Below are 57,671 nucleotides of genomic sequence, written 5' to 3' on the forward strand. Positions count from 1 at the left end.
TATTGATGATTTAACCAAGGCGATGCAGCACAAAGGGTTAACCATTATTTTAGGTGGCCCCATTGGCGTTTATGAAACTGCTGACTATCCTTTCTTACAACAAGAAATAGACTTACTAAAAGTACGCTTAAAAGAAAACTTGCCAACCTTGGGCATCTGTTTGGGTGCTCAGCTGATCGCGCATGCTTTGGGTGCCAAAGTTTATGCAGGACATCAAAAAGAAATTGGCTGGAGTCAACTCAGCATTTCAGATACCACAAATAATCTGCTTGCGCCATTAGCTGAAACTCCAGTCTTACACTGGCATGGTGATACTTTCGATTTGCCTGAACAGGCTACATTATTGGCAAGTTCTGAGGTTTATCCAAATCAGGCTTTTTCAGTGGGAAAAAACATTCTGGCCTTGCAGTTCCATATTGAAGTTGCAGCAGAAAGCCTGGAAAAATGGCTCATTGGCCATACCTGTGAATTGCGTAAAGCCAATATCAACATCCCCGCTTTGCGGTCAGACAATCAACGCTATGCCCATGCATTAGAAGTGCAGGCATATGCTGTATTGCAAGTTTATCTTAAACAAATTTCAGCAATTTAAATTAACTTCTTAAATTAACTTCCAATAAAAAAGCACCATCTAAATGGTGCTTTTTTATGAGCCGATTCGTACTTATTTTTTCGCAGGAACCGATGCTTCAGTGGTAATGTTTACCGTGATTTTATCGCCTACATTCGGAACATAACCGCCTACGCCAAATGCTGAACGATTAAAAGAAGTCGTCGCATTGAAACCAACCGTTTGTAGTTTGGTCATTGGATGTACGGCCTGTTTATTTAATACCGCATCCAGTACCACAGGTTTAGTGACATCTTTCACCGTTAAGTTACCTGTGATTTTGTATTTGTTTTTGCCTAAAGCCTGAACTTTAGTACTTTTAAAGGTAATGTTTGGATACTTAGCCGCATCAAAGAATTCTGCAGTCTGTATATGCTCATCCAATGCTTTTACATTGGTATTGATGCTTGATACAGGAATGGTGACATTCACCGAAGAGTTTGCAGGTTTAGCATTATCGACATTAATTGTGCCTTGGATGTTGCTAAAGTTTGCAGAAGGTGTCGAGAAACCGAAGTGACTCCAAGAAAAAACAGTGGCACTATGATGAGGATCAATTTGATAGGCAACCGGTTGTGCTAGAGACAAAGTCGCTACTGATGCAACCGCTAGACCTAAAGTTATTGCTTTGAAATTCATGTGTTGTTATCTCGCTTTGGAATGATTGTTAGTTTATACCTTTCTTATCTTAATTCACCGGTACAGATAAAACGATATGTTGCAAGAATAGAACAATAACCAGCTTACCTAGGGCAATAAATGAAACGATATAATTTTATTAGTTTAATTTATTGATAATTCTATTAAATTATTTAAAATCATGATCTTCAATTTTATCCCCTTGCAGCTTTCTTACCTTTTTATTAATGATTTAATACAAAAATCTACAGTTGATTAAAACCATGATGAAAGTGATGCAAATTAGGCTATACACAACAGATGAATTCTAAATTTCCAACATAATTAAAGCCCCATTTGGGGCTTTTTACAAAGGTTTCATCGCTATAACTTTTCAACCAGAATGCGATCCACCTGTTTCATACCGGTATGCTTCTCATGGTTCTTACGGCGGATTTTAATCACTTTATCTTCTTGCAAATCTTGCAGCATCAGTTCAACAGCCATCATGCTTGCAAGCGGCAAATCTTGACCGATCCACTTTTGCTCACCCGCATCCATCAGGACAATTTCATCATTAATCTGCTCATAAAGGCTCATATTTTCCTCGCTTTGGCAGCACGCTGCCATTTATGCTGAATACTCCAATGAATGGTTAAATTTTAAACCTTCATTTTTAATCATTCGTTGAAATATCGTTATTTTGAAAAGTAAAAAGACGCCCCTTTTACTGGGGCGTCTTTTTAACAGTGAATTCGTGATGAATTAAGCTGTAATTTCTTTAACCGCTGCGACAACCGCTTCAGTGGTAATACCGAAGTGCTGATACAAGTCTTTCGCTGGAGCAGACTCACCATAAGTGGTCATACCGATCACACGACCATCTAGACCAACAAATTTCCACCAGTAATCGACATGAGCTGCTTCAACTGCTACACGCGCACGAATATGAGATGGAAGAACCGCTTCACGGTAAGCTGCATCCTGTTTCACAAATTCTTCAGCACATGGCATAGATACCACACGTACACCTTCAAGCTGTGCATGTGCTTCCATTGCCAATGAAACTTCTGAACCAGTCGCAATGATGATGGCTTTCAATTCGCCTTTTTCTTCAGCCAGTACATAACCCCCTTTAGCCACGTTCTCAATTTGTGCTTGAGTACGCGCTTGGAATGGCAAGTTTTGACGAGAGAAAATTAACGCTGTAGGGCCTTCGCTACGTAACAATGCAGATTTCCAAGAAATAGAAGCTTCTACAGTGTCACATGGACGCCATGTATTTAAGTTAGGCGTACCACGCAAAGATGCGATTTGTTCTACCGGTTGGTGTGTAGGACCATCTTCACCCAGACCAATTGAGTCATGGGTATACACATGAATCACACGCTGTTTCATCAGTGCAGACATACGCACTGCATTGCGTGCATATTCCATAAACATCAAGAATGTTGCAACGTAAGGGATGAAACCACCATGTAGCGCTACACCATTGGCGATTGCAGTCATACCGAATTCACGTACGCCATAGTGTACGTAGTTACCCGCTGGATTGTCTTGTACACCTTGTGCACCTTTCCACAAAGTCAGGTTAGAACCTGCAAGGTCAGCAGAACCGCCCAGTACTTCTGGCAGTGAAGGTACAAGTGCTTGTAAAGCATTTTGGCTTGCTTTACGCGTCGCAATAGTTTCAGCTTTGGCATTCACTTCAGCGATATAAGCATCTGCTTTAGCAACGAAATCAGCCGGTAATTCACCGCTTAAACGACGTTTAAGTTCAACCGCTTCAGTTGGATATTTTGCAGCATACGCAGCGAAAGTTTCGTTCCACGCAGATTCAGATTGAGCACCTTTATCTTTTGCATCCCAAGCTGCATAAACGTCAGCAGGAATTACAAATGCTTCTTCTTTCCAGCCCAGCGCTTCACGCGTTAATGCAATCTCGTCATTACCGAGTGGTGCACCATGGCAATCTTCTTTACCTTGTTTGTTTGGTGAACCCAAACCAATCACTGTTTTACAGATGATTAAAGTTGGTTTAGCAGTTTCAGCTTGTGCTGCAACAGTTGCTTCACGAATTGCGTCTGCATCATGACCGTCAACTTTAATTACTTGCCAGCCGTAAGCTAAGAAACGTTGCTCTGTATCGTCAGAGAACCAGCCTTCTACTTCACCGTCAATTGAAATGCCGTTGTCATCGTAGTAAGCAACAAGTTTACCCAGACCCAAAGTACCTGCCAAAGAACATGCTTCGTGCGAAACACCTTCCATTAAACAGCCATCACCGAGGAAACAGTAAGTGAAATGGTCAACAACTTTAATGTCGTCTTTGTTGAATTGCGCAGCTAAAGTTTTTTCAGCAAGTGCAAAACCAACAGCATTGGCAATACCTTGACCCAATGGACCAGTGGTTGTTTCAATACCAGGTGCATAACCCAATTCCGGGTGACCAGGCGTTTTAGAATGTAACTGGCGGAAAGATTTTAAATCTTCAATAGAAAGATCATAACCAGTCAAATGCAATAACGCATATTGCAACATAGAGCCATGGCCATTCGACAATACGAAACGGTCACGGTTGGCCCATTGTGGATTTGTTGGGTTATGATTTAAAAATTCACGCCATACTACATCAGCGATATCTGCCATCCCCATTGGAGCACCTGGATGTCCTGAATTTGCTTTTTGCACAGCATCCATTGCCAATACACGAATTGCGTTTGCAATACGACGTTCGTTAAGCGGGGTTGTCATAGGTCAGAGTCCAACTAAATCGTTTAAAGAAGATGATGAATAGGAAAATTCAAAGCTGGCTATATTGTCTTAAAAAAACAGCAAGGGGTAAAGCCTAATACTCAACATTTCACTATTTATTCGTGACTGTATATATTTTAATGGGTAATAAAGCTCAATTTGACACCGCTTTTAAGGATTGGCGAGTGAGGAAATTGCTACAGTTATTTAATTTAAATCTGATATACCACATATTAACGATAACTCGCTTTATATGTATTGAATTGAAATATTATTCAAACATTCCTCTTCTCAAGGAATCATGTTTATTATTTACTCCCCATCGATGAATTATCAGCACATGATGTCTCAACCAAACCGCTATTAAACGAAAATTGATAAATGAGCACCGATAGACACAAAAGCTGAATCAAATTCATCTTTGTAAATACTTGATGAAAAATTTAATGATTTAAAATCTATGTTTTGAGACTGTTCTTATTATTGATATAAGGTGAACAGCGCCATTTCAAAACAATCATGCACTACAAGTAATTTGAAATAAAATATTGATCATTAAAATTATTTTTACATACAACTTTGAATAAACAATCTTGGCAATAATATTTAAACACCCCACAGATATGCTTTGACTGGCTGATTAAATAGGTCAGCTCTAAAAATTTTCATAGCCGAAATCCCAACTTTAAAGCCTAATTTTTTCTGCTTATCAGTTTTTTAGATGCATATATCAATTAAAAAGTCGTGAAATTGAAATAAATTCATCCATTTTTATCGTCTAGAACTAGTCCAAAAGTCTAACTCGATGTAACATATCGGGTCTTTTGAATTAACTGTGATAGGACTTATGCGCGAGTACGCTGTATTTACCTCGGAATCTGTAAGCGAAGGCCATCCGGATAAAATGGCTGACCAAATCAGTGATGCTATTTTGGATGCAATCTTAACAGAAGACCCATATGCACGGGTTGCTTGTGAAACGCTTGTAAAAACGGGTGCGGTAGTACTTGCCGGTGAAATCACAACAACTGCAAATGTTGACTTCGAAGCAATTGTACGTCAAACCGTAAATGGTATTGGTTATCACCATTCTGACCTTGGTTTTGATGGTTCAACCTGTGCTGTTATTAACATGATTGGTAAACAGTCTCCTGAAATTGCTCAAGGTGTAGACCGTCAAAAACCTGAAGATCAAGGTGCTGGCGACCAAGGTTTAATGTTTGGTTATGCAAGCCGTGAAACTGATGTTTTAATGCCTGCTCCTATTTCTTATGCACATCGCTTAATGGAAAAACAAGCTGAACTACGTCGTAATGGCCGTTTACCTTGGTTACGTCCAGATGCGAAAAGTCAGGTGACTTTTGCTTATGAAAATGGCATGCCTGTTCGTTTGGATGCAGTGGTATTGTCAACCCAGCACGATCCTGAAATTTCACAAGCAAATCTTAAAGAAGCTGTGATTGAAGAAATCGTGAAGAAAATCATTCCTGCAGAAATGTTCCATGCAGACACCAAATTCCACATCAACCCGACCGGGATGTTTGTGATTGGCGGTCCTGTAGGTGACTGTGGTCTAACCGGTCGTAAAATTATTGTCGATACTTACGGCGGTATGGCTCGTCACGGCGGTGGTGCTTTCTCTGGTAAAGACCCATCTAAAGTTGACCGTTCAGCAGCTTATGCTGGCCGTTATGTTGCTAAAAATATTGTGGCAGCCGGTTTGGCAGATAAATGTGAAATTCAGGTGTCTTATGCAATTGGTGTTGCAGAGCCAACCTCTATTTCAATCAATACATTTAATACTGCAAAAGTACCTGAAGAATTCATCATTCAATTGGTTCGTGAACACTTTGACTTGCGTCCATACGGTATTACCCGCATGTTAGACCTGATTCAACCGATGTATAAGCAAACTGCTGCTTATGGTCACTTTGGCCGTCAAGGTTCAGACACTGCATTTACATGGGAAAAAACAGATAAAGTTGAAGCACTTAAAGCCTCTGCTGGACTGTAATTTTTTTCATCAAAAAGCCCACATCTGTGGGCTTTTTTGTGGCTAAAATTATACATTATTTGCTTTTCCCTCCTCCGTTTAAAACATCTAATAAAGAAATTTGCACCGGTGTTTCCTGATGGTCCTGCAAATAAACATGTACGACTTTAAAGATAATGACCGCAGCCAGGCATGTTAAAACACAAAAAATCCAGAAACCATAAGGGCTTTTAATATTGTGTGAACCGCAATTTGTACATTCTTTTTCGGTTGATTCAACAACCTTGTTACAACAGGCACAATGATATTGATATAACATAAGTACACTCCTGCCAATTTTGTTTTTATTTTCCATCTGCTTATAGCTGATGGACTGGAGCCTCACTAAATCTTATGCCAGTCTTTTTTGAGATACAAGTTTATTGATCAATAATTAAAATTAACTCCAATATAAATATTTTAAATACTCACCCCAAATACTCATTTTTAATAAAATATATTCATTAACCATCAAAACCAAGAGACATTATTTGTAACACAATGGAATACCTCACAATTTAACTTGCACGTTTTAATCCTCTCCCATGTGCTCATGTTTTTAGTTAAAATAGCTGTGAATAACTGGGAGTATTGAATGGTTCAACTGATTAAAAAAGGCGGCTTACGCGAACGTGCCAACCGTAGTCGGAGCTATCAGGGTTCGGAAAATACCGAAACCACATTAAGACCCAATCGTTATGCACAGCCACAAAAAAATGAGGAAGTCATATCCACTACTCCCCCATATACACCTGCAACTGATGATAGCAGTAAAGAAAGTTAAAGCATGGCCAATGCGTCATACCATAACCAGATGGCAAAAATCAGGAATAATCCCCCCGAAATCACATCAATATAACTGCCAGAACGCTGATATGCCGTTTTAATTTTTGGCATGGATAGAATCAGCATCAATAACGTAAAAACCAAAAAGGTTTGTATGGGAATAATGATGGCAAGCTGGGTTTTTAAATGCGTTGAAGCGGAAGAACTTAAGGCTAAAGAAAAAACACTACTAAAATAAATCAGCGTTTTGGGATTGGAGAGATTGGTGAAAAGTCCCTGCAATAAATAGTTTTTAGCATCAGCTGTACCAGGGGGAACATTGTCATCTAAACGGGTGGCTTGCTGCAGGTTTTTGAGTCCTCCATTTAACATGGCCCAACCCATACGTGCCAAAAATAAGCCCCCAACGAGCATTAAAATCTGTTGAATCCATGGGAACTGTTGAATCAGCACGCTAAAACCCAGCAAGGTCAGCACCACCCAAACTACGATCCCTAAAGAAATTCCCAAAATAATTTTTAAGGTATTGGCTCTTGAAGTCGATGCTGAACTTTTGGCAATCAGTAAAACATCCGGCCCGGGGCTAAGCTGTGCAACAAAATGCAGTGCACAAATGGTCAAAAGCAATGACATAACAATAAGGAAGAATTTTTAAAATCAGTATTATATCGTTTGTTCAATTTTTTGCATGGTTCCAGCTTTAAATACTTTAGTTAAAAATGAAGCACATAAAAAAGCCGAATCATCATTCGGCTTCAACTTTAAAAAAAGATGAATTTATTTATTCACATCTTTCATTTCAATTTTTTTCGCTTCCGGTGTTACTTCACGTGCTTCACCATCAATAATGCTGGAATCGTGACGCTGTGAACCGCCTTGTTGCATGTCTTGCATTTGACGCATTAAATCGGCAAATGGATTCTGACCCTGAGCATCACCGCCCATGCCATTCATGTTGCCCATCATGCCACCCATCATTTTATCCATCATGGCTTGCTGACGCTTTGCCATGGTTTTCATCATGACATTTTTAAAGGCATTCTGAACGCCTGGAATCAAAATCAACAATGCCAAAACATCGGTAATTAAACCTGGAATCAGCAGGAAAAAACCGGCCAAAATTTTAGGTAAATTATTGGTCAAGGCAGGATCACCTGTCATTTGCCCCATTTGCATTTGCTGCATCTGTGGCATGACCCCTGCCGAATATTTACGAATCAGGTTCATACCGATAAAAAAGGCTGCAACAAACCAGAAAAATACGTACCACATGCTGCCGACGAGGTCACCCACGCCAATCCAGACAAAAACTTCCAGGATTAAGCCAACCAGTACAATAAGAAATAATTTCATGAAAATTAATCTAATCTCAACAAAATGAATAAGGGGTAGTCATTAACTGCTTAATCACCATCAAGCTTTTTTGCTACGCTTATGTAACAATATGGGCATTATTTTATTTTTAAAGGCCTTGCATGTCATTAATTATCGGTATTGACCCCGGTTCACGCTTAACAGGTTACGGCATCATCGAAAGAGATGGGCAGAAACTGACTTTTGTAGATGCGGGAACCATTCGTACCGAAACTCCGGAAATGCCTGAACGCTTAAAACGGATTTTTGCTGGTGTGGAACGGATTGTTAAATTTCATGGCCCTACCGAAGCCGCGGTTGAACAAGTGTTTATGGCACAAAACCCTGATTCTGCCTTAAAACTCGGTCAAGCCCGTGGCGCTGCCATTGCCGCTTTGGTGAATCTGGATTTGCAGGTGGCTGAATATACTGCCCGTCAAATCAAGCAATCTGTCGTGGGTTATGGTGCGGCAGATAAAGAACAGGTTCAAATGATGGTGATGCGGATTTTAAATTTAAGCATCAAACCGCAACAGGATGCTGCCGATGCCTTGGCCGCAGCCATTTGTCATGCGCATGCCTCTGGCAGCATGAGTAAAATGGCAGTACTGAATGCCTTAGGTGGCATGGCACGTGGCCGTAGCCGATCTAGTGTTCGCAGACGCTAAATCAATTCATGAAAGATATTGCGCAAAATCTTGACGCATTTCCCGGACTGAGGGTTGCTTGCTATAGGTGAAAGTCACTCTCCGGCCAAAACTTCTCATGTTCTTTTTCTGGTTCGGATCAATCCGGATAAAAACCAGTTCATCCAGTTCGTTACGATGGTTGATTTCACAAATCATAATGGTCTGATTTTTTTCAATGACTTTATATTTGCCAAATTCTTTCTGCACAATGTCTTTAAATGATCTACTGGTTGAACCAGCATCAGCGCGCTGCGTATAGATGACGATGCCTATACAAACGATCACCACTATAGCCACCACCAGATATTTATCCATCTTTCCCTCTTAGTTCATTATTCTTATCAAGTTTTCATTTAACACAGTATTTTAAAATCATTCAGATTCGGATCTGGCTGAACTTGGGTTTGAATAATCCGGGAGACTTCTGCCCGGCTCGGCCCTACCAGACTTCGTTTTAAAAGCTCTTGAATGACCTGTTCATCTCCTACAACCATGGCTTCAACTTCACCCGTTTGCAGATTCTGGACATAACCTTTCAATGCTAATTCCAAGGCCTGCTTTGCAAACCAGCGCCGATAACCCACTCCCTGGACCTTGCCCTGAATGAGCAACTTCATCGCCTTATTCATCACAACTTCCTGTATTTACTACACGATATACTGCATCATGCATATGATGGGCCTGCAAACCACGCATGCCTTGCTGAGCCAGTAAGTCACCCGCCAAAGCATGCAAAGTCACAATTTCATGCAGATGAATTTTCCCGGCAAATTGCGCTTTTAAACTTGCAGTCATACCGGCCAAGACATCGCCCATGCCTCCCGTGCCCATTCCGGCATTTCCAGCGGTACAAATCCACAATTGATCTTCCAGAATCAGACTGCCCGAACCTTTCAGTACCCACTGGCCAGCATATTTTTCCTGAAGTCGATGAATGGCTGCAATCCGGTCGCTTTCCACCTCTTTTACCGAACAATGTAACAGTTTTGCTGCCTCCCCCGGATGCGGTGTCGCGTAAGAATCTGCTTTTAATAATTCAGGATATTCAGCTAAATACCACAGTGCATCTGCATCTAGTACCACATGTAAATGTGCAGAAGCATTCATTTTAGGGAACCATTTAAAATACTGCTGTTCTGACCAGCTGTCACGGCCGAGTCCCATCCCGAAACTCACCGCATCAACATGATCCAATAATTGCTGAATCTCGGCTTTAGTCAAGGCGTTGATATCACGTAGCATAATATTCGGCGCACGGGCCAAAATTGCGGTGTGATGTTTTTCATGACAGACGACAGTGACTTTTCCCGCCCCGGCACTAAAGGCCGATTCGGCAGCCATCATCACCGCACCACCCATATCTGCATGCCCGCCGACAATGAGTACATGACCATAACTGCCTTTATGACCAAAAGCCTCACGTTGGGGTAAATGGATGCTATGCGATGAAAGCTGAGCAAGCGGTTTTAATTCCGTGTCTGTAGGAATCAGGGAAATGACCTCAACCTGTCCGGCAAACTCCTTACCTTGACCGGTAAACAGTCCTGCCTTTAAGCCCAGAGCCGTATAGGTATAATCTGCCTTGATAGCACTTGGTAAAGGCTGACCACTATTGGCCTGTATCCCGCTGGGAATATCAATGGCAATTTTCAAACCGGTTTGGGCATTAATCGTTTGAATAATCTGCTGCCAGTCATCACTCAGTTCACGGTTTAAACCAATTCCGAACAAGGCATCGATAAAGCAGTCATAGGGTTTCTGAAAGGCAAAATCTGGATAAATTTTTATCCCTGCATCTACCGCTTCTTGATAGGCGCTGTGTAAATCTTTTGATGCACCCAATTCAGCGGCATAAATATCAACATTAAAACCATACTGATTTAAATATTTAGCCGTCAGATAACCATCGCCTGCATTATTGCCCTGCCCACAACAAACTGCGATATTTTGTATATTTTGTTGCTGGAAAAGATGAACTAAGCGCTGCGTAATCTTCCAGGCTACTTGCTGCATTAAGCCATAAGAACTGTTTTGCTTGGCAAACCAGCGTTGTTCCCATGCTTGAATACTTTGGCTATGATAAACAGGGCTATGGTAAACTTGCTGAGGCATTGTTCTTCCTTTTTTATATCATTATGACTTCTTCCACACCTTCACAAAAAATTCCTGTAGATCAACATGATCCTGAAGCGCTGAAAGTGTGGATCAAAGCGCAGGCATTGCAATTAGGCTTTAGTGATTGTGTCATTGCCAAACCGGATGCTCAAGAAGAATTACCGCGTTTTCAGGAATATTTAAAACGTGGCTATCATGGCGAGATGAAATTTCTAGAAGAAAATCTGGAAAAACGCGCCAATCCTACTTTGCTGGTTCCCGGAACAAAAAGTATCATTTGTGTACGGATGAACTATCTGGTGGAAACACCCAAGCCGCGTTATGTGCCGGATGAACCGAATGCTGCCATTATTGCACGCTATGCCCGTGGCCGTGATTATCATAAAACCATGCGCGGTCGCTTAAAAACCCTCGCAACAAAAATTCGTGAAAAAGTCGGCGAGTTTGAGTCGCGTCCATTTGCTGACTCGGCGCCTGTGTTTGAAAAATCTCTGGCAGAAAATGCCGGCATGGGCTGGACAGGCAAGCACACCCTGCTCATTCATAAAAAATCAGGTTCATTTTTTGTTCTGGGTGAACTGTTTACTTCTCTTGATCTGCCTTTTGACAAGCCAGCCACCCCACACTGCGGTTCGTGTACGGCTTGTATTGATATTTGTCCCACTCAGGCGATTGTTGAACCGTATATGCTGGATGCACGTAAATGTATTGCTTACCTGACCATTGAATATAAAGGCATCATTCCCGAAGAATTGCGCCGCGGTATTGGTAACCGGGTGTTTGGCTGTGATGATTGCCAGCTGATTTGTCCCTGGAACAGCTTTGCCAAGAAAGCCAGCATAGAAGATTTTAACCCGCGACATGGTCTGGATCAGATCAGTTTACTGGATTTATGGCACTGGGATGAACCGACATTTTTAGCCAGTACTGAAGGCAGTCCCATACGACGTACCGGTTATCAAAGTTTTATGCGAAATATTGCGATTGGTTTGGGTAACGCTCCCTTTTCTCAAGAAATTATTGAAACTTTAAAGCAATCTTACGAACAGCATGATGAGATTGTGCAAGTCCATATTGATTGGGCGATTCAAGAACAGCTGTTAAAATCCAATTAAATTTTTACGCTCAATTTAAAATTTAATTCCCTTTTTTAAGATTCAAGATAGTGACAAAGTTTTGCGCTAAGAAAAAACATAAGCTCCAGATCAGAACAAACTTATAAAAATAGTAAAAAAACTTTGCAGCGATATTTACAATAAAAAGCTTTAGTTTGTAACTAAATATACAATTTTAGCATAACGAAAAATGATTAAATTTAATCGACAGATACCATGAGATTTGGTCAATTATGCCTTTGGTTTTAGCATAAATTATGTATGATAAAAGCAATGAATAATGATGATTATGGATTTTCATTCATGAATGTACGCAATGACTGGACACGAGATGAAATTCAGGCCTTATATAACCAGCCTTTTCTGGATTTAGTTTTTGAGGCACAACGGGTTCATCGAGAACATTTTGATGCCAACACGATTCAAGTCAGCACATTGCTTTCAATCAAAACCGGCAAATGCCCTGAAGATTGCAAATACTGCTCACAATCGGCACATTACGACTCGAAACTGGAAGCGGAAAAACGTATTGCAGTAGATAAAGTAATACAGGAAGCCAAAGAAGCGCTTGCTTCCGGTTCATCGCGTTTCTGCATGGGTGCAGCCTGGCGTAATCCGCATGAACGCGATATGCCCTATGTACTGGAAATGGTGCGTGAAGTGAAGTCACTGGGTCTGGAAACCTGCATGACTTTAGGCATGCTCAATCAATCGCAGGCAGAACGTTTAAAAGATGCAGGCCTAGACTACTATAATCACAATCTGGATACCTCACGCGAATACTATTCCAATGTCATCAGCACTCGTACCTTTGATGACCGTTTAAATACTTTGGATCATGTCCGTCAAGCAGGTATGAAAGTCTGTAGTGGCGGAATTGTCGGCTTAGGTGAAAACAGTAAAGATCGGATTGGTCTTTTGTACGAACTCGCAACGTTACCAATTCACCCTGAATCGGTGCCCATCAATATGTTGGTGCCTATTGAAGGCACACCACTGGCCGATGTGGAAAAACTGGATATTACCGAGTGGATTCGTACCATTGCTGTAGCCCGTATTATTATGCCAAAAAGCTATATCCGCCTGTCAGCAGGGCGAGAATCTTTGTCTGATGCCGATCAGGCTCTGGCTTTTATGGCAGGTGCCAATTCGCTCTTTTCCGGAGAGAAACTCTTAACCACCCCGAATGCTGGCGAAGGCAAGGACAAACAATTATTTGATAAATTGGGTTTGATTGCAGAAAAAGCCAAACCGACGGTTAAAGAACTTTCTGTAGATGCAATGGCAAGTTAAACCGCCCATCTTGTACAAAAAAGCCCATATGGGCTTTTTTTTATTTGAGCATTTAGATAGAACTAATCAAAATACCATAACGTGCATTGAGGTAATTCCCCTCACGAATAATATCCGCCCCATTGGCATGGTAAACTACTAACTCTTGAGTAAAAGTGTCATAATTGAACGAATCAAAACAATCCTGATGATGGCTTAACCAGACCAAAGTGTCTGCCAATCGATCAGTTACAATATAAGTATCCGCCGTAAAATCAATGCTCATAAGTACAGTTTCAAACAGTTTTTAGAGGTGTATTGTAACATTCTTATCCTTTTTTGATTTTTGCTGCTTTCTCAATCATTTTGCTTTTTTTATTTAGTTGCGGTGAGTCATGCTGAAAACATTGTTAGCATGGCAGTATTGTAGAATTGAGCTCTATAAAGAATATCCAAAATACTGACTGTAGTAGCATTTATGCTTTAGCATCCCAGATTCAAGATATTTCAAACCTAAATAATCAAAATAATTTTTCTAAAAATACAAAGAATGATAGAGCTCAACTTGCTCAAGTTCGCATTGAAAACCTAGATGACCAATTACATAAAATTTTAATTATTAATTACTATTAATTTTTATTTTTTCAAAATTAAAAAGTGAGCATTATGCTCACTTTTTAATGTTCAATATAACTCAATTAAAGTGGCTTATTCACTCCACATTTCCTACATTCCTTATGTTCCCCAATTTCTTCCATGTGTTCATATTCATACACATGTAAGCAAAATAATTTCATAAGTAATTGAAGCATCGTCCCAACTCCCTTCTGATTGTTTTTAAAATTTAACTTTTTTAAAAATACATTTCATCCCGAAATATCAATGTGATTAAAAAAACATCACCCCCTATTTATTACCATATTTTTATGATAATTCAAATAACTTAACCATAATTTATGACAAAAATTACAAAATAAAAATTCCCATTCATACCTTAAAGGGCTTTGTTGCATATACCTGTGATGAAGGCTGATTAGGCAATACAATTTTCACATAAATAAGCCTGCCCCCAAAAACTTATCGCACAAGCAATTGCTCTTCTTACAATTTACAAGCGAGCTCTAATCAATCGTGGAAATATCACGATTTGCTTTGATGCTAAAACTCAGAGTAGGCAAAGTCGAATGCCTAAACAAGGACGACATCAAACCTATTTTGATACCGCCATTCAATGTTGCTTAATGCTTAAATCCCTCTTTCGTTTATCTTTAGCTATGGTCACTGGCTTTGTGCAAAGCTTGATTAAGCTTTGTGGTTTGGATTGAACACCCCCTGATTATTCCATCATCTATAGAAGGCAAAAGCATATTGATATTGCGATATTAGGAGATAAACTCAGCGCAAGGAATTTTCAGAGTCAGGTTAACGAGATTCATGCACGCATAGCAGTGCTGAATAAATTCACCGAATTAGGCAGGCCTCCCCCAAGTAGTTGCTTGAATTTTGCTGGTTTGAGGAATGTTTTAACTTTTAAATATTTATGCAACAAAGCCCTTTAAAACCATAAACCCACTCCTCCAAATTTGTGCCTTTGATGATTATAGTAGAAAGAGATTTATAACGTTGGGCTCTATGGTTTTTACATAAAGACAAGGTTGCGAAATTGATCCACAATAGAATAGAAATTGATAGCCTCGCATTATCTACAATCTAAAGAATGCAAGGTTAGTTGATGAATATTAATGAGATAAATCACCTTTTAATAGCAATACACATATATTTCAAATAAATCACCTTTATTTTGTTTCAATACGAAAAATACATCTTTAAGTTACTGAAATAATGGTATTTATGCCAAATTTTTATAAATATAATTTCTGAAATACATATCCTGGAACCACGCTTTCTTGGACAGGCATTAGTCTATTTAAAAAACTTCTAATCGATAATTTCAAGTTTAAAAAAAATATCAGTCATTCTAAATAATTGAATATGTTATGCATGATGGATGGCTAGAGTTGTTCGATTGGCAGGGTAACTTAACTCATGGCCCTAGTTATATTTTTTTAAGTTTAATTTTTTATTTTTGATTCAGATTACGGTATAAATAAATTGCATTCTACAAAAAAAATGATTAATATTCCGCCGCTTTATAAAAACAAACACAAGTAAAAAAATTTTAAGAAATCGATGGAAATTATAAAATGCAAGAGAATAGCAGGAATATTCTAGAACTGCCTACTGTAAGAGAGATAAGAACACAACTTAAACCGTTGATGCCTGAAAAGGCTTTTGAATCAAATCCTTCTCAGCTTTTACCACTTACATTACATTTATTAGTAGTGATCATAAGTATTAGTGCACTACGCTTTAATGATTCGATGATTATATTGCTCATCATTGCAGTTTTAGCAGGTAACAGCATCTTTTGTATTGGAAATCTTTGCCATTATCTTGGTCATGGTTTGATTGTGCGAAATAAAAATTGGCGATATTTTACTGAGTATGTATTTTTTGCAACATCACTCACACCTGCTACCGTTTTTAAAGTTGTACATAATAAATATCATCATGCATATACAAATGGTGACCAAGATACTTTTCGGTGCTTTGCTGAAAAAGAGCGGACAACTATACGAACAATATTAAGGTTAATTTTCTTTCCTAATAAAAATATTCCTTGGAATCCATTGGTTCTTATCTCTTATAACCTGGTACTCATGAACCAGATTATGGGTGCCATGTTTGGTATTGGAAGAAATGGTAATGTTGTAATGCCAGTTATCCCTACGTACACACCACGCCAGCGTGCCATGGTATGGGCTGAGATGTTGGGGGTATGCGCATTTTTATTTATTTTGTATTGGCTTGGTGGTGCAGATACATCAGCTGTGATTGGAATTACCTTGAGCTATTTAGTAGCTGCCTCTATTTCCTGTTTTTATATATACACTCAACATGATACTGAAGAGTTAAGTAACGACAATCATCCCTTAATCAATAGTGTTAGCCTTAATCCCAATCGCTTTTTTGACTGGTTGCATCACAATGTAGGCTATCATGTTGAACATCATTTGTTTCCTAATATGAACTATCGTTATGCAAAAGCTCTCTCAGCATTATTGCATCAGCATTACCCTCATTACTATAAAGTCCGTCTACGTTTAGAAATCTGGCAACAACTGTTTTGTAATGATATCTACAAGCCTAACCCTGAACAGTCAGCAGCTCCGCTATACCCCGATCTAGACGAGAAGAGTTCATGAAAATGAACTATGAAAACAATTTCCAGACTAATGAATCAATCAATGATGAATATCAGGATATCATTATCGTTGGTGCTGGATTGTCTGGTATTGCAGCTGCATATTATTTAAAACGACAATGTCCACATAAATCAATACGATTGCTAGAATCTCGTGATCGAGTCGGTGGTACATGGGATTTATTTAGCTATCCAGGTGTACGTTCTGATTCAGACATGTATACATTTGGTTTTAGCTTTCAGCCGTGGTCTGCTCAGCAGTCAATTGCAGATGGTAATGATATCCGTGACTACATTGAAAAAACTGCCGCTGAACAGGATGTTCTTAAATCAATTGATTTTGGCTGCCAATTAATAACAGCAAGCTGGTGCAGCAAGTCAGCACACTGGACATTGACTGTCCAGCGCAGTGGACGTGAAAAAACCGATACGATCCGTTGTTGTTTTCTGATTTTTTGTACTGGTTGTTATGATCATAAATTAGGCTATAAACCGCAGTTTACTGGTGAATCTTTATTTAAAGGTGAAATTATTCATCCACAGCAATGGCCGAATCATCTCGACTATACTGGTAAACACATCGTAGTTATTGGGTCAGGAGCGACAGCAATTACCCTAGTACCTACTATGGCAAAGACAGCAGCTCATGTCACCATGTTGCAACGCTCCCCCTCATATATCATGAGTATGCCACGCAAAGACCCATTTGCATATTTGTTACGCTGGGTATTACCGGCATTCATGGTACATCACATTTTGCGCTGGAAAAATGCACTTTTTTATACGATATCTTTTGGAATTGCACGTAAATTTCCGCGCCTAGCCCGTATTTTCCTAAAGAGTCATATGTCTCGTGCAGCAGGCCCTGATATTGATGCCAAACATCTTTCACCATCCTATATGCCTTGGGATCAGCGAGTATTGGTAACAACGGATGGTGAATTATTCAAGGCGCTACGTGAAGGCCAAGTCTCAATCTGTACTGCTGACGTGCAAGAATTTACCCCTCAAGGTGTATTGACCAATACAGGTGAACTGCTTAAGGCCGATATTATTGTTACCGCTACAGGCTTCAACATGCAGTATCTTGGAGGCGTGTTTGTAAGTATTGATGGTGATGAATTTAATATTGGTAATTCCGTGCTTTATCGTGGTTGTATGCTGTCTGGTTTACCAAATACAGCCATGTTATTTGGTTATACCAACTCCTCTTGGACACTAAAAGCAGAAGCATCTATGCGCTTTTTTTGTCGCATGATTAATTATATGGATCAACAGGGGCTGAATACCGGAACCCCAACCATTGATCAGTCTCATATAGAAACAGAGCCATTTTTAGAAATGACCTCAGGATATATCGGACGCGCTGCTGGATACATCCCTCTTCAAGGCCGGTCTTATCCATGGCGATTAAAACAAAATTACCTCTACGATCTGGCGGTACTACAATTTGGCCGGATCAACGATGGCGTATTGAAATTTACTAAAGCTGAAAAGTGACCTACCACTACAAAGTCATCCCTAAATTAATAACAAATGGACTTAGCCATGGACAATATTTATAAAAGATTCCACCAAACAGCCATACGACTACCGAATAAGTGTGCAATTCGCTATGAACAACGTAGCATTGACTATCAAAATTTACTTCAAGCAGTAGAACGGGTTGGTAAACAGTTTGAACAGGCTAACCTTATACCAGGAACGGTAATAGCCCTATATTGTGATAATACTATTGAATATATTGTTGCTTATCTAGCAGCGGCTCGCAATCAGTTGGTGCTAGCTACACTTGATGTCCGTTATACCGATGCTGAATTAGCTGCTATTGTTGCAGAGTCTAGACCTGAATACATACTTGTTGAGAAAGACCGTCCTTTTGTTCACTCAGTATCAGCCGGACTTGAGTCTGGTCACATTATTGAAGTTCAAGATGATTTATCCCTATTCCTCATTCCCCTTAATCATCAGCTCCCACGTCATCCAGAGTTGACACCGACAGATTTTATCATTCAATACTCATCTGGCTCCACGGGAACTCCCAAGGGAATCAGATTAAGCCAATATGGCTTAATCAATAAACTGGAAAACTGGATTGCAACACTTTCTATCCTTGAGGATGATGTATTACTCAACACCCTCACCTTGAGTCACTGTTATGGCATGTATGTGCATACTTTGACTGCACTATTTAGTGGTGCGACAGTCGTTATGCTCAATTTGGCCATGCTAACGCCACGTCGTATCGCCACAACTATTGAGGAACAAGGAGTAACAGTATTTGGTTCACTACCTTATATGTATCAATTACTGGCAGATCTCCCACAAAACTACCAACCCGATTTCACACAAGTACGCTATTTCATTTCGGGCAGCGCACCGCTAAACGAGAAAACAGCGAAAGATTTTATGCTGCGCTTTAATCGTCCGATTAATCAGGTATTTGGCCTGACGGAAATTGGGTTAATAACCTTCAACCGCAATGTGAACGATGTAATGTCTACGGGTTGCCTGACAGCAAATATGGAAGCTCGTATTATTAATGCACAAGGCGAAGATGTTGCAGAGGGTGAAGTTGGAGAATTACTCGTGCGCTGTGCCTCCATGGCAAATGGCTATTTAGGTCATAGTGAGGAAGAGAAAAATAATTTTGTTGATGGCTGGCTACATACTCAAGATTTTGTATACCGTAGCAACGATTATTTCTATGTTGCTGGGCGAAAATCACATTTTATTAATGTCGGTGGCAACAAAGTCAGTCCTGTGGAAATTGAAGCTTGCTTAACTACTCATCCTGCAGTGAAAGAAGCTGCCGTTGCAGGTATAAATGATGATTATACCGGAGAACAGATTATTGCCTTTGTAGTCATGGCTCACCCAGCCACTTCCTCAGAGCTATTAGTCCATTGTCGAGCATATCTTGCAGCATATAAGGTTCCTACACGCATCATACAAGTTAGTAGCATCCCCAAATCACCGCTTGGAAAAATACTTAAAAAAAATCTCCTGGAAGACTGGCTTCGAGAAAGCAATCAATCGGTGCAAAAGGTATAAATGATGACCTCATATACAATAAGCGGCTATCGATCTGACTTTGTTGCCCCAGAATCCAGTGTAGCAATTCATCAAACACTCTCTGTGGTTGATCAAGCTATTTCACACATGCCTGTACACAACCTGTTGTTATATCCAGGTTTACCCAATTTTTCACAAATGCGGGCTGCACTCGTAGAGACACTATCTATACAACCCGATTTTTCCGGACGTTTACGTCGAAACTGGCGTGATCTCGGACGTGTGCGAATATGTAATTCAGAAGCAGGTATATTGCTTGAAGAGCAGCAGGTAAATGCTCCTGCAAGCGCTATTAATCTGCGATGTCCTGATCAAGCATTAATTTTTTCAGCACCTGAACCAGCGGCAAGCGTTGTTAATCAAGATGAGCCTCTGATACGGTTAAGAATCAGCCGCCTTTCCGATGGATCAGCTGTGCTTGGAATTTGCACGATACATAGCCTCACCGATGGCGGTGGACTGAGTCTTTTTTTACACAATCTTGCCCGAATACTTCGTGGTCAACCTGCTCAGCCCGTAGAGTTGGGACGCTATGATATTGAACACGACTTCAATGACTGGCGACATGGTTTGAAGATGCAGCAAGCAACTATTCAGCGCACTCTCTTCTGTCCAAGTCGAGACATCCAGCAAGTATACAATGGCTTGAATAGCATAAAACGCAAATTTTCACCCCATCAAAAGCCACATGCAAATATCAAACCTGCTTTGTATGTTTGTATTGACCAAAGTGGTGTAGAGCAGCTGTATAAACAACATGGTGTAGTTGTGGGTCATGTATTAAATGCCATGGTGTTGCAAGCATTGTCGAAGACCCGTTTTGCTCAAGGCAAGCACTGTATTATGTATGTTCCTGTACTGGATGTCCGAGGACGTATTTATCCAGATAACTACACAGGCAATGCTGTACTCATGGGCGTTTCAGAAGTAGCTATGTCATTGGTTCAAGAAGATAACCTGAAGTCTTTAGGACTAAAACTATTTGCTGACAACATGAAAGCCCTAAAAAAAGATTCTTTGCGTGCTTTTATTTCATTGATGCGTTTTTTTCGAGCTGAGATTTTTTTTCATCTGCTTAAAAATGAAGTATCGATCATGATTGATAATATCAGCGAACTATCTTTTGCCTCTGTTGACTTAGGTTACGGCGTACCAAACCACATACAAATGCCGCCTCCATCCGGTATCCGGATGCCGTTCGTTTATATTTACCGCACCCAAGATGGCGGACTAATGTTTCAACTGTCTAACCCATTTGGTGACTGCAGCGAGTTTTGTGAACAGTTAGCAATAACAGTAAACAAAAATTTGCCAGGTCACGGCAGTATCATAAAGACTGAAGGATAAAAATAATGCCAATACTTCATGATATGGATGCAATCCTACGAGAAGAACTAGGACGTCGTAACTGCTTTCCAGAGCATATTCAGCCTGAAGACCAGCTGACCTCTTTGGGATTTGATTCATCCAGCGTGCTAAGAGTGATTTCTGTAATGGAAGAGCACTACGAGCTTGACTACGAGAAAATGACAGATGGTCTTTGGACTGTTGCTGATCTGCTTCGACTCATTTCATCAAAGTAGAGCGCTACCGTATGAATTACAAAATTTTTAAAGTGCCTTATGAAGAAGGGGCTTATTGGCGCAAGGGTGCAGGGCGTGGTCCAGATGCTATTTATGAGCATCTGCAACGAGCACATCCACAGTCAGTTTCAGGTGACGCTAATCTAGGAATCCGGTTTTCATCTTTTCCAGTACAATTAGTCAGTCATTCCCCTTATTCCAAAAGTGGCTATTTGGCAACAATTGAACAGGCTATTACCGATAGTTTGGACAAGCAGTTTTTCCCTGTAATTTTGGGGGGCGACCACGCTATTACTTTACCTATTATCCGTGCTTTTTCAGCGAAATATGGAGTTAAACAGTTTGGCATCATCCATATTGATGCACACTCCGATACTTTTCCTCCTGTAGATGGCTACAAATATCATCATGGGGCCGTATTTAGAAATATCGTTGAAGAAGGTCTCGTTGCACCAAAAAATATTCATCAAATTGGTGTTCGCGGTTTATGTGGCGATGGCTGGATGTCCTTTGTGGAAGAACAAGGAATTAACTTAGTGCATATGGACAAGTTTCGTGCTCTCGGTTGCAGTCTTCATTCTCTCAAGCTTAGAAAAGATATCCCCTACTACGTTAGCATCGATATTGACTCAGTAGATCCTGCATTTGCTCCGGGTACTGGAACGCCTGTGCCAGGCGGCTTTAGCTCCGCTGAAATACTATTGCTAGCCAGACAAATTAGCACATTAGATGTAATCGGTTTTGATCTCGTTGAAGTCGCTCCTGTTTATGACCATGCCGATATTACGTCATTGTTAGCAGCCCATATTGTCGCTGAATTAATGATTAATATTAGTGCCTATAAGAAAGTGAGTACCTGATGTTACAAGGTTTTTTTGGAGAAGCAGGGATTGCTGGAAATAGTATTAAGCACCAGCCGAAATTCTCAGTATTAGCTCCCACACAACAAAAAATAACGATGCAGATGCCACAAGGTATTGTTAGCGTAGTAATTGCTTCAGATATATCCCCTAAAAATGATATTAAAGCTTTTGGTATTGGCTATTTATCAAATAGGGAAGTCATCGTTCGTACACTTGCAGCACTTCAGTACACATATTCTGAAACTGCAACAGATTTTGATTTGCTGCACCAATTATATTTTCTGATAGGTCGTGATGCCTTTCGCTTGGCAGAAGGACATTTTTGCTGTGTGCTTATCTATGATACAGAGGTGGTATTGGCTACAGGAAAAACTCCTGGTCCAAAACTCTATTATTATCAGGGGGAGCATGGGCAATTGCTCTTCGCATCGGAAATAGGCGCATTTCCATCGGAATATCTTGCTCTAGTGCCGCATGATTCAAATTTTGAACAACATGCTCATTGCGATCCCACATTTACACCTTTTGTTCATGTACGGTCAGTATGCCCAGGCGAATTAGTGCTCCAAACATTGAACCCGCTCTCAGCACCGCAACGCATCAGCTATTATAGTCCTTTGCGGACTATTCAATACTCCGCAGGCGACGAGCATACAGCCAGTGAGCATCTTCGTACAATTTTACAAGATGCGGTGAACGCTATTCCTGGGAAGCATGCCATTTGCCTGGTATCTGGAGGATTAGATTCCAGCATTATTGGTTATCTTGCGAAACAACATTTTGAGTCCGTACGTTATTTGAGTATTGGAACAGCACAGCGCAATGAATTTGAACCTGCACGCTTATTTGTGGAGTCCATTCAAGGTAATTATCAGCAAATTGAATTTTCTGAACAAGACTTTCTGGTGAACCTTGCCGAAGTCATAGCTTTAGTCGAGCATAGTTATAGCACTTACCTTGAGTACCTAGTACCTGTTCATATTGCCCACAAGCACTTGCCACAAGATGCGGATGTCATATTGTCTGGCTATGGTTCAGATATTTTATTCGCAGGATTTGCAAAACCTCACAATTCCACCCACGATATTGCCAGTTTAATTCGAACGGAATATCAATCTACATATTGGGCCAATGAAGCTTCTCAGACCTTAGGATTTGCCCATGGCCTGCATGTAGCCTACCCCTACTTTGATAGCCGGGTTGTAGATTTAGCATTCTCTTTTAGCCCCCACCTCTGCCACATCAAAAAAATTGAAAAATTTATATTAAGACAGGCTTTTTCCAATGATATCGATGAACGTGTGGTATGGAGAAAAAAAGTAGGCGTTCATGAAGGCACTGGTTGCGAGGACTTTTTTTCGGCATATCTCACTTCATCAAGTGAACAGATCAATAGTCTTGAGTTACGCCAACGTAAAGACGTTTTTTGTCATCGTATCCTCGAAGAAATCATGATTTTAGGCATTACCCCACAAAACATAAACTTTAATAAAATAAGGAGTTCTATTCTATGAAATTTAGTGAATTATTACTAAAAGAAATTAAACGTCGTGGTATTAAGAGAGTTTTTGGAGTACCTGGGCGTGAAAATGCCAGTATTCTTTTTAACGAAGTTGAAGGGATTGAGTATATTACTGCTCGCGTTGAATTTAACGCAGGAATCATGGCCGATTTCACAGGACGTATGACAGCTAAACCACAAGTCTGTTTTTCCACAATGGGGCCTGGTGCAACCAATATGACTACAGCTGTTGCATCTGCCATGCTTAACAAGTCACCCCTCGTATTTTTTTCCGCCCAGCTTGAACGTGGTGATATTTATTATAATCAAACCCATCAATGTGTCGATCAAACCGCCATTATGGCTCCGATTACCAAGTGGTCTTATGAATTAAAATCCACACAAGAGCTTTCGCAAGTCGTTGAACGTGCATTTACACTAGCAATGACTGAACCCGTTGGTCCAGTACACATTGCCATTCCAACAGATATGTTTAAGCAAGAAGTATCTGCGCCTGAATCTATAGATCAACCCATTAATCTAGAAGTAATTGTTCCAAACCACCCGCTACAGAACGATCAAATCATGCGGGCACATAATATTATATCTTCTTCAAATCAAGCACTATTTTTAATTGGTGCGGAATCTGTTCGTACTAACCAACATGAAGAAGTTATCAACTTCTGTCGCGAATGGAATATTCCCTACATGACTGCGGCAAATGCTAAGGGTGCTGAACCATTTAGCAACAAGCTTAACTACGGTTCAGCCAGTTGCTATATGGAAGGAATTATTGGTTACCCTGCACTCCCGGATATCTTCACAGACGTTGACACACTGGTTTGTATTGGTTATCAATACGTTGATGATCTTTTACCCAAAATGTGGGCCTATGGCAAACCTAAGACCATTATCAATTTAGCAGCCACTCCAACCTTCAGTATTCATGATAAATACTGCCCTGACCTTGAAATTGTCGGTCATAGCGGAGAAATTTTAAATAAATTGTCTGCATTAGGGATACGGCGCCAAGCTGATCGCGACATTGAACATATCAAGGACTATTACCGCAAAGCCTTGACTGATACCTCCATACGCAATGGTCGCTTAACACCACAGCAGGTTATTGCTCAGGTTAACCCTTATTTTGCAGAAGATGCTATTTGCATTACTGATATTGGCTATTATCGCCATCATGCTATTTTGCTTTCAGAGCCGACCAATACCTCACAGTTTTTCAGTGACACTGGTTTGTCCAGCTTTGGTACAGGTTTGCCAAGTGCAATTGCGGCTCAATTAGAATTCCCTGAACGTCGTGTATTCCTGCTTTGTGGTGATGGAGGCTTCCATTCCGGTAGTTGCGATCTAGCTACGCTGGCACGTTATCAATTACCTGTTATTATTATTGTTATGGACAATTCTGCATTTGAACTCATCCACCTTTATCAACAGCGACATAACACCGACATCAACAGTGATATCGTTTTACTTGATAAAATTGACTTTGTTAAACTAGCCGAAGCAAATGGTTGTCAAGGCGTGCGTATTGATTCCGTACAAGAACTTGCCAATGCGATTAGCAACCATGACCGTACCGGACCACTGGTAATCGAAGTGCCTATGCGATATGGTGAGCATGATAAATTCCGTGAATCTTTCTAACTTTACACTCTGATAAAATACTCACTGAAGATTTGAGAAAAGCCTTATATGGAAAAAGTATTTGATAATTTAGGCATCTATCTGGATGAACATGCTGAACGACCAGTAGAACAAGATTTAATTTATTTTGAGCGTGTAGACAATGGTGAATCAATAGTCCTGCGTAACGATCTTTCTTGTCAACCTAGCGGCATTAAAAGTTACTCAGCACATATTGGTATATGTAAAGAAGGTTCTGCTGACTTCACTCTAATTGTTCTGGATAAGCCAGGTCTGGGGAAAGCTGTCTATACTCGCAGCCTAAGTTGCAGTGATGCGGTACGTTTTGATAGGGAAAATACCCGTGTAGGTAATATCCAGTCACTATGCGTTATTAGCAAGAATGCTAACGTATTCACACCTTCTGCCAAGCAAGATATTCTTCACATTGCCCAACAGGTGGAAACTGTAACTGGGGTTCCGATAACCCAGCAGTTAATTTCATGCACAGGAGTAATTGGCGTTCCATTACCCATGGACAAAGTCGTGTCAGGGATTCAGTCTGCCTCAGGCAATCTTGAATATGGTCAGCTCGAAGCAAGTGCCAATGCTATTATGACCACTGACAAACAAGCCAAAATGGTTTCTGTTGAGTTTGATGGAATTCGTATAGCCGGGTTCTGTAAGGGTGCTGGCATGATTGAACCGAACATGGCAACAATGCTCGCATACTACTTTACCAATGCGGTCATTCCGGCACAAAGGCTAGAAGCCATTCTTAAGCGTGCAGCCGATTTGACATTTAATGCGGTTTCTGTGGACACAGATACCAGCACAAGTGACACAGTTGCAATTCTTAGTACCGCTGAACGTGAAATGTCTGAAAAAGATATAGAAAACTTTGAACGTGCTTTAACAGCAATGTTCTTTAAGTCTAGCCGAGATATTCTTGGTCAGGCTGAAGGCGCCAATTCAGTGATTGAAGCCCAAGTATCTCTTTCTACCTCATTCGAAGATGCACGCGCATATGCCAAAAAAATCATCAACTCACCGCTGATCAAAACCGCTGTACACGGTAGTGACCCAAACTGGGGGCGTGTAGTTATGGCAATTGGTAAACCAATGGAACGTAATTCGTTGGCAGAGATTAACCCGGAGCAATTGCGTATTAGTATTATGGACGAGGTCGTATTTAATTATGGTGCACCACTACCATTACAATTAGATATTTTGTCTAATCGCATGCGAGCAGCAAGAACGGTACGTATCAAGGTAGAAATTGGCGCACCAGTTTACACAGCTAAAGCATGGGGCTGTGATCTAAGCGAAGAGTACATTCGCATTAATGCTGATTACACCACTTAATCCTGAAGATGGAGAACTTGTGACAGTGGGCTTTGGTTCACTCGTTCACAAGTTTTTTCCTTCATCCTTGGGTATTTCGATCTTTGAAACTCAAATAGATCAAATCCCATCTTCATTCGTTTCTCCTACTAAAATTGCATCACTTTCCACCTTTTCATCTCACAGAAGTGCCGAGTTTTATGCGGGTAGATATTGTGCTCACAAGGCAATGCAGCAATTGGGTGTACAAGAGATTATCGAAATTCCCCACGATAAAAATCATGCACCTATATGGCCCATAGGTTTAACCGGCAGTATTAGCCATAGTCAATACCGGGCTATTGCAGTAGCAGGATGGGCAACACAAGTTTTGGGATTAGGAATCGATATTCTTCCCGTATCAGAAGATATTGACTTACGCCAATATCATCTTTTTTGCACCTCTCATGAACTGGAAGCATTACAGAATTTTTTCGATATCCAACGCCACTTCAAAGGATTAACTTTGCTTTCAGCAAAGGAAGCAGCTTTTAAATGTATTTATCATACGACAGGGAAACGTGTTGATTTACGTACAATATCGATTTTATGGGAACCCATAGGCACAGGATTTACGGCATATAGTTCCTGTGCAGAACACATACGATTGTATGGAAATCAACTCGTCGCAAATCAACATTTTTATACAGGCGTTTACTCCATTCACGCTTCTACACGTAACTCCTGAAGTAACACTAATGTCGTCGCCAAATCTTTATGTGATCCTTCACGAATATTTTTAATTGCCTGCTGCTCAATAGCACTTCCTACTAGCGGGATGTCACACTGAATATGCCAATTCAGATCCATAATACACTGCCCTTGTTCAGAGTCATCAATTAAAGAGGTTTTGCAACGAATTGATAAGCCCTTGGGTTGTTTCATCTGAATTTCTACCCAACCTTCCATTGTTTGCCAATCCCACGCATATGTATGTGTAATTGTCCGGGACTCATCCCCTTTCATTAAACGGCGCATGGAGGCTGGTAATTTCAGCATTGGTGGCAGTTGATATTGACAGCAAATTTCAAAATATTGCGGCTTATCATGGCAACCAATAACCGTAATATTTTCATAACCGAGACGTTTATATTTAAGAACTGGAAAATCAGAATGCGTAAATAATGCTCGCATATCACTTAATGAGACAGGAAAAATAACTTGATCTGAAAAAGATTTAGACAAAACATACTCCTTTTATTTTTTATTTTTGCAGCTTTTTAGAATCATCTATTTTAATAGATCATGTGTAGTAGCTCAAACCTGATCTGACAATTACCCGATTTTTGTTGTATCTGTCAGCTTAAATTTGAGTTAGTACAATTTAGAAGAGTTTTGTCTTTTAAATCTTTGTGCAACAAAGCCGTTTTGATTTAGTGGTTGGTACTAAAGGACAAAAGTGGAAGAATGGAGGTAATTCTGGTCAAGATGGCGCGGTATTGGTTTTGCTACTATTTCGACTAGCGAGTTAGACATTACTGCAAAATATTAAGTGCAGAATAAAAAACCAAATTAGTGCAAAAAAAGCCGAAAATTTACATCTACCCTGCTTACACGTATTTATTTTGATTGCTTACATGAATTTAGATATTAAAAAACCACTTAGGATTAGTACACGTAAGTGGTTGTTTTATATGGTGGGCCCACACAGACTTGAACTGTGGACCAACGGATTATGAGTTCTTACTTCACTATATTTATTAGCGTTTATTAGAGTTGCTATATTGCTTTAATTTAATGATATACATAGAATTATAAAAACACCCAATCTATTTTGAGTTGATAATAAAATCTTAAAATTGATTCTATCTGCTACCTATTTGCTACCTTTTTTATGACAACTACAATATTTAAATTTACAACAACTCGACTTGCACAATGCACCTGCCCTTCTAAAAAGGATTATGTGATTTATTGGGATGAATTAGTGAAAGGATTAGGCTTAAAAACTTACATCTCTACTAAAAAATCATTCCTATTTCAGTCTCGTTTAGGTGGTAAAGTCATCAAAATAAGTATTGGTTCATTTCCAAGTTGCACGATTGATCAAGCACGCCAAAAGGCTAAGGAACTTGATGTAATGTGTCTAAATGGGATTGATCCACGCCTAGAAAAAAAGAAGTTAATTGCTAAGAATGAGCATGAGGCTAGGGAGAATAAACGCAAAAAATTAATATTCAACGATATTTGGGAAGCATATCTTATTGCAAACAAATCACGATGGAGAGAGCGAACTTATAATGATCATATTCGTTTAGCATCTGGTAATAAAGAAATCAAAATTGGTAAGCGTTCAACTTTATCCAAACCACAGCCTATTTACGCTCTTTTAAATATCCCTGTTAGTGAATTAAATGCCATCACGTTAAAGCAATGGTTAGATGAAGAAAATTCTATTCGTCCTACCTCCGCTTCACTTTCATTTCGCTTAGTTAGAGCATGTTTAAATTGGTCAGAAGAGCAGATTTTATTTGCTGGATTATTACCAGATAAATCCATTCACGCGAAAATAGTTAAACAATCTGTCGCGTCCATCAAAGCTAAGAAAGATAGCCTACAAAAGGAACAGTTACCGTCATTTTTCAAAGCAGTACTAGCTCTTGATAACCCTTACATGACTGCTTATATTCTTATAACTTTAATAACAGGTGCACGCCGTAACGAGATTGCAAAACTTAAATGGAAAGATATTGATTTTAAATGGAATACTATGCACATCTCAGATAAGATCGATGATGATGGTCGTACTATTCCACTTACTCCTTATGTCAAAAGTTTACTCACTGCATTGCATCGACATAATGATTATGTTTTCTATTCTGAGAGGTCATCCACGACCTATATAGTTGAGCCAACTAAAAGCCTTAAACTAGCAGCAAGGAATGCAGGTCTTGACGATTTATCTATTCATGGCTTACGGCGTTCATTCAAGACATTATCCGAATGGATTTCGCTACCTAGCGGCATTACTGCCCAGATTACTGGTCATAAACCTAGTGGCACAGAGGAAAAACACTATACTGTAAGACCTATAGACTTGCTCAGGAAATGGCATATTGAGTATGAAAACTGGATTCTTTCTCAAGCCAAAATTACCTTATAATATTTTAATCTTTAAAGAAGGGCTCAGATGGGTCTTTATTCTAATAAATTAATACAATGATGAATGATCTCCAGATCATCTGATCCTTTATCATTCATCTTTTTACTTAAAATATATAAATCAGAATTTAAAATCATATTTTGTCAAAATATCGAACTTCATCATAATCCTTACCAGTTTCAGCATCATAATTAATATAGAGCAGTTGAAAGCCTAAACCTTTCAGGTGGTTGTTGCTGAACATTGTAATTTAAGACAATATCCCGCTCAATTTCACGGTTATCTTTGCCTGCTGTCTTAAGGTTTTCACCGTAAATATAGCAATAACCAATATCGAGGTCCGGAATAATAGCATCGAGCTTATATTTCATATTTAGATAATATAAATTCTCATCCTTTAGTTTCGGATACAGTAACCGAAGGATTTAAACCATATCAAGTTGTTTTAGGTATGAAGTGAAAGAGGTAATTCTTTCACTTCTTCCTTATAAGCATTTAATTTAAATAATTTTTAAAATAATTATTTTAGCTTAAAAAGTAAAACCGATATTTAAGTTCACACGATACATCCATTTATCACTGTTTAGAGACGTTGCAGAAGTAAAACCTGTCCCATTAGTTGCACCACCAATAATATTGGCATTTTTACCCCAGGTGTAATCTGCCCAAACCATAAATGGCGAAGCGATGAACATTGCGCCCGTAGTATTCATTTGTGATGCTTCCCAATCACCACGTTCTTTGTCTAAATAACTATAGTCATTATAGAAACGAATCGCTTTCAACTTACCCATATTTTGTATAGGCAAAGTATAGGCGAGATTGAGGCTCGCTACAGTTCCTTCTGAAGCAATAAAATATGCTGGCGTTAAGCCATTTGCTCCCATCAAGGTCATATCATTATCAACGCCGTCTGGGTTTTCTGCATCATACTGATAATGAATCACAGATGACTGTAAATTCCAACGCTGATAATTACTATTAGTGTGTAATCCTGCCGCGTAATAACTACCATCTTTGTCAGTGGTTTTATTATGCAACTCAGCAATAGAACCGGATAGACCAATCTCATGCTTACCCATTTGATTACTGCCAAATTTGCGTACAATGCGGGTGTTCAGCTGATTTTGCTTTTCATTCTGATACGCAGCTTGAAATGGTAAATGATTTTCTGAGAGATCATCATAAGTTGCAGACTCTGGTGAATAACGTAAATTAGTTTCCAGCATGCGCGGATAATACCCCAATTTGACATCCCACTCTGGGTTAATGTAGTTCCAGTTCACCCCCGGAGCCGCGTTATTGCCGTAGCCTAAAAAGAAGGGAATATGATAGGTCCAACCATTTTGTGGATAAGGATAAATTGAAAAAGGCTTATAGACCAATCCTGCTTCTATAGTGTTATTTTCATTTAAGTTATATCCAACATAGGCTTTTTCAATCGAGGTCTTTTCCTGATCTTGAATCACATAACTCGCATTCAAATAAGCATCATCAGATTTACCTTTTAGATCTAAACGGAAAATATCAAAATCCAGTTTTCCAGCCCCTCTGTTCGGACTGGCATCCCATTGTTCATAACGGTGGTTAAAACGCAGTACCCCTCCTACTTTCAATGATTGCGTACCATCTTCGCTTTTCCACTCCAATGGATCATCCTTAGCCTGCACGGATACTGCCGTATTCAGTGACAATAAAATCATTACGGTTAAAATTGTTTTATTCATAATACTTCCTTATATCATTTTGTTTTATATACAAAACATTGTTTAATAATGATTTTGGTCAAAAAAAATTAAGCGATGTTCTGTAACACTTCAACCGTGCTAACTTCAGAAATTAAATTTTCAAAAGAAAATACTTGTTCTAGTTCCTGCTCTGTCATTAATCCTTCTAATAGTACAATTTCCTTAATTGTTTTATTCTCTGCTATACAGCGTTTACCTATAACGTCACAGCACTGATGACCTAGAATTGGATCTAGCAATGTGATGATTCCAACACTGCGCATCACCATGTCATAGGCTTGCTTTTCATTGATTTGAATGCCTGCAAAGCATTTATGATTTAAACTATTTACACCTTCTATCAAAAGTTGAATCGATTCATTTAATGTTAATGCAATGACAGGCTCCATCACATTTAGTTGTAACTGTCCCGCTTCGGCGGCCATACTAATAGTTAAATCATTGCCCATGACTTTAAATGCAATTTGATTAACAACTTCAGGAATAACGGGATTCACTTTTGCAGGCATTATTGAAGATCCTGCTTGCAGTTCAGGTAATCGAATTTCTGCGAAACCTGTCCGTGGTCCAGAACTTAATAAGCGTAAGTCATTACAAATTTTTGAAAGTTTACACGCCAGACGTTTTAGCACACTTGAAATCAAAATAAATACGCCACAATCACTAGTTGCTTCAATATAGTCATCTGCGCCTTTTAAAGGCAAAGCAGTTAAGAAACTTAAGGTTTGAGTGACGTGATGTGTATATCCGGTTGGGGAGTTCACTCCTGTACCAATTGCAGTTGCACCTAAATTAATTTCTAAAAGAAGCTGACGCATTTGATTTATCAAGCGCTGATCTTCATTTAGCAATGTTGCAAAGGCCTGAAACTCTTGCCCAAATGTCATCGGAACCGCATCTTGTAACTGGGTACGTCCCATTTTTAATGCGAATTTAAATTCTGTAGATTTTAATTTAATAGTTTCTATTAAACTCGAAAGTGCATTTATCAAATCATCTAAATAATGGTAGAGACTAATTCTGAGTGCTGTTGGATAAACATCATTAGTCGATTGTGATTTATTGACATGATCATTTGGATGAAGTGTGCGGTAATCACCTTTAGTCAGCCCCAGATATTCCAAGCCAATATTAGCAATAACCTCATTGCAATTCATATTGACAGACGTCCCTGCACCGCCTTGATATAAATCAATTGGGAACGATGACGCCCATTTTTGTGGATAATCAATAAGTTGATTCGTTGCATATTCAATAGCATCTAACTGCAATTGACTGATTTTCTGAAAATGAAAGTTAGTTCGTGCGGCCGCTTTTTTAACAAATCCTAATGCACGAATAAAATGGGGTGACTGCCCCACACTTAAACTAGAAATTTGAAAGTTCTCTACCGCTCTTACAGTATGAATTCCATAATACGCATCATATGGAACCTCTTTAGCACCTAGTAAATCATGCTCAATCCTTGTTTGCATATCCACTCACCTTCTTGTTTCTCTCTTAATGTATTCCTTACATCTAAATTATTTAGCAATTCCTCAGTATCGAGGAATTGCACAACTCACAATCTTGCTCAAATGATATTCTTAAGTTGTATCAGTACAATTTCTTTTGTGGGGGCCCTGCAAATTTCAATGGACCAATTGAGTTCATATCTAGCTCAATGACAGCAGGTCCATTAAGTGTAATAGCTTCTTTAATTGCAGTTTTGAACTCTTCAGCGCTACCAACTTTCCAGCTTTTAACCCCCATAGATTCACCTAGGGCTTGATAATCTGGTGTGTGCAATTCATTGAAATATTGGCGACCACCAAAATAGTTATTTTGAATGCCACGCATTACGCCATAACCACCATCATTCATCACCATAAGAACCATGTCGGTATTTTCTTGAGCCATTGTGGCAATCTCACCAATACCAAGCATTAAGCCGCCATCACCAACCAAGCCCACAACTTTTTTCGTTGGATTTGCAATTGATGCACCAATTGCGTGTGCAAGTCCTAAACCAATTGCACCTGCAAGTGAGTGAATATTTTTATTTGGTGTTTGTACTGGGAATAAACGGCTACCCCAAGTACTACCAGACATTGTGATGTCACGTACAAAAATGCCATCTTCAGGAAGCGCTGCACGTAAGTGGTCGCAAATAAGTGCGTATTGATCCATTTGTGTACGTAAAGCTTCAATCGCACTTTCACGAGCAGCTTTAATTTCTGCATCGTAGCTTTTATCAACTTTATTGTTTCCGTTTAATGCAGTTACAACACGTGCTAATAAGTCTTTAGCTTCCGCACAGATAAATTGATTAACTTTATAGTTACGTTGTTGTGCAACAGGATTTGCATCTACTTGAATAATATTTTTAGGGAATACAACTGAATAAGTTTTCGTTTCATTACTACGTAAGCGTGAACCAACAACGACAAGTAAATCGGCATCTTTAATCAGTTGTTCAACTGATGCTGAGTTATGGAATGCACCCAATGTACGTGGATGGTTGTCTGCTAGTACACCACGTGCATGCGTTGATGAAACTACAGGAATTCCTAAATCTGCAATTGCTTTCACTTCTTCAACTGCATTTAAAGTCCCACCTCCAATCCAAAAAACTGGGCGTTTTGATTTTTTGATTTCTTCTGCAATTAAGTCAACTTCTACGTCTTCTGCAACAGGAACTTGTAATGCTTTAACAGGTCCTAAATTTGCCGGTAAATCTATTTCTGCTGCTTGAACATCAATTGGAATTTCAACACTTACAGGTCCCATTGGTACTGTTGTTGCCACACGAATTGCTTCACGAATCACACCAACTGCATTTTCAGGACTTGTTATACGAAATGCAGCTTTGCTTGATGCTTTTAAGAACGTAAGCTGATCTTTAGTTTCATGAATGAAGCTTGCATCACGGTCTAAATATTCACGTTCAACCTGACCTGTTAAATGCAATACAGGACTACCTGCATTCATTGCTTCAATCAGTGAACCAACTGCATTCCCTGCACCTGCACCTGTACTTGTTAATGCAACACCTAAACCTGTAAAACGTGAATGTGCATCTGCCATTGTCACAGAACCTGCTTCACCACGTGCTGCCACAAAGCGAATTTTTTCACGGCGACCCACGGCATCTGCAATTGGTAAATTATGAATAGAAATTACGCCATAAATACTGTCTACTTGGTGCTGCTCTAATACACGTGCGATTGCTTCGCCTACATTTACTTTTTCAGTCATTTCTTCATTCCTTAAATTTTAAATTTCTCGTACATTTTTAAATGTGTATTAATCAGACCAAGGGTTTGCTTGTTCGTTTAAACCTAAATAAATACTTTTTTGTTGCATATAAGACAGGATGCCTAAGCGACCTTTTTCACGACCAATACCACTGTCTTTAAAGCCACCGAATGGCGCACTAATTGAGAACTTTTTATAAGTATTAATCCACACGGTACCTACTTCTAAAGTACGTGCAATTTTCCATGCTTTACGATAGCTTTCAGTCCAAATACCTGCTGCCAAACCAAAGCAACTGTCATTTGCTTGTTTAATCAAATCTTGTTCATTGTCATATGACATAACAACAAGAACAGGTCCAAAAATTTCTTCTTGGCAAGTTTGAGTACTGTTATTTAAGCCTGTAATAATGGTTGGTTTATAGAAACTACCTTTGGCAAATTCGCCTTCAGTAATTGCTTCACCACCTGTTACAACAGTACCGCCTTCTGACTTTGCAAGTTCTACATAATGGTGAACTGATTCCAAATGTTTTTGGTTGATTAATGAACCCATATGAACATTTGGTGTTTCTGGGTGTCCTACGCGTAAACCTTCAGTAATTTCTACAAGGCGTTTTAAAAACACGTCATAAATTGATTTATGAATAAATAAACGTGAACCTGCGATACATGCTTGACCTGCTGAGCTGAAAATACCGTAAGCGATACCTTTTGCTGCAATTTCAATATCTGCGTCAGGGAATACAATTGTTGGAGATTTGCCACCAAGTTCTAACGAAGTCGTAATTAACTTTTCAGCTGCAATATGCGCTAAATGACGACCTGTGGTTGTACCACCTGTGAATGAAATTTTGCGTACAAGTGGATGCTGTGCAATGGCATCGCCAATCACAGAACCACGACCTACAAGCACACTTAAAATGCCTTTTGGAAGACCTGCTTCTTCAAAAATTTCGGCAAGTTCTAAAGCAATTAAAGAAGTTGCTTCTGCAGGTTTTAGTATCACAGCATTACCCGCTGCAATTGCTGGTGCTAACTTTTGCACTTCACTTGCAATTGGTGAGTTCCAAGGGGTAATTGCAGCAATTACGCCCACAGGTTCATATACACTCATAGTGACAAAGTCTGATGCACGTTGAGTAGTCAATTCTTCGTTAAAGGTTTCACATGCTGCCGCATTAAAACGTGCAGTTGCTGCTGCGCTCATCACTAATGCACGTGTTTCAGAAAGCGGCTTTCCATTGTCTCGTGTTTGTAGTTTTGATAATTCATCCGCACGGGCTTCAATAATATCTGCTACACGGTACAAAATTTTTGCACGCTCATGCGGTAGTGAATTACGCCATTCTGGCTTACGCCATGCCTGATCTGCTTTGACTATTGCTTCTTCAACATCTTCTAAAGTCGCTGTTGATATTTCTGCATTTACTGAATTATCTGCTGGGAATAGGCTTTGAATCACATTCCCTCGACCAAGACGCCACTCACCTGCAATATAAATTTCTTTTACCATGGCACTCACCCATCCCTTTTAAATCTGAATTGCGTCTACGCTATTTCTGCATGCACGAATAACACTGAGTGCAGCCAATGTTGATGTTTTTGGATTGCTTTCTAAAGGCACACCAATCATTTCTATACTCATTTGACCAAAGCGACCCTCTGCCACAATGGTATGTTTGTTTTGTTTAATATTTGGATCTACGGTTAACTCAACTTGAGTCTCATCCATACCAATACCAGCTAAAGCAATGGTTGCGGCTACATTGGCATTTGCAGGAAAATTCAAAGCAGCTTCACGAGCTGTGCCTTTGTAAAACACAGTCGCTTCTTTTACGCTGTCTAAGTCAATAAGCTTTTCTGCATAACTACCACGCCAACTATTTGGACTTTTACAGCCTTTATAAGTGACTTTTTCTAAGCCACCTTCTTTCGCTGCCGCAATACCATCAATACCTGCAATTGCACCTGCAAGAAGGTGAAGATGTGCACCTGATTTTTCAGCAGTTTTTTGTAATTTTTCGAAAAATACTGGATCTGCCAATGTACCCACGGAAATTAGACCAATGGTCCAACCACGTTCTAGTACATTCACAGCATGTTCTTTCACCGCAGCCTGACCTGCAACTTCAATGACATAATCAGGTTCACCTAAACAGTCATCGATTCTAGAAATGACTTGCACATCAGCTGCGACCTTTTGCTTAACAACTTCAACACTGCGCTCAGGAACAACTACCCATTTCAATTTAAGATCTTTTGGTAAATGACTACATACTTCATTTGCCATTGCTCCGAATCCAATCATCATTAACTGTTTCATAAGTTCACCTTATAAATGCTTGTTGAAGCCACCAGACACATCAATGGTTGAACCAGTTGTATATGAAGCCAATGGTGAAGCAAGAAATACCAATGCACGAGCTGGCTCTTCTGGCTTGCCTAAACGAGCCATTGGAATACCGCGATTTTTCGCTATGTTGCCAATCCACTCTTCCCATGTTTGATTTTGGTCAGAACGGTCTGCAAAACGACGTTTCCACTGGGCTGATTCCACCATGCCTAATAAGATCGAGTTCACGCGGATGTTATATTGAGAAAACTCATGTGCCATTGAATGTGTAAGGTTCAATAACGCAGCACGTGCTGATGATGTTGCAATCATGTGAGGTTCAGGTTGCAATGCAAGTAGTGAGTTTACATTCGTAATTGAACCGTAATCTGAAACTTTTAATGCAGGTAAAAATGCTTTAATTGGGTTTAAAACACTGAAGTATTTCAATTCAATTTCATTTAACCAATCTTGGTCTTCTGTATTGTCAAAATTAGAAACACGACCTTGTCCTGCGTTGTTAATTAAAATATCGACACCACCAAATTCTCCTTGAACTTGGTGCGCAAATTTTTCTACATCTGCTTTATCTAAAACATTACATGTTGCTGTTACCACTTTTGCATTTGGATAACGCGATAAAATAAATTCTTTTGACTCTGCTAGGCGTTGTTCATTACGACCACACCAAGCAACACTTGCACCCTCTGAAACTAGAAGCTCAACAGTCGCAAGCCCAATACCAGACGAGCCACCGGTAACTACTGCATTCTTTCCATTCAATTGGAAGCTCATTTCCCTATCTCACATCAGTGCCTAATTAAGCGACAATAAAATTTGGTTGAATTGCGCTGCTTGGTCCAAATAACTTAAATGACCTGCATCTACAATTTCATAGCATTGCTTCAGCTGAAACTGATCTACTAATGCTTGAATATCTTGTGGAGGCGTAATGCCATCCGCCATTCCTTTTACGACATGAATGTCTTGTGCTGGACTTAAATAGCTTTGAATCGCGTCATATGCCAGTAGATACGATGCATCTGTAAAACCCTCTAAATGAATGTTTTGCATCACGGCTTCAATCAGCACCAAAGCATCTACCGATGCATGTGCAACCAAGTGTGGCCCACGCGATTGCGCCATGCCAGAAGCACCTAAGCTCTGCAACATTTTTGGACGCTTTTCAAAAACATCCTGCTGTTTTTGTGCATCACAACCTTTGTAGCCCTGCGCCACATTGGCAATGACCAACACATCTACAGCATCTGGATATAATGCGTTGAATGCAGCGGCCTGCATTGCGCCCAATGAGTGTCCAACCAAAATAACTTTGTTTAGACTTAAGCTATCCAACATTCCTTTTAAACGTCGTGCGTAATCTTCTGCATTTGGATATGCCGCCGCTAAACGGTCAGACTGACCATAACCCGGTGCATCCCATGCGATCACATGAAAATGATGACTTAAACCTTGTAGCTGCTTGACCCAAGAACCCGAACCAGAGCTAATACCATGTAGCAATACCAAGGCTTTGCCCATACCCGCTTCACGGTAAGATTGCTGCACACCATCAAACTGAACGGTTTTCAATTTAAACTGAGCCAACTGATCAATTAAAGTCATCACTTCACTTCCTTAAAAATTAACGCTTAATTTGTGAAAGCGGGTGTTCAGGCGGATAGTTCGGAATGGTTGGTTTACCCGTTCCCAGCATCACGCACATCAAGGCATCTTCTGTACCTGGGTTGAATAAGCCGCGGTAGATTCCTGGCGGAATTGAAATCAAATCACGCTCCTTTAAGCGAGTCGAAAATTTCTCACCTTCGTGCTCAATAAACAAATCAATTTCACCGCGCAACATGAAAAACACTTCCTCAACGTCATGGTGTATATGCAGCGGGCCTTCACATTGCGGCGGCAAAACCATAGTAGAAAACGTAAAGTTTTCAGCGGGCACGGTATTGCTATCATTGGCTACGCCTGTTGCACCTGTACCCATGTAACGCATTTGCGCACGGCGGTATTTTGGATCGTAATCTGCTTGAAACTTCAAGGCATCAAAGTCATATTTACGAGTTTCAAAACGTGCAATACGTCCGCCAATCCAGTCTTCAAGTGACTGCTCTGCTGGCTGTGTCCAAGATTCAAATTGTTGTACCGACATGACTTTCTCCTTTTTCAGCTCTATGCAATTTCACAAAAAGTGGAGCTGTATCTCATCTAGTTTGGATATTGACCATCACATAGCCATTACTTGCTACATGACGGCATAAATAGTTGTGAATGATTAATAACGTTTCAGTAGTGGCAACAAGAAGAACGCCCCAATCACAGCAACGGCTGCCAAGAAGGTAATACCAATGTTGAAGCTGCCAGTTTGCATGACTATTGCACCAATAATGACTGGAGCTGCAGCGCTAGCGAAGTTGCCAACACCATTGAAAATTCCGCCTGCGGTTGCGCCAACATCTGCAGACGTAATGCGCGCTAGCAAAGCAAATACTGCCGCAACACCGAAGCCCCAAGCCATTGCGCTTAAAGACATAGCTAAAATGACTAGCATTGGATTAGTTGCAATGACCATCAGGTACATGAAAATACCTGCAATCAATAAACCACCACTGACTTGAACCGATCGCTTACCCAGTTTGTCTGAAAGAAACGCGCCAACCACTTCACCAATCAGCATGGCAATAAATGGGAAGCTGGAATAAACGCCGAATTCTTTTAAATTGAAGCCTTTATCTTGAATCAGGTACGAAGGCACCCAGCTGTTGAGACCCCAAAGGTAGGTCATTAATGCAATGTTAAAGATGCACAGCAGCCAAAATGATCCATTGCTCAGCAAAGTTTTTGTGTTGTTTAAATGCGTACTGAAATTGACACGCTTGCCCATACCTTTCAAATCAACAGTACGCTTCAGCTGCAGATTGCGGAGGCCATAAACGATCAGCATCAGTACCACAAAGGTCATTGCACCCATTACAAAGAAGGTGGTATGCCAGTCATAATGCGCCAGAACAAATGCAGTGATTGGGAACCCCAAGAAAGCGCCAACCGGTGTGCCTAAAAGAAACATGGTGGATGCACGCGCTTGCTGGCGGTCTGTATAAGTTTGTTTCACAATGGTATAAGCCAAGGCGAATAGAGGTCCTTCTGCTAACCCTAGCAAGACACGAAGCGTCATCATCATGGCGTAATCTGTGGTAAAACCCATCAGAATCATCAATACGCCCCAAGAAGTTACGCTCCAGAACAGCATTTTTTTTGGGCAGAAAATATCACCCAAAAAGCTAAGGAACATTGATGAGAAACCGTAGGCCAATAGGAAACTGGTCATCAACCAACCGAGTTTGGCCTTATCCTGCCCTATACCCATTGCCTGCTGAAAAGTTGCATCAGAAAACAATACAGCAATACTGATTTTGTCAAAGAAAGCCAGCACGACGCAGATCATTAAAATGATTGCAGGTGTCCAATGCTTGATCCCTGTTTTTGCATCATAATCCATGGTAAATCCTTTAATTCATGGGCTAATATTTGGTTTGAGCGCTTATTACTTCAGTTTCATTAAATTGAAGTCTGGATCTTTCAGCTGTGTAGAATCCAATTCACGCTGGCTGGCCATCCATCGTTTTGCCAATTTCACCAATTTCGAATCATTTACTGCAATTACGTTCAGCAGTAGCTGCTGTTCATCTAAATAAAAAAATGTAATTTGCGTATCTGACGTTTTACGAATGATCACCTGATGCGTTTTTTCAGGCTGATAAGTCCCTAAAATTTGAATGTTGCATTGGTACTGATCAGACCATAACCAAGGAATATCTTGATATGCTGTCATTTCACCCAGCATTGACTTTGCAGCAGCAATAGCCTGATTCTGTGCATTTGCCCAAGACTGAATGCAGTAACCCAAGCCTGGGTGAATTGCGACATCACCTGCTGCATAAATATGTGCATCTGAGGTCTGACCAAATTCATTCACCACAATGCCATCTTTGACCTCAAGCTCTGCTTGCGATGCCAACTCTTTGGCAATTTCCGCCCCAGCCCCTACTACTACGCAGTCAAACTGCTTGAGCTTAATATTTGCATCAAAAACTTCTATTTTTTGATCGGCGGTTTCAATCAAATGTAATTTTGTTGCATTCAAATGAATTTCAGTACCTGCATCTTCATGCAACTGCTTTAAAAAATCAGAAACTTCAGGACTCACACTGCGCGCGCATAAGCGAGAACCATATTCAAAAATTTCGACATTCTTGCCTTGCTTACGCGCTGTCGCTGCAATTTCTAAACCAATCCAGCCGCCGCCAATAATCGCAATATGTTCTGAAGATTTTAATTTTTCCGCCAATTTTTGGCAGTCTTTAATATCGCGCATGGTGCACACATTGTGCATGCTTGACCAAGCAGAAACAGGAACCCGTGCACGGCTGCCAGTGGCAATCAACAGCTTGTCATAAGCTAAAACTTTACCGCTTTCTAAATGTACCGTTTTATCCGCTTTATCCAGTTTTACCGCGTGGTCTGGCTTATGCCAAGTCACAGAAAAATCATTCACCTGATCTGCTGAAAACAGATTTAAGCTTTCAATTTCTGCTTCTTGCGACAGCACTTGTTTAGACAGTGGCGGGCGTTCATAGAAGACTTGATCTTCGTTAGACACCACATGTATTTCTCCGCCAAAACCTTGACCGCGCAAAGTGTGGACTGCCCATCCAGCTGCTTGACCGGCGCCTACAATCACTATCCTGTTCATGCTGATCTCCTTATCATCATTCACTGTTAAGCGGGTTTGACTTGACGACGGGTTTCATGGTCTAAACCGCCTTCAATCGCCCATTCAGTAAATAACGCTAAGCTATGTTCTTCTTCGCGCGGCTGCCATTCTTCAGTCAAATAATCATCATTGGTGTAGTATTCAAAAGCACCACCTAATGGAGAGTTGACATACCAGAAATAAGCCGATGAAATCGGGTGACGGCCTGGACCAATAAAGGTCGGCCAATCTTGACGGTTCATGCTTAAACCACCACCAATGACTTCATGAATATCGCGTACCACAAATGCCACATGGTTTAGCCCTGCTGGCTTATTGGGAATCGACAGCAGAAATAGATCATGATGGAAACCTTCACCACGACAGCGTAAGAATGCACCGCGCTTGCGGTAAGCATCCGACAAATAAAAGCCGACTTTTTCAATATAAAAAGCTTGAGTAGTTTCCAAATCTGGCGTAAAAAACACCACATGGCCAATATCTACAGGTTCTGCTTTTTCATAAACGGGACTGGCTGCATTGACTCGCTGTACATTGCCAAACTGATTGATGCCTTCAGTTTTCGCTACTGGCAGTTCATACGTAATGCTTTTTTCAAATACAATAGTCATGCCATTCGGGTCACGGCATTGCACATGCGACGCCGAGCTTATAAAACCCGGTTCATCAGCTAAACTGGTTTTTAACTTTTCAAAATCCTGTTCATTTTCAACACCCCATGTTACTTCACGCAGTGTTGAGCCTGCTTCAATCGCTTTTGGTAAACGCTCATCAGCAATATCGAATAAATAAATTTTGCTGCCGTTTTGGGTTTGATATAAATCTGTACCATCAATATCTGACTCAACAGCTTTCAAGCCAAAATCAGCTAAAAATGTATTCGCTTCTTGGCGGTCTTCGACACCAAATTTTAGGACTTCAATTCCTGTAATCATGTTGTGTTCCTTAATTAAATACAAAACCGCCATTTACAGGAATATTCTGGCCCGTCACAAAAGAAGACATATCTGAAAGCAGATAAATCGCTGTGCCGTTCACATCCTGCGGAAGTTGCTGACGTTGTATGGCTCTTCCATTGACATACAAATCATGACGCGACTGCGGTACATATTCGGTCGCTTCAACCAAAGTCAGGCCTGGACTAATAGTGTTGACACAAATATTGTCTGTACCTAGCTCACTGGCCATTGAACGTGTCATAGAGAGAATTGCACCCTTACTTGCCACATAAGCCATCAATTTCGGTGCACCCCATAATGCTGTGTCAGAGGCAATATTAATAATTTTGCCCTGACCTGAAGCCTTTAAATGTGGTACACAGGCTTGTGAAACTAGCCACGTGCCTTTCACATTGACCGTCATGACACGGTCCCAAAGTGCTTCGTCATATTCCATCATGTCTGCACCGCCAACACCTGTTGCCAGTGCTGCGCAGTTAATCAACCCATCCAACCCGCCTAAAATATCTATTGCTGCTTTTACTGCCTGCTGGATGGATTGTTTTTGACTTAAATCAATACTAACTGCAGATACATTCAAACCAGCTTTAGCCAGTTTTTCGGCTTCTTCTTGTACTAAATCTGCCAAAATATCTGCCATCACAACAGATGCGCCCGCTTCTGCAGCAGCTTGAGCAAAATCACGTCCTAAACCACGCGCCGCACCTGTTACAAGAATGCGTTTGTCTGCTAAAATCTGCAGGCTAGCCATTGGCAACTTCCTTAATTTCAATACGATTTTCAGGTTGAGAACCTTGAAGTGCTGCAAACTTTTTAAGTTGCTTCTCTGCTTCTTTTTTCATTAAACGGCGTAAACGTGATAAGCCCACATCATGCTGATAAAGGAATTCGTGTTTACGTGCATTTGGCGCAAGGTTTTCTAATATAATGCGGTCTTGCTCTAATACATCCCAATGCAATTGTTCTAAGTAATTACGATACAAGAAGCGCCAAACATTACGTTGCCAACCTGAAACTTTACGGCAGCGCCAGAAGAACACACGTGTATTGTTTTCATCAATTGGTGTTGCAAAACCAACAATCCAAAATTCACCGCCTGGACCAAATGACTGACGGTATGGAATCGATAAACGTAACCAAGCTGCACCTGTTTGACCGTATTCAACCCAGTCAAAATTCACACCTGTTTGACCTTCTTTTTCAAAAACAAAACCATCTTTCGTTGAACGGTGTTTCATTTCCGCTGTTTTTTCACCATCAGCCATTGAATGTGATGTGCAATGTAAATAAGTCCCATGCATTGGATCCATTACATTATCTACTGCATATTGATGGTTAACTTTCCAGTCTGCCATGCAAAGAAATGCACTCCATTCTTCGCTTGCAAGTTGATCTGGAAGTACTAATTCAGCAGGTTGTTCCGCATCATTAATACCAAACCAAATAAAAATTGCATCGTGCAATTCTTGAACTTGGTAAGACTTTACGCAATCACTGCCTTTTAATGGACAGTCATGTACGGCAGGTACATCTTCAACAACGCCGTCATGACGTACTTCAACCCCGTGGTACCAACATGCAATACGGTTACCTAAGTTCCAACCTAAAGATAAACGTGCACCACGGTGTGGACAGCGGTCTTCCAATGCATGAACTTGACCTTTATCATCACGCCATACAACAATATTTTCGCCTAAACGTGTAATACCAACAGGGTTAGAACCCACTTCCCAACTTGCCAATACTGGATACCATTGGTCACGCAAACCTAGGTCTAAATATTGTTCAACATTCATTTCTGCAATAGTCATCATGATGTCCTTATCTGTTAATAACCTAAACGTTGCATTTCAGTGGAAAAGCTTACAACTGACCATAGATCGCCAGATTCATCTCTAAACCCTTGATCATTTAATGCATTCACTAAGTCATCTAATTCAGTTACACCATTACTAAAAGCAGTAATTAAATGCTGAACAAGATCTTGCTCATATACGCTTGGTGCTTTGTAACGGTTTTGCCAAACCAAGTGCTCTACTTGACCTGGAATTTGAATATTATTAATACCTGCATCGCTTGAAGGTGTTGAATTAATCCATCTCGCTAGCTTTTCGTTATATTGCTTCATTTGACTTCTTCCCTAATCATTTATTCTTAAAGCTGAATTTGAATTTCTTCGTTTTCAACTCTTACGGGATATGTACATAAATCACGACAGCCAGGACCACTTTCCAAAGCCCCCGTTTCTAAATTGAAAATCGCTTCATGGAGTGGACATTCAACTGTGAATCCCTCAATGAAGCCTTCAGTCAGCAACGCATATGCATGAGGGCAAATATTTTCAACAGCGAAATAATTTTCCTCAATAACAAAGACACCAATTTTTTTATCTTCGATTTCAATCGCTTTAGGTTCCTCTTCAGCGACTTCGTTTACGTTGCAAATCGATATCCAGTTCATGTGCTCATCTTCCATGTTTTATATTTAAAACAATATTGATAGAATAAGCTTTCCTTAAATTAAATGTCAATTTTTATATAAATATATTTATCAGTTACTTATTCAAAATTCACATTTTGAAATGTTTTATTTACAAAAATAAGTTTTATATACAAACATTGTGATATTGAAAATAGACAGTTAGAATGAAGACTAGATATTCCTGTTTTTGAGGAATTTTTTTAATGAATACGGGTCAAGTTGGCAATGAATTCAATAAGTAAAGATGGCCTTTTAGAGCATGAAACTGAATCTAATAATGATGAGCGTTATTTAGTGCCAGGTTTGGTACGTGGCTTAGCAATATTAAAATTATTTGATCAGAATCATCAGGAAATGACAATTTCTGAAATTGCAGAAAAATTAGATGTAAATCGTTCAAGTGCTTTTCGCTTAATTCACACTTTAGAATATTGTGGCTACTTAAAAAAAATGTCGCAAAAAAACTATGCCCTAGATAGCAATGTGATGGAGCTTGGCTTTAATAGTTTATCTAAATCATCAATGATTGATTTAGCTTCCCCAATCATGCGCGAACTACGTGATAAAATTAAAATTGCGGTACATCTTTCTATCTTGGAAGGTACTGATATCGTCTTTATCAGTAATGCACAATCTATTGGATCATTTACCAGTAATGTTCATATCGGAACGCGATGGCATGCACATGCAACAGTGATTGGCCAATTGGTCCTATCCCGATTATCTGAATCTGAGGTTATAAAGCGCTATGAAAACTTTACAGACTGGAAAGTTTATTCTGAGCGTACCCCCCATGATATTGATTCGCTATTAGCACGGCTGAAAGAAGTTCGTGAACAGGAATTTATGATTAGTTGGGGACACTTTAATACTGATATGGCTGCATGTGCTGTACCCATTTACAGTCAGTCCACACAAGAAATGGCTGCAGTATTATCAGTCAGTTGTCCTTTAAGTACCTATACAGAAGATGCTTTTAGAACTGACGTGGCTCGAACAGTTATCGCATATGCTGAAAAAATTTCTAAATTTATCTATATTTAAAATGAAAGCAACAACTTACATTTCATTAAGTTGTTGCTTTCATAAATAATAATATTGAGATGTTCTACAATCGAATCAGGCGTCATTCGCATCTCGATGGGATGAGCCCAGAAGCCTTTGAGGCAGCTTCAAAATGAGGCTGTCTCATGTCTAGGATACTGGGAGCAGTCCAGCTTGTCCTTTACGTAGTGCACGCATGACTTCAATACCTTTTCGCTTATCATCAATGACTATTTGCAACAGTGCCGTTTTTTAAATGCTATCTATCTTACCTAAATGATAATCTAGCTTAATTGATAGATACCTTAAATAAACTCTATGTTAAGGTCGCCATATTTTTCAAAACTAGCTGTATAGCTCATTGGCTTGTTAACGACAGACATAGGGCCAAGCGCTCCAGTCAATATGACTTCACCTGCTTTAAGGGGCATATCCATCTTTGCCATAGTCTGTGCTAGCCATCGAGTTGCGATCAATGGGTTTCCTAGGCAATTTCTACCAATACCTTGAGAAACTTCCTCACCATTCGCGAGTAACTTCATTTTGGCATTTAACAAGTCTATTTCTGACAATTGATATGGGGTTTGTCCTAATACGACGAGTGCTGATGATGCATTATCAGCAATAGTATCTTCTATACGAATATCCCACCCCTGTATTCGGCTATCTACAACTTCAATAGCGATGAGCACATAATCAATAGCAGCCATTACTTCGATCATTGTCATATCTTTATGGGGCAAATCATGCTTTAGAACCAATGCCAGTTCTACCTCAACTTTAGGCTGTATCAAGGAATTAAGCGCTATCGTTTCCCCTTCCATCACAAGCATATTTGAGTAAATATTACCAAAATCTGGCTGATCTACGCCTAGTTGCTTTTGAACAGCATTAGAAGTAAGTCCAATTTTTCGACCAACAATTCTATTTCCCAAAGATAAATATCGTTTTGTATTTATTGACTGAATTTCGTAAGCTTCTTCGACTGTTAAAGGTACATCAAATAATTCACGTATTGGTTTGCATGGAGATTTGGTTTCTTCTGCTTTCCATAATAAGTCTGCTGCATTTTGAAATAAATTCTGTTTCATAAACATTCCATGGATTTTGAATATAGCGGAGTTTAATAAAGTGAACTGTCTAATTTATCATTGAAAACGAAAACACATTTATCACTGATCAACCTATTCTTTTTAATATGAAGAGTATTATCAAATAATCATGAAACTATATTTAACAATTTAAATATCCAATATTTTAAAATTAAAAATATAAATTTATAGACATTTAGAACCATTTATATAAAAACATGAATTCATGTTTTTATATAAATATTCGGTACCACATTAACTGGCATTTTTATGTTTCACCATCGTCAGTGCTAAATCTTCAATCATATCTTCTTGACCACCCACGGTACCTCTTTTGCCCAATTCAACAAGTAATTCACGTGCTGAAATACCGTACTTCTGTTCTGCTCGCTTTGCGAACAATAAAAATGAAGAGTACACACCCGCATAACCTAGCGTTAGTGAATTACGATCAATTCGAATTGGAGAATCTAGCATTGGAACAACTAGATCTTCCGCTACATCCATGATTTTAAATAAGTCTATACCGTGATTTACTCCCATACGCGTAAGTACAGCAACAAATACCTCTAGTGGTGTATTTCCTGCACCAGCACCTAGCCCAGCTACAGATCCATCAATACGATTAGCGCCTGCTTCTAGAGCAGTTAGAGAGTTGGCAATGCTCATTCCTAAATTATGATGGCCATGAAAACCAAGTTCTGTCTCTGGCTTTAAAGCATCTCTAAGGCTACTCATTTTGTTGTGTACTTCTTGGGGAAGCATATAACCTGCTGAGTCTGTACAATAAATACAATTCGCACCATAGCTTTCCATAAGTAGCGCTTGCTCAACCAATTTTTCACGATCAGCCATGTGTGCCATCATTAAAAATCCAACAGTATCCAGCCCTAATTCAGCAGCTTTGGTGATATGTTGTTGAGAAACATCAGCCTCCGTACAATGAGTCGCAACTCGTATACAAGAAACGCCTAGCTCCTTCGCCATGATTAAATGATCCGTCGTGCCAATCCCCGGCAAAAGCAAAGCTGATACTTTTGCCTGTTTCATTTCTGGAATGACTGCTGACAAATATTCTTCATCCGAATGCGCTGGTCGTCCATAATTCAGTGAGGCGCCACCCAGACCGTCACCATGGGTGACTTCGATCAATGGAATTCCCGCATCATCTAGACCTTTGGCAACACTCACCATCTGCTCAAGAGAAATCTGATGTTGCTTGGCGTGCATGCCATCACGCAGACTCATATCGTGTAACTTCACTTTTTTATTTTTTAAATCCATTTCTACATCCTTATCCGCATACAAATATTTGATTTTCTCAGGCTGTTGGTAATGCTAAACGCTCTTTATAATATTCCTCTGCAAACATTTCAGCCGTGCGTAATGCTGCTGCCGTCATAATATCGAGGTTACCTGCATACTCTGGTAAGAAATCGCCTAGACCTTTCACCTCAACAAAAATAGAGACCTTATTCCCATCGAAGATCGGACCATTGACTAAGGTATAGCCAGGAACATACTTTTGAACTTCTGCAACCATCTCTTTAACTGAGGCGATAATGGCATCTTGGTCAGGTGTAGATTCGGTTAAGCAATGAATGGTGTCACGCATGATCAGTGGAGGTTCTGCAGGGTTAATAATAATAATCGCCTTGCCCTGCTTGGCACCGCCTACTTGTTTTACAGCATCGGCCGTTGTACGGGTAAATTCATCGATGTTAGAACGTGTGCCCGGCCCGACAGATTTGGATGAAACCGTTGCGATGATTTCACCGTATTCAACTGGCTGTACACGGCTAATGGCAGCAACCATCGGCACGGTCGCCTGTCCGCCACAAGTCACCATATTGACATTCATTTCTAGTGTTTCTGTGTGCTTTTTCAGGTTGACCGGTGGAATACAAAATGGCCCAATTGCGGCTGGGGTTAAGTCGATCATCAACACACCTAGCCCGTTTAGCTTACGACTATTTTCCGCATGGACATAAGCCGATGTTGCATCAAAAGCGATTCGGATATCATCTTCTTTGACGTTTTCCAATATGCCATCGACACCGCTTGCGCAGACTTTGATGCCCATTTCCACAGCACGTTTCAGACCTTCAGATTCAGGATCAATGCCGACCATCCAGACGGGTTCGACCCATTCCGAACGTTTCATTTTCATCAGCAAGTCGGTACCAATATTTCCTGGACCAATAATCACAGCTTTTAATTTCTTATTCATACGAACCAATGCTCCTGATTTAACACTTATCTATTTTTCTATTGTCTAGAAATCTACTTTACAGCCTAATTTTTTTGGAGATTGGCAATCTATATCCCGATTACCAATCTCATTCAATATTTTGCTGATTAAAATGCTTTAGTTAATGAAACACGTAGTACGTTGCCTTCTAAGGTGTTTTTATTGGAAAATTCTTGATAGGCTGCGATGTCGCCACCGAGCTTATATTTTGGTGAAAAATAACTTAGAGAGGCACCTAACGCATTTTTACGTTCATTACCATCGTCGGTTTCAAAGGTGTTATAGCCAGTCAACCCAAGACTGTACAAGCCATAATCTTTACCTAGACCCCACTCGACAATGACTTCGTCGTGTAGCCCGCTGCCATTTGGCATGCTATAACGTCCGAGTGCGCTAAAAGTAATATCGCCTTTTTGATTGAGTTTTGCATTCCCCCCAAGACTAAGCATGACGGAATCAAAGCCCTTTCCTGGACTGGCGGGCTTGTCTTTGTTGTATTTTCCAGTGTCGGCCCAATAACCGGTTCCAGCGGTGATGTCCCATCTGTCACTATGCCAACCTAAAATACCACCCACATATAAATCGCCAATCCCGGTTTGTTTATCGATACTTTGACCATCGACTTTTAAGTCAGTGCGCATCATCGGTAAAACAGTTTCAAAGGCTAAATTGGCACCCAATATTTCTTGTGAAGTTACCCATGCAAAGCGATGCGCAAGTGCATTTACTGTCAGGTCGATATGTGCATCATCGGCCTGATAATTGATATAGTAACCTTTGTAATAAACACCCGATGGAGGTAAGACACTGCCTCGAACACCTTCCATACCCGGTACATAATGAGAATCTGAAGCCTGAGATGAAACAGATATGCAAGAGAATAAAAAAGCCAATGCGAGTTTGTTTAAACTAATATTCATATAACATCCTTGTTGGTAATTTTAGAAATTACTGACTGATATACTTATCCAGAATTTGTAACGTGGAAGATTTAAATCCTGTGTTTAAAAATTACTTCCACATCACAGTGTTTATGTTGTAAATAGACTTATGCCTCGGCTCGCTCTGCACCAATCATGATCACCAGTAATCTCACTGGTTTGCCACTGTCGTTGACCCAAGCGTGTCGAGTACCGTTTTGCACCATGATATCTCCAACATTCAACTCTTTACTGTCTTCATCCAGTAGCAGATTGACTGTACCTTCTAAAATGACTACATAATCAATGGTATTAGTTAAGTGATAACCCGGTGGTTCAGGCTCAAAGGTTTCTGCCAATCCCGGCAGGCGCGCAAAAGTTTCCTGAATCAGTTTGTCCAGATCAACCGGTGCAGGTGCATCGGCTTGAGCCGATGGGAAAGTGACAATCATCGCAGAAGTTCCTGCGACTTCAGGCAAAATGGTGCTTTGATCAACTTCTGGCGTTTTAAATGTGCCACCGACTGTGGTTTTTGCTGAAGTCCGCCAGAATACTTCCACGCTAAAGCCTGGTTGATATTCAAAATAATTCTCAACCTGAATCGGTGTTTCTGAAATGATTTGTGATTTATTGCTCAGGTTATTCCCCGTCACTAAGACCCGATAATTGCTCATGTTTAATTCCTTTTAAATGAGATGCTGAAAATTTTTATGCTTCGTGAGCGATATAAAAATTTCTAAATCCGTTGCCTTGAGACTCGATATCTGTCAATGCTTCGTTAATTGCTTCGAGTGGATAAGCATGTTCCTCAAGCAACGAAAAATCTAAAACACCAGACTCAAATAATTTTGCAATTTCATTTCCTTCTGCTGGGGTGAACCATAACGAACCAATGTACTGCAATTGCGCGCACATAAACGGATGCGGATCAATCGGGATCGGCCCCGCGACACCACCGATCTGAATAATTCGACCACCATGAGCGACAGCTTGTATACCATCTGTGGCCAACTCAGTAGGGGCTTTTGCACCAAGTGTATCGATCATGACATCTATGCCGTCAGGCAAATAACTACGCACCTGTACATGGATTGCTTCCTCACCTATCTGGACTGGAATAATGCGTTTGCTATCTAATGTTTGCAGACGCTGTAATGCCTCTGAATCACGTGCTGCGACAAAGATTTTTGCTGCACCAAATGCTAGTGCCAGTAAGGTGGCATTTACTCCCAAAGTACCGCTCGCACCTAAAATCAGGATACTTTGTGACGGTCTTAATTGTGATTTACGAATCGCTGAATATGCTGTGCCCAAATATCCAAGTCGAGCCGCTGTAGCAAAACTTAAATTATCTGGTAGTTTGATTAAGCTGCTGATCGGTGCAGTCATATATTGACCATAACCTGCGTATGGATAACGCTTAAATACATTGGTTGAGCCAGCACCAAAGCCAAAATACCCCATAAATGTATAGGAATTGCATAAGGTTGCATTCCCTGCGATACAAGACTTACATTCACCGCAGCCAATGCCGGGGTTGATATATACCCGATCACCCTTTTGATAGGTAGTCACGTTCGAACCCACCGCAGTCACCACGCCAGCCGAATCTAATCCAAAAATTGCTGGCAATTCTGGTAGCGGTAAAAATGGATACCATTCAGGGAAATAGGTGGTCACATTTTTTAGATTTGGAATAATCCCGCTGCTTTTGACTTGAACCAGTACATCATTAGGCCCCGGTTCAGGAATGGGTAATTCATCTATGGTAAATTGTCCACCGATTGTATGTAATCGCGCTGCTCTCATCATGCTCACGACTGATCCTTTATTTATCAATACATTGATTCCATTCATTTTATTTTTTTGATTTTGAATAAAAAGCCAGTACCGATCTACGATACTGGCTATCATTTTAGTCTTCTTTAAATTGTCGAACTTTGTAGCCCGGGCGATGTCCATCAGCAGTATCTTTAAAGATCAAACTGGTATTTTTAGATGCACCTGCTACACCACGTGCTGGTTTGGCAATACCACGATTCCAGCGCGATGCCAGTTTACGCCAAGTGATTGGCGAAACATCGGTCGCCATCAACTGCTCATCTTGCCAGCCGGTACCATCGATATAGAAGTTTTGCATTGCTTCACGCGCATGTAGATCGCAGTCATTGAAGCCATGTAGACATAATGGTTTGTAAACCAAGTCAAAACGTTTCTTAAAGCGCTTACGTTCTTCAGGGGTATTACATACTTTGACCAAAACTTCCCAATATTCATGAGTATCATCAGTAATCGGAACATACCATTCATACTGTACAACATGTTCTTCAGGCCAGTTTTCAACCATTAATACACCCGGTAATACCACCGATGTACGATAGAAACGCCCTTTCAAACCTTCAACTTTTACATTGAGTTCTTTGTTTTCTAGGACCGGTTCCCACTTATCTGTAAACATCCATTGCATCTGACCTTTTGGTCCATTTTCATCTTCAACCACCGTGACTGCGTCATCAGAAGTCGGTACGATACCTAAAGGAAGTGTCCAATCCATTGCATGTACAATTGTATTGTCTGCGTGTACAAGAATATGACCATTGTCGAAACCATTTTCACATGCAATACGCCAGTCACCAAAACCAGTACGATGCATACCTAGAATCAGTGCATTATCATCAAGTACGCTTGGTGAATCCGGCCATAATGGGTGTGGAAAATTGTCGTTATTTTCAGGGAAGCGGAATGGTAAGTCATGTGATAGTGGTGGAACATTTTCTAGTGGAAAATCATCATCACGAACAAACACAAAGATCATGCCATTTACTTCATGGACCGGATAAGTAGTAATGCCTGTTGTACCGATGATCTTATCGTTAGGATTTCCTACAATCGTGGTCAAATCACCACTTTTTAAGTCAAAAGTAAATCCATGATACCAACAAGAAATGGTTTCTTTGTTAAAACACATTGGCTTTTCAGATAAACGTACACCCCGGTGTGCACATTGATCTTTAAGCGCAAAAACTTCGCCATTTACACGGCGTAGCACAATAGGAATGCCACAAATTTGCATACCCTCAACTTGGTCTTCTACAAGTTCTTCAGTGAATAATGCTGGATACCAGTGGTTAATAAATCCCCAAGCAGCATCTTTATAAGGTTGGTATTGGCTCTGTGTTTTGGCATCATTGGTACGGGCTTCACTAATCCCTTTTTGTACTACACGGCGTCGAATGATTTGTTCTTCAGACATTTTTAAAATTCCTTTTTAAATTAATCGCACTGTATCTCAGGAACTTCATCTTATTTCATCTAAAAACGCTCACCGCTCCGAATAATGCTAAAATTATCCATGGAATGCATGAATATTCTGCAAGACATAAAAAGAGTAATTTATACTGAAAATAACTTTTTAGAGATAATTTATTCTTCACTTTTTAAGTGAGAAAATTGCGTCAACCTAATTTGATAGAATTTTATTTTTATAATAAATATATTTATTTAAAAAAATTTTATATTTTGAATGGATAACATACAAAAAATACCTTTAATAAATTAAAGGTATCTTAAAAAAATTGTAATAATGATTTTAATTAATGAATACCGTTTTCAAGAAAATCGAGCGTCATACGATTAAACTTATCCGCATACTCCCATTGTGCCCAGTGACCACATCGATTGAATACATGTAACTCTGCACGCTGTAAACCACTTAATAAAATTAGGCCTGTATCCATAGGTACAAATCGGTCTTCACGCCCCCAAATAATCAATGTCTCATTGGCAATTTCATTTAGACGATGACTCACGTCAGGAAATTGCTTAGGATTTACTTTGAAACTATTAACAAAATTTTCAAGATGGTCTTTACGTGCCAGAATACTATTAAAGCGATTCGTGAACATTTCTTCCGTCAAATTGCTTGTGTCATATACGAAAATATTCATCATTTCTTTCAGATTTTCTAGGCTCGGTTCCTGATAAAGCTTGTTTATCCGCTTAATCCCTTCCGCAGGTTTCGGTGTGAAGATCCCCCCCCCACCTGTACCACCACCCATTAAAATCAATTTATCGACCAAGTCGGGATATTCTAAAGTAAATGCAATCACACTATGAGCACCCATCGAGTTGCCGATCAGACTAATTTTGCTTAGGCTCAGTGCATCTACCAACCCTTTCAAAATTCGAGCATTCAAATGAGAGCGTGAACCACGATCATTCAGGACTGTATCGCTTTTACCCCATCCTGGACAATCCATCAAAATCACCCGAAAACCTGTATCGATCAGTGGTTGAATATTGCGATTGAAGTTTGCCCAACCACTCGTACCCGGTCCAGAACCATGTAACATCACCACCACTCGGTCACCTTGCCCAATATCGTTATAATGAATATTGAATGTCGATGCTTCATCCTGAATTGAAATAAACTTGCTGGTTTCTGCTTCAGTCCATTGTTTTGCCATACTTCTATACCCTAATTTTTTTGTGTTTTGAGTTAAATCATCATTTAACAGTGGTAAGTGTGAGTGCGCCATATCCTGCAATCCATTCAGGAATGGGACGATAATAACGCCATTTTTCTTTTGCCCGACCAAATGCTGCCATGGCAGCAGCAGCAGCGACCCAGTTTTTAACCTCGTGCGTCGATTTGCCTGCCAGATCAGAAAGCTCTTGGTTACTCAACGTATCTAATTCACCTAATTGCCCTGTAGCGATCAGATTCAAAAACCACTGATCCCACTCTGAATTTAAGGGATGCAATGTGTTCTGATCACCAACAAAATGGTGTGCTGCGTCAATGACACGTTGAGTCCGTGCTTCTCGTTCATCCGCAGGTAAATTACGTCCACTGCCCAGTAATCTATCTTTGACATGATCATTGGCGCTATGGAGTTCCGGCACTGGTGGCTGATGCGAAAGACCACCAGAACCAATAATCAGTACACGCTTCTCTAATGTGGCAACGAAATCTCCTAAAGCTTTACCAAAAAGTCGTGCTCTTTTAAAAGATGGCAGTGGTGTAGCGACAGAATTAATAAATACAGGAATCACGGGAACCTGATCCAGCCCGCCTAACAAAAACTCTAAAGGCTGTGCAAAACCATGATCGACCTGCATTTTATGAGAAATAGCAACATCAATTCCTTGCTCCAATACATAAGTGGTAGCAGCTTCAGCAAGCTCGGCAGGGACTGACAAATCACCCTTAGCGGAGCCAAAATCTCCAATCGCATGTGCTGCCGTGCCAATACAAAACGATGGCATCATGTCGTAAAAAAAACCGTTATAATGATCCGGTGCAAAGAGCAAAACCAATTCTGGATCAAATTCCTCAATCTCTTTACGCGCATTGGCAATCGTATTTTTGATTTCATCTAGAATGGCTTTTTCTGGATCAAGCAACCCAATCAAGGGCGTATGAGATAAACACTGTAAAAGTGCCTGCATTTCAGGTTACCTCATCGTAAACTTTAAATAGATAATCATTAGCCTATTCTTCAATCTGCAGATACCATTAATTACTGGCAACAAACTGCTCAGCGAAAATATTCTCTGGTTTAACACCTAACTCTAATAAACGAGTAGTTGCAGCATTGATCATCGGCTGCGGACCACAAAGATAAGCAACTGTGTTGGAATCGGTTATATCAGCTTCACTCAAGGCACTCACCGGACTTCCGGCATGATGACCTTCTTGGGCTTCTCGATCTACGCAGATTCTTGCTTCTAAAGTCGGTAACCACTGGCTCCTTAACGCAATGTCATCCAGGCAAAATAGTGCTTCAGGTGTGGCACAGCCGAAATTGAGTAGCATTTTAGGTTTGACACCACTACTTTGACGCAAGGTATCAATGATCGATAAAATCGGGGCTAAACCAGTACCACCAGCGATAAAGATATGCTTGGCACGCTTATGTTCTTCGCGTAGGAAAAATGAGCCATAAGGACCTGATAACGTTAATACATCATCGACCTTGGCATGTTCTGTCAAATACGTGGACATCTGCCCATCCGGGATCAGGCGGATGAGAAACTCAAGTTCCGGGATAGATTTGTTGGTACTGGATGGAGAATAACTGCGTAATACACCAACACCAGGGATGCTAATCTGCATAAATTGACCTGGACGAAATTGCAGATAATATCCTTCTGCTAACTCTACTTTTAGGCGTACTGCATTTGCACCAAGATGTTCAATGGAGTTAATAAAAGCTTTGACTTCTTGTGCACTAATCGCGCCAATGTCACTGCCATAATCTAAATCAAAGCTACAATCAGCATCGGCTTTTGAAATACATAATAGACGGTTGCCCAGATTGTATTCACTTGAAAGTAAAGTTGAACTTTTTCCATTTAGCGTACTGGCTTGACCATCTTTTAAGGTACAAATACAGCTGGAACAACTGCCTGAACGACATTGATATAACAAGGGGATATCGTTTTCTAGGGCAGCATCGAGGATGCTAGTATTGGGCTGAACTTCAAATTCTTTGGTTACACCATCGGAGAAGTTCAAGGTAACTTTATGCGTGATGACATGGAGATCCGAATGATTTGATTCGCTTCCAGTAGAGGAAGTAGCAGCCATGTTGTTATAACTCTGGCTATCTTTAAGAAGATTAGGGTTGTGAACACATTCATCCATGAGCATGAATTTAATTCCTTTTAGTTTGCTTTTCACTCCCCCTATAGTGGAAAAATTTCATCCTCAAGCGCGCTCCATCTAGTACCCCTTTTATCCCCAAAGTGCATATAATATTTTAAGATAAACATCTTATAGACAGCATTTCTTCATCAAGTGAATAACAAGTAAAATTCGGTACCATACCCTATGATTAAGCATTTATTTTTAAAAAAGTACACTATTCAGAATCAGAATAACAGACCAGCCATAGACTGAAATAGCGAATCAACTGATTCAACACTTCATATTTAAAAGAAGAATAGATAAATATGAGCACTTCTCAACGAGATAGTGTTTCATACGGAGTTTCTCCAAATCGGTGTTTATAATCTGTTGAAAAATGTCCTAAATGATTGAATCCCCATTTAAAT

General features: G+C 40.1%; 56 protein-coding genes and 2 pseudogenes (2 of these 58 only partly in view). 20 read left to right on the plus strand and 38 right to left on the minus strand.

The genetic code is table 11. The features are described from left to right. A protein-coding gene (locus tag B9T26_RS01085; RefSeq protein ID WP_086197970.1) for a glutamine amidotransferase crosses the window boundary here: on the plus strand, window positions 1-592 show its 3' portion. The gene continues 128 nt to the left of window position 1, outside the view; 592 of the gene's 720 nt are visible here — the last part of the coding sequence; the start codon falls outside the window, past its left edge; it ends in the stop codon at window positions 590-592. Between the two features lie 72 nt (window positions 593-664). On the opposite strand, the gene B9T26_RS01090 is transcribed toward B9T26_RS01085, so the two are convergent. From B9T26_RS01090 to tkt, 3 genes are all read right to left on the minus strand, one after another. Continuing rightward, the gene (locus tag B9T26_RS01090) at window positions 665-1,249 is read right to left on the minus strand and encodes a YceI family protein (protein ID WP_086197971.1); all 585 of its coding nucleotides are present in this window, start codon (window positions 1,247-1,249) and stop codon (window positions 665-667) included. Window positions 1,250-1,612: 363 nt separating this feature from the next. Continuing rightward, on the minus strand, window positions 1,613-1,828 hold the full coding sequence (locus B9T26_RS01095; RefSeq protein ID WP_086197972.1) for a hypothetical protein: 216 nt from the start codon (window positions 1,826-1,828) through the stop codon (window positions 1,613-1,615). Between the two features lie 165 nt (window positions 1,829-1,993). After that, complete coding sequence (tkt, locus tag B9T26_RS01100; RefSeq protein ID WP_086197973.1) at window positions 1,994-3,982, minus strand: transketolase; 1,989 nt, start codon at window positions 3,980-3,982, stop codon at window positions 1,994-1,996. Window positions 3,983-4,829: 847 nt separating this feature from the next. Here tkt and metK point away from each other — a divergent pair. Beyond that, window positions 4,830-5,996: a methionine adenosyltransferase gene (metK, locus tag B9T26_RS01105; RefSeq protein WP_086197974.1), complete on the plus strand. Its 1,167-nt coding sequence runs from the start codon at window positions 4,830-4,832 to the stop codon at window positions 5,994-5,996. Between the two features lie 55 nt (window positions 5,997-6,051). Here the strand turns inward: metK and B9T26_RS01110 are convergent, their stop codons facing one another. Continuing rightward, window positions 6,052-6,294, minus strand: a complete 243-nt coding sequence (locus B9T26_RS01110; protein ID WP_086175965.1) for a hypothetical protein — start codon at window positions 6,292-6,294, stop codon at window positions 6,052-6,054. 315 nt (window positions 6,295-6,609) lie between these two features. On the opposite strand from B9T26_RS01110, the gene B9T26_RS01115 reads away from it, so the two are divergent. After that, window positions 6,610-6,798 carry a hypothetical protein gene (locus tag B9T26_RS01115; protein WP_086197975.1) on the plus strand — a complete coding sequence of 63 codons (189 nt, stop codon included), beginning with the start codon at window positions 6,610-6,612 and terminating at the stop codon, window positions 6,796-6,798. Here B9T26_RS01115 and B9T26_RS01120 read toward each other — a convergent pair. Both B9T26_RS01120 and B9T26_RS01125 read right to left on the minus strand, forming a co-directional pair. Beyond that, window positions 6,795-7,433: a LysE family transporter gene (locus tag B9T26_RS01120; protein ID WP_086197976.1), complete on the minus strand. Its 639-nt coding sequence runs from the start codon at window positions 7,431-7,433 to the stop codon at window positions 6,795-6,797. The two genes, B9T26_RS01115 and B9T26_RS01120, sit on opposite strands and share 4 nt — an antisense overlap. A gap of 144 nt (window positions 7,434-7,577) precedes the next feature. Further along, on the minus strand, window positions 7,578-8,153 hold the full coding sequence (locus B9T26_RS01125) for an FxsA family protein (protein WP_086197977.1): 576 nt from the start codon (window positions 8,151-8,153) through the stop codon (window positions 7,578-7,580). A gap of 122 nt (window positions 8,154-8,275) precedes the next feature. Between B9T26_RS01125 and ruvC the strand changes: the two genes are divergently transcribed. After that, the gene (gene ruvC / locus B9T26_RS01130; RefSeq protein ID WP_086175879.1) at window positions 8,276-8,821 is read left to right on the plus strand and encodes a crossover junction endodeoxyribonuclease RuvC; all 546 of its coding nucleotides are present in this window, start codon (window positions 8,276-8,278) and stop codon (window positions 8,819-8,821) included. A gap of 6 nt (window positions 8,822-8,827) precedes the next feature. On the opposite strand, the gene B9T26_RS01135 is transcribed toward ruvC, so the two are convergent. The 3 genes from B9T26_RS01135 to B9T26_RS01145 are packed head-to-tail and all read right to left on the minus strand — an operon-like array spanning window position 8,828 to window position 10,954. After that, window positions 8,828-9,157, minus strand: a complete 330-nt coding sequence (locus B9T26_RS01135) for a hypothetical protein (RefSeq protein WP_086197978.1) — start codon at window positions 9,155-9,157, stop codon at window positions 8,828-8,830. A 38-nt stretch (window positions 9,158-9,195) separates the two neighbouring features. Beyond that, window positions 9,196-9,471, minus strand: coding sequence for an acylphosphatase (locus tag B9T26_RS01140; RefSeq protein ID WP_086197979.1), 276 nt, complete (start codon window positions 9,469-9,471; stop codon window positions 9,196-9,198). After that, window positions 9,464-10,954, minus strand: a complete 1,491-nt coding sequence (locus tag B9T26_RS01145) for an NAD(P)H-hydrate dehydratase (protein ID WP_086197980.1) — start codon at window positions 10,952-10,954, stop codon at window positions 9,464-9,466. Before B9T26_RS01145 ends, B9T26_RS01140 begins: the two co-directional genes overlap by 8 nt. Window positions 10,955-10,977: 23 nt before the next feature. Here B9T26_RS01145 and queG point away from each other — a divergent pair, with 23 nt between their 5' ends. Both queG and bioB read left to right on the plus strand, forming a co-directional pair. Further along, window positions 10,978-12,072, plus strand: a complete 1,095-nt coding sequence (queG, locus tag B9T26_RS01150) for a tRNA epoxyqueuosine(34) reductase QueG (RefSeq protein WP_086197981.1) — start codon at window positions 10,978-10,980, stop codon at window positions 12,070-12,072. A 303-nt stretch (window positions 12,073-12,375) separates the two neighbouring features. Then, the gene (gene bioB / locus B9T26_RS01155; protein WP_086198036.1) at window positions 12,376-13,365 is read left to right on the plus strand and encodes a biotin synthase BioB; all 990 of its coding nucleotides are present in this window, start codon (window positions 12,376-12,378) and stop codon (window positions 13,363-13,365) included. 52 nt (window positions 13,366-13,417) lie between these two features. Here the strand turns inward: bioB and B9T26_RS01160 are convergent, their stop codons facing one another. Further along, on the minus strand, window positions 13,418-13,630 hold the full coding sequence (locus B9T26_RS01160) for a hypothetical protein (RefSeq protein WP_086197982.1): 213 nt from the start codon (window positions 13,628-13,630) through the stop codon (window positions 13,418-13,420). A 771-nt stretch (window positions 13,631-14,401) separates the two neighbouring features. On the opposite strand from B9T26_RS01160, the pseudogene B9T26_RS15935 reads away from it, so the two are divergent. The 11 genes and pseudogenes from B9T26_RS15935 to B9T26_RS01215 all read left to right on the plus strand — a co-directional run. Further along, window positions 14,402-14,666: pseudogene (locus B9T26_RS15935) on the plus strand (transposase); the annotation flags it as partial. A gap of 882 nt (window positions 14,667-15,548) precedes the next feature. Next, complete coding sequence (locus tag B9T26_RS01170) at window positions 15,549-16,610, plus strand: fatty acid desaturase family protein (protein WP_086197983.1); 1,062 nt, start codon at window positions 15,549-15,551, stop codon at window positions 16,608-16,610. Beyond that, the gene (locus tag B9T26_RS01175) at window positions 16,607-18,109 is read left to right on the plus strand and encodes a flavin-containing monooxygenase (protein ID WP_086197984.1); all 1,503 of its coding nucleotides are present in this window, start codon (window positions 16,607-16,609) and stop codon (window positions 18,107-18,109) included. Before B9T26_RS01170 ends, B9T26_RS01175 begins: the two co-directional genes overlap by 4 nt. A 48-nt stretch (window positions 18,110-18,157) precedes the next feature. Next, the gene (locus B9T26_RS01180) at window positions 18,158-19,663 is read left to right on the plus strand and encodes a class I adenylate-forming enzyme family protein (RefSeq protein WP_171262898.1); all 1,506 of its coding nucleotides are present in this window, start codon (window positions 18,158-18,160) and stop codon (window positions 19,661-19,663) included. Window positions 19,664-19,666: 3 nt separating this feature from the next. Continuing rightward, the gene (locus tag B9T26_RS01185) at window positions 19,667-21,031 is read left to right on the plus strand and encodes an acyltransferase (protein ID WP_171262899.1); all 1,365 of its coding nucleotides are present in this window, start codon (window positions 19,667-19,669) and stop codon (window positions 21,029-21,031) included. Between the two features lie 5 nt (window positions 21,032-21,036). Then, window positions 21,037-21,267 (plus strand): acyl carrier protein, encoded by a 231-nt coding sequence (locus tag B9T26_RS01190; protein ID WP_086197987.1) that lies wholly within the window; start codon window positions 21,037-21,039, stop codon window positions 21,265-21,267. 11 nt (window positions 21,268-21,278) lie between these two features. Continuing rightward, window positions 21,279-22,127, plus strand: a complete 849-nt coding sequence (gene speB / locus B9T26_RS01195) for an agmatinase (protein ID WP_086197988.1) — start codon at window positions 21,279-21,281, stop codon at window positions 22,125-22,127. Beyond that, window positions 22,127-23,644 carry an asparagine synthase-related protein gene (locus B9T26_RS01200; protein WP_086197989.1) on the plus strand — a complete coding sequence of 506 codons (1,518 nt, stop codon included), beginning with the start codon at window positions 22,127-22,129 and terminating at the stop codon, window positions 23,642-23,644. The genes speB and B9T26_RS01200 overlap by 1 nt, the downstream gene beginning before the upstream one ends. Beyond that, entirely contained in the window at window positions 23,641-25,293 is a 1,653-nt protein-coding gene (locus B9T26_RS01205; protein ID WP_086197990.1) for a thiamine pyrophosphate-binding protein, read from the plus strand. The genes B9T26_RS01200 and B9T26_RS01205 overlap by 4 nt, the downstream gene beginning before the upstream one ends. Before the next feature lie 48 nt (window positions 25,294-25,341). Then, on the plus strand, window positions 25,342-26,637 hold the full coding sequence (gene argJ / locus B9T26_RS01210; protein ID WP_086197991.1) for a bifunctional glutamate N-acetyltransferase/amino-acid acetyltransferase ArgJ: 1,296 nt from the start codon (window positions 25,342-25,344) through the stop codon (window positions 26,635-26,637). Further along, window positions 26,618-27,343, plus strand: a complete 726-nt coding sequence (locus tag B9T26_RS01215) for a 4'-phosphopantetheinyl transferase family protein (protein WP_086197992.1) — start codon at window positions 26,618-26,620, stop codon at window positions 27,341-27,343. The genes argJ and B9T26_RS01215 overlap by 20 nt, the downstream gene beginning before the upstream one ends. Here B9T26_RS01215 and B9T26_RS01220 read toward each other — a convergent pair. Further along, window positions 27,319-27,840 carry a DUF2505 family protein gene (locus B9T26_RS01220; protein WP_086197993.1) on the minus strand — a complete coding sequence of 174 codons (522 nt, stop codon included), beginning with the start codon at window positions 27,838-27,840 and terminating at the stop codon, window positions 27,319-27,321. The genes B9T26_RS01215 and B9T26_RS01220 overlap by 25 nt on opposite strands. A 649-nt stretch (window positions 27,841-28,489) precedes the next feature. On the opposite strand from B9T26_RS01220, the gene B9T26_RS01225 reads away from it, so the two are divergent. Next, complete coding sequence (locus tag B9T26_RS01225; protein WP_086197994.1) at window positions 28,490-29,758, plus strand: tyrosine-type recombinase/integrase; 1,269 nt, start codon at window positions 28,490-28,492, stop codon at window positions 29,756-29,758. 191 nt (window positions 29,759-29,949) lie between these two features. On the opposite strand, the gene B9T26_RS01230 is transcribed toward B9T26_RS01225, so the two are convergent. The 16 genes from B9T26_RS01230 to B9T26_RS01305 all read right to left on the minus strand — a co-directional run bounded on the left by B9T26_RS01230 (window position 29,950) and on the right by B9T26_RS01305 (window position 45,285). Next, entirely contained in the window at window positions 29,950-30,129 is a 180-nt protein-coding gene (locus B9T26_RS01230) for a hypothetical protein (RefSeq protein WP_086197995.1), read from the minus strand. Between the two features lie 159 nt (window positions 30,130-30,288). Continuing rightward, window positions 30,289-31,485, minus strand: coding sequence for a hypothetical protein (locus B9T26_RS01235; protein WP_086197996.1), 1,197 nt, complete (start codon window positions 31,483-31,485; stop codon window positions 30,289-30,291). A 68-nt stretch (window positions 31,486-31,553) separates the two neighbouring features. Next, entirely contained in the window at window positions 31,554-32,981 is a 1,428-nt protein-coding gene (locus B9T26_RS01240; RefSeq protein ID WP_086197997.1) for an aspartate ammonia-lyase, read from the minus strand. A gap of 121 nt (window positions 32,982-33,102) precedes the next feature. Beyond that, entirely contained in the window at window positions 33,103-34,743 is a 1,641-nt protein-coding gene (locus tag B9T26_RS01245; protein ID WP_086197998.1) for a thiamine pyrophosphate-binding protein, read from the minus strand. A gap of 48 nt (window positions 34,744-34,791) precedes the next feature. Next, window positions 34,792-36,258, minus strand: coding sequence for an aldehyde dehydrogenase (locus tag B9T26_RS01250; RefSeq protein ID WP_086197999.1), 1,467 nt, complete (start codon window positions 36,256-36,258; stop codon window positions 34,792-34,794). A gap of 18 nt (window positions 36,259-36,276) precedes the next feature. Beyond that, a complete protein-coding gene (locus B9T26_RS01255) occupies window positions 36,277-37,068 on the minus strand; it encodes an aspartate dehydrogenase (protein ID WP_086198000.1) in 792 nt (263 codons plus the stop codon). A gap of 9 nt (window positions 37,069-37,077) precedes the next feature. After that, window positions 37,078-37,872 carry an SDR family oxidoreductase gene (locus B9T26_RS01260; RefSeq protein ID WP_086198001.1) on the minus strand — a complete coding sequence of 265 codons (795 nt, stop codon included), beginning with the start codon at window positions 37,870-37,872 and terminating at the stop codon, window positions 37,078-37,080. Window positions 37,873-37,893: 21 nt separating this feature from the next. Further along, on the minus strand, window positions 37,894-38,706 hold the full coding sequence (locus B9T26_RS01265; RefSeq protein ID WP_227518751.1) for an alpha/beta fold hydrolase: 813 nt from the start codon (window positions 38,704-38,706) through the stop codon (window positions 37,894-37,896). A gap of 16 nt (window positions 38,707-38,722) precedes the next feature. Then, entirely contained in the window at window positions 38,723-39,244 is a 522-nt protein-coding gene (locus B9T26_RS01270) for a cupin domain-containing protein (protein WP_086198003.1), read from the minus strand. Between the two features lie 123 nt (window positions 39,245-39,367). Next, a complete protein-coding gene (locus tag B9T26_RS01275) occupies window positions 39,368-40,591 on the minus strand; it encodes an MFS transporter (protein ID WP_086198004.1) in 1,224 nt (407 codons plus the stop codon). A gap of 45 nt (window positions 40,592-40,636) precedes the next feature. Then, the gene (locus B9T26_RS01280) at window positions 40,637-41,845 is read right to left on the minus strand and encodes an NAD(P)/FAD-dependent oxidoreductase (protein WP_086198005.1); all 1,209 of its coding nucleotides are present in this window, start codon (window positions 41,843-41,845) and stop codon (window positions 40,637-40,639) included. A gap of 26 nt (window positions 41,846-41,871) precedes the next feature. Next, window positions 41,872-42,801 (minus strand): VOC family protein, encoded by a 930-nt coding sequence (locus B9T26_RS01285; protein WP_086198006.1) that lies wholly within the window; start codon window positions 42,799-42,801, stop codon window positions 41,872-41,874. Window positions 42,802-42,811: 10 nt separating this feature from the next. Further along, window positions 42,812-43,576, minus strand: a complete 765-nt coding sequence (locus B9T26_RS01290; RefSeq protein ID WP_086198007.1) for an SDR family oxidoreductase — start codon at window positions 43,574-43,576, stop codon at window positions 42,812-42,814. Then, the gene (locus tag B9T26_RS01295) at window positions 43,569-44,636 is read right to left on the minus strand and encodes a Rieske 2Fe-2S domain-containing protein (protein ID WP_413772751.1); all 1,068 of its coding nucleotides are present in this window, start codon (window positions 44,634-44,636) and stop codon (window positions 43,569-43,571) included. The genes B9T26_RS01290 and B9T26_RS01295 overlap by 8 nt, the downstream gene beginning before the upstream one ends. A 17-nt stretch (window positions 44,637-44,653) precedes the next feature. Next, window positions 44,654-44,953 carry a recombinase-like helix-turn-helix domain-containing protein gene (locus tag B9T26_RS01300; RefSeq protein WP_086198009.1) on the minus strand — a complete coding sequence of 100 codons (300 nt, stop codon included), beginning with the start codon at window positions 44,951-44,953 and terminating at the stop codon, window positions 44,654-44,656. A gap of 26 nt (window positions 44,954-44,979) precedes the next feature. Next, window positions 44,980-45,285: a non-heme iron oxygenase ferredoxin subunit gene (locus B9T26_RS01305; protein ID WP_086198010.1), complete on the minus strand. Its 306-nt coding sequence runs from the start codon at window positions 45,283-45,285 to the stop codon at window positions 44,980-44,982. Between the two features lie 246 nt (window positions 45,286-45,531). On the opposite strand from B9T26_RS01305, the gene B9T26_RS01310 reads away from it, so the two are divergent. Together B9T26_RS01310 and B9T26_RS15940 are read left to right on the plus strand one after the other, a co-directional pair. Beyond that, window positions 45,532-46,350 carry an IclR family transcriptional regulator gene (locus B9T26_RS01310; RefSeq protein ID WP_086198011.1) on the plus strand — a complete coding sequence of 273 codons (819 nt, stop codon included), beginning with the start codon at window positions 45,532-45,534 and terminating at the stop codon, window positions 46,348-46,350. Window positions 46,351-46,403: 53 nt separating this feature from the next. Beyond that, window positions 46,404-46,487: pseudogene (locus tag B9T26_RS15940) on the plus strand (hypothetical protein); the annotation flags it as partial. A 168-nt stretch (window positions 46,488-46,655) separates the two neighbouring features. Here the strand turns inward: B9T26_RS15940 and B9T26_RS01315 are convergent. The 11 genes from B9T26_RS01315 to B9T26_RS01365 form a co-directional block, all read right to left on the minus strand. Continuing rightward, a complete protein-coding gene (locus B9T26_RS01315) occupies window positions 46,656-47,441 on the minus strand; it encodes a 2-keto-4-pentenoate hydratase (RefSeq protein ID WP_086198012.1) in 786 nt (261 codons plus the stop codon). A gap of 255 nt (window positions 47,442-47,696) precedes the next feature. After that, the gene (dmpG, locus tag B9T26_RS01320; RefSeq protein WP_086198013.1) at window positions 47,697-48,725 is read right to left on the minus strand and encodes a 4-hydroxy-2-oxovalerate aldolase; all 1,029 of its coding nucleotides are present in this window, start codon (window positions 48,723-48,725) and stop codon (window positions 47,697-47,699) included. Between the two features lie 37 nt (window positions 48,726-48,762). After that, complete coding sequence (locus B9T26_RS01325) at window positions 48,763-49,671, minus strand: acetaldehyde dehydrogenase (acetylating) (protein WP_086198014.1); 909 nt, start codon at window positions 49,669-49,671, stop codon at window positions 48,763-48,765. A gap of 128 nt (window positions 49,672-49,799) precedes the next feature. Beyond that, window positions 49,800-50,612 (minus strand): transporter, encoded by an 813-nt coding sequence (locus tag B9T26_RS01330; protein ID WP_086198015.1) that lies wholly within the window; start codon window positions 50,610-50,612, stop codon window positions 49,800-49,802. 128 nt (window positions 50,613-50,740) lie between these two features. Next, complete coding sequence (locus B9T26_RS01335; RefSeq protein WP_086198016.1) at window positions 50,741-51,286, minus strand: cupin domain-containing protein; 546 nt, start codon at window positions 51,284-51,286, stop codon at window positions 50,741-50,743. 34 nt (window positions 51,287-51,320) lie between these two features. Then, window positions 51,321-52,424: an alcohol dehydrogenase catalytic domain-containing protein gene (locus tag B9T26_RS01340; RefSeq protein WP_264754436.1), complete on the minus strand. Its 1,104-nt coding sequence runs from the start codon at window positions 52,422-52,424 to the stop codon at window positions 51,321-51,323. Between the two features lie 103 nt (window positions 52,425-52,527). Beyond that, on the minus strand, window positions 52,528-53,865 hold the full coding sequence (locus B9T26_RS01345; RefSeq protein ID WP_086198017.1) for a Rieske 2Fe-2S domain-containing protein: 1,338 nt from the start codon (window positions 53,863-53,865) through the stop codon (window positions 52,528-52,530). A gap of 340 nt (window positions 53,866-54,205) precedes the next feature. After that, complete coding sequence (locus B9T26_RS01350) at window positions 54,206-55,078, minus strand: alpha/beta fold hydrolase (protein ID WP_086198038.1); 873 nt, start codon at window positions 55,076-55,078, stop codon at window positions 54,206-54,208. 40 nt (window positions 55,079-55,118) lie between these two features. Continuing rightward, the gene (locus B9T26_RS01355) at window positions 55,119-56,063 is read right to left on the minus strand and encodes a 3-carboxyethylcatechol 2,3-dioxygenase (protein ID WP_086198018.1); all 945 of its coding nucleotides are present in this window, start codon (window positions 56,061-56,063) and stop codon (window positions 55,119-55,121) included. A gap of 67 nt (window positions 56,064-56,130) precedes the next feature. After that, window positions 56,131-57,267: a 2Fe-2S iron-sulfur cluster binding domain-containing protein gene (locus B9T26_RS01360; protein ID WP_264754433.1), complete on the minus strand. Its 1,137-nt coding sequence runs from the start codon at window positions 57,265-57,267 to the stop codon at window positions 56,131-56,133. A 313-nt stretch (window positions 57,268-57,580) separates the two neighbouring features. Further along, window positions 57,581-57,671 carry the final stretch of an AraC family transcriptional regulator gene (locus B9T26_RS01365; protein ID WP_171262900.1) on the minus strand. It continues 908 nt past the right edge of the window, so the window shows 91 of its 999 coding nt (coding positions 909-999); the start codon falls outside the window, past its right edge; it ends in the stop codon at window positions 57,581-57,583.

Source organism: Acinetobacter sp. ANC 4169 (assembly GCF_002135355.1).
GTDB lineage: Bacteria > Pseudomonadota > Gammaproteobacteria > Pseudomonadales > Moraxellaceae > Acinetobacter.

Bases quoted from the DNA above. Each gene is read 5' to 3' on its own strand.
- B9T26_RS01090 (WP_086197971.1), bottom strand. From the start codon at position 1,249: ATGAATTTCAAAGCAATAACTTTAGGTCTAGCGGTTGCATCAGTAGCG.
- B9T26_RS01095 (WP_086197972.1), bottom strand. From the start codon at position 1,828: ATGAGCCTTTATGAGCAGATTAATGATGAAATTGTCCTGATGGATGCG.
- tkt (WP_086197973.1), bottom strand. From the start codon at position 3,982: ATGACAACCCCGCTTAACGAACGTCGTATTGCAAACGCAATTCGTGTA.
- metK (WP_086197974.1), top strand. From the start codon at position 4,830: ATGCGCGAGTACGCTGTATTTACCTCGGAATCTGTAAGCGAAGGCCAT.
- B9T26_RS01110 (WP_086175965.1), bottom strand. From the start codon at position 6,294: ATGTTATATCAATATCATTGTGCCTGTTGTAACAAGGTTGTTGAATCA.
- B9T26_RS01115 (WP_086197975.1), top strand. From the start codon at position 6,610: ATGGTTCAACTGATTAAAAAAGGCGGCTTACGCGAACGTGCCAACCGT.
- B9T26_RS01120 (WP_086197976.1), bottom strand. From the start codon at position 7,433: ATGTCATTGCTTTTGACCATTTGTGCACTGCATTTTGTTGCACAGCTT.
- B9T26_RS01125 (WP_086197977.1), bottom strand. From the start codon at position 8,153: ATGAAATTATTTCTTATTGTACTGGTTGGCTTAATCCTGGAAGTTTTT.
- ruvC (WP_086175879.1), top strand. From the start codon at position 8,276: ATGTCATTAATTATCGGTATTGACCCCGGTTCACGCTTAACAGGTTAC.
- B9T26_RS01135 (WP_086197978.1), bottom strand. From the start codon at position 9,157: ATGGATAAATATCTGGTGGTGGCTATAGTGGTGATCGTTTGTATAGGC.
- B9T26_RS01140 (WP_086197979.1), bottom strand. From the start codon at position 9,471: ATGAATAAGGCGATGAAGTTGCTCATTCAGGGCAAGGTCCAGGGAGTG.
- B9T26_RS01145 (WP_086197980.1), bottom strand. From the start codon at position 10,954: ATGCCTCAGCAAGTTTACCATAGCCCTGTTTATCATAGCCAAAGTATT.
- queG (WP_086197981.1), top strand. From the start codon at position 10,978: ATGACTTCTTCCACACCTTCACAAAAAATTCCTGTAGATCAACATGAT.
- bioB (WP_086198036.1), top strand. From the start codon at position 12,376: ATGAATGTACGCAATGACTGGACACGAGATGAAATTCAGGCCTTATAT.
- B9T26_RS01160 (WP_086197982.1), bottom strand. From the start codon at position 13,630: ATGAGCATTGATTTTACGGCGGATACTTATATTGTAACTGATCGATTG.
- B9T26_RS01170 (WP_086197983.1), top strand. From the start codon at position 15,549: ATGCAAGAGAATAGCAGGAATATTCTAGAACTGCCTACTGTAAGAGAG.
- B9T26_RS01175 (WP_086197984.1), top strand. From the start codon at position 16,607: ATGAAAATGAACTATGAAAACAATTTCCAGACTAATGAATCAATCAAT.
- B9T26_RS01180 (WP_171262898.1), top strand. From the start codon at position 18,158: ATGGACAATATTTATAAAAGATTCCACCAAACAGCCATACGACTACCG.
- B9T26_RS01185 (WP_171262899.1), top strand. From the start codon at position 19,667: ATGACCTCATATACAATAAGCGGCTATCGATCTGACTTTGTTGCCCCA.
- B9T26_RS01190 (WP_086197987.1), top strand. From the start codon at position 21,037: ATGCCAATACTTCATGATATGGATGCAATCCTACGAGAAGAACTAGGA.
- speB (WP_086197988.1), top strand. From the start codon at position 21,279: ATGAATTACAAAATTTTTAAAGTGCCTTATGAAGAAGGGGCTTATTGG.
- B9T26_RS01200 (WP_086197989.1), top strand. From the start codon at position 22,127: ATGTTACAAGGTTTTTTTGGAGAAGCAGGGATTGCTGGAAATAGTATT.
- B9T26_RS01205 (WP_086197990.1), top strand. From the start codon at position 23,641: ATGAAATTTAGTGAATTATTACTAAAAGAAATTAAACGTCGTGGTATT.
- argJ (WP_086197991.1), top strand. From the start codon at position 25,342: ATGGAAAAAGTATTTGATAATTTAGGCATCTATCTGGATGAACATGCT.
- B9T26_RS01215 (WP_086197992.1), top strand. From the start codon at position 26,618: ATGCTGATTACACCACTTAATCCTGAAGATGGAGAACTTGTGACAGTG.
- B9T26_RS01225 (WP_086197994.1), top strand. From the start codon at position 28,490: ATGACAACTACAATATTTAAATTTACAACAACTCGACTTGCACAATGC.
- B9T26_RS01230 (WP_086197995.1), bottom strand. From the start codon at position 30,129: ATGAAATATAAGCTCGATGCTATTATTCCGGACCTCGATATTGGTTAT.
- B9T26_RS01235 (WP_086197996.1), bottom strand. From the start codon at position 31,485: ATGAATAAAACAATTTTAACCGTAATGATTTTATTGTCACTGAATACG.
- B9T26_RS01240 (WP_086197997.1), bottom strand. From the start codon at position 32,981: ATGCAAACAAGGATTGAGCATGATTTACTAGGTGCTAAAGAGGTTCCA.
- B9T26_RS01245 (WP_086197998.1), bottom strand. From the start codon at position 34,743: ATGACTGAAAAAGTAAATGTAGGCGAAGCAATCGCACGTGTATTAGAG.
- B9T26_RS01250 (WP_086197999.1), bottom strand. From the start codon at position 36,258: ATGGTAAAAGAAATTTATATTGCAGGTGAGTGGCGTCTTGGTCGAGGG.
- B9T26_RS01255 (WP_086198000.1), bottom strand. From the start codon at position 37,068: ATGAAACAGTTAATGATGATTGGATTCGGAGCAATGGCAAATGAAGTA.
- B9T26_RS01260 (WP_086198001.1), bottom strand. From the start codon at position 37,872: ATGAGCTTCCAATTGAATGGAAAGAATGCAGTAGTTACCGGTGGCTCG.
- B9T26_RS01270 (WP_086198003.1), bottom strand. From the start codon at position 39,244: ATGTCGGTACAACAATTTGAATCTTGGACACAGCCAGCAGAGCAGTCA.
- B9T26_RS01275 (WP_086198004.1), bottom strand. From the start codon at position 40,591: ATGGATTATGATGCAAAAACAGGGATCAAGCATTGGACACCTGCAATC.
- B9T26_RS01280 (WP_086198005.1), bottom strand. From the start codon at position 41,845: ATGAACAGGATAGTGATTGTAGGCGCCGGTCAAGCAGCTGGATGGGCA.
- B9T26_RS01285 (WP_086198006.1), bottom strand. From the start codon at position 42,801: ATGATTACAGGAATTGAAGTCCTAAAATTTGGTGTCGAAGACCGCCAA.
- B9T26_RS01290 (WP_086198007.1), bottom strand. From the start codon at position 43,576: ATGGCTAGCCTGCAGATTTTAGCAGACAAACGCATTCTTGTAACAGGT.
- B9T26_RS01295 (WP_413772751.1), bottom strand. From the start codon at position 44,636: ATGACTATTGCAGAAATGAATGTTGAACAATATTTAGACCTAGGTTTG.
- B9T26_RS01300 (WP_086198009.1), bottom strand. From the start codon at position 44,953: ATGAAGCAATATAACGAAAAGCTAGCGAGATGGATTAATTCAACACCT.
- B9T26_RS01305 (WP_086198010.1), bottom strand. From the start codon at position 45,285: ATGAACTGGATATCGATTTGCAACGTAAACGAAGTCGCTGAAGAGGAA.
- B9T26_RS01310 (WP_086198011.1), top strand. From the start codon at position 45,532: ATGAATTCAATAAGTAAAGATGGCCTTTTAGAGCATGAAACTGAATCT.
- B9T26_RS01315 (WP_086198012.1), bottom strand. From the start codon at position 47,441: ATGAAACAGAATTTATTTCAAAATGCAGCAGACTTATTATGGAAAGCA.
- dmpG (WP_086198013.1), bottom strand. From the start codon at position 48,725: ATGGATTTAAAAAATAAAAAAGTGAAGTTACACGATATGAGTCTGCGT.
- B9T26_RS01325 (WP_086198014.1), bottom strand. From the start codon at position 49,671: ATGAATAAGAAATTAAAAGCTGTGATTATTGGTCCAGGAAATATTGGT.
- B9T26_RS01330 (WP_086198015.1), bottom strand. From the start codon at position 50,612: ATGAATATTAGTTTAAACAAACTCGCATTGGCTTTTTTATTCTCTTGC.
- B9T26_RS01335 (WP_086198016.1), bottom strand. From the start codon at position 51,286: ATGAGCAATTATCGGGTCTTAGTGACGGGGAATAACCTGAGCAATAAA.
- B9T26_RS01340 (WP_264754436.1), bottom strand. From the start codon at position 52,424: ATGATGAGAGCAGCGCGATTACATACAATCGGTGGACAATTTACCATA.
- B9T26_RS01345 (WP_086198017.1), bottom strand. From the start codon at position 53,865: ATGTCTGAAGAACAAATCATTCGACGCCGTGTAGTACAAAAAGGGATT.
- B9T26_RS01350 (WP_086198038.1), bottom strand. From the start codon at position 55,078: ATGGCAAAACAATGGACTGAAGCAGAAACCAGCAAGTTTATTTCAATT.
- B9T26_RS01355 (WP_086198018.1), bottom strand. From the start codon at position 56,063: ATGCAGGCACTTTTACAGTGTTTATCTCATACGCCCTTGATTGGGTTG.
- B9T26_RS01360 (WP_264754433.1), bottom strand. From the start codon at position 57,267: ATGCTCATGGATGAATGTGTTCACAACCCTAATCTTCTTAAAGATAGC.